This window comes from Clostridioides sp. ES-S-0005-03, from assembly GCF_020658455.1.
GTDB lineage: Bacteria > Bacillota > Clostridia > Peptostreptococcales > Peptostreptococcaceae > Clostridioides.
The window spans coordinates 288357-346027 of record NZ_JACVWI010000001.1; the positions used below are offsets into that span (position 1 = coordinate 288357).

The following is a 57671-nucleotide window of genomic DNA, read 5'->3' on the forward strand; positions in this document are numbered from 1 at the left end:
AATATGCTTTCTAGAGCTATAAAACTGGCAAAAGTATATCCACATCATAAGTTACTAATATTTACACATACAAAACAACTATGTAATGAACTTCGAGAAAGAATAGAATTATTATATAAAGACAATAACAATTTAGAAGTTCATACATTTAGTTCCTTTATATTTAAATTAGCTAAAAAATATAATCTAATTATTGACTATAATATGTTAAAAAATGATTATGAAAAAACATTTAATAATCTTGTAAAGCAAGCACAAAACATTATAAAGAATAAAAATATGTTTAAGGCGATTTTTATTGATGAAGCAGAAAGTTTTTTAGATTATGAAATAGATTTTATAAGAGAGTTTTTATATAAAACAAAATTCATATTTAATGTGTATTCTTGTAACTCTTTAAATATCTTTAATAGACTAAATATATTTAGGAAACTATACAGCAATATAGAGTTTGATGATAAAATAATATTAAATAAAAATTATAGGCAAGCTAAAGAAATTGTTGATTTTACAAATAATTTTTCCAATAATTCTAACGCTTATATTAATGAATTAAGACCTAATACAAAGTTTAATACTTTTTTTAATACAAAAGCACTTAGAGGTGGTAATAAGTCGGTTGATATAATAAAAGTAAGTGATTTAGATGACCAAATAAGTTCTGTAATATGGGAAATCGAATATTTAATAAGCAAAAAAGGTCTTGATTATTCTGAAGTTGCTATTGTATATCCTTATAATAAGAAGAAATTAAAAAGTGGAAAAACTATTTATTTTCAATACATGTTAAAAAAGGCATTAGAAGAAGCACAAATTCCTTATATATGTGCAGAAGATAACTTAACAAACATAAGTAAGAAGATAGGAACGACAATAGCAAATATATATACAATAAAGAATTTAGAATATAAAGCGATAATAATATGTGAGTTAGAAATGTTGTATAATCAAACAATAAATGATACAGAGCAAGATTATCAAGTAAATGACTTTGTAGGTGATTTAAATAAGGTTTATTTGGCTATGAGCAGGGCCACTGACTATCTAAGTATAGTAACAACCTTTAATGAAGATGCAAGTGATATAATAAGAATTATTACAGAATCAAAAGAAGATAGGGAATAAAATATATTTTGAATTCAAAAAATTAAAAGAGACTGAATTGTGTAGAATAAATATTACCAACTCAGTCTCTTATTTTTTTAACTTACTTTTCCAATATTATCAAAAGGTAATAACCTTACCATAACCTTACCAAGAATTTCGTCTTCATCAACCATACCTACATCTGGGAATCTACTATCATTACTATTTTCTCTGTTATCACCCATTGCAAATAACTTTCCTTCTGGAACAACTGTGTCTATATCTCCAGAAGTATAATTATTATGTATATATGGTTCGGTTAGTAATTTGCCATTTACATATACTTTAGAATTTGATATTTTTATACTGTCACCTTCAGTAGCTATAACTCTCTTTATTAAATCTTTTTTCTTTCCAGTATCTCCATCAACTAAATTAGTTTTAAAAACTACAATATCACCTTTTTCAGGTTTACCAACTTTATATGATATTCTATTTAAAATTAGATAGTCTTTATCATCTAAAGTAGGATACATTGATTCTCCACTAACAATAGAAGGTCTTATAAATTGTAATATTACAAATGCAAGTACAATAGCCATGGCTATTGACTTAATCCAATCAAATATTTCCTTTTTAACACTCATAATTTTTCTCCTTATCATTTGTCATTAAATTAAAATACTCTAGAATAAAAAGAAATAACCAAGAACAACTATACCCAAAATTATTCTATAATAGCCAAAGACTTTGAAATCGTGTTTTTTGATATAATCCATAAAAAACTTAATAACTACGATTGAAACTATAAAAGCTACTACAGAGCCAACACCTAAAATAAGCCATTCAAATCCAGTAAATCCAAACCCAGCTTTTAAAAGTTTTAATGCACTAGCTCCAAGCATTGTAGGAATAGCTAAGAAGAATGAAAATTCTGCTGCTACGTATCTAGAAGTACCAAGTAATACTGCACCGATTATAGTTGAACCAGATCTAGATGTACCTGGAATAAGAGCTAGACATTGGAATAAACCTATACAAAGAGCTAGTTTATATGTAACTTGAGAAAAATCTTTATATTTTGGTCTTTTATTTCTATTTTCAAGTCCTATCATTATTATACCATATACAATAAGAGCAATTGCAACTACTGTTGAATTGAAGAATAATCTGTCTATATCATCCTCAAACAGTATACCAATAACTCCAGATGGTATAACTGCAATTATAACCTTAAGCCATAAGCGAACTGTTTCTTTTTTTTGTTTAGTATTTTTTGCACTATCAAAAGGATTTAACTTCCTAAAAAATATAACAAGTACAGCCAATATTGAACCAAATTGAATTACAACTAAAAATGTATTTATAAATGTAGATGAAAAATTCAATTTTATAAATTCATCAACTAATATCATATGCCCTGTACTACTTACTGGTAGCCATTCTGTAATTCCTTGAACTATTCCCAAAATGACTGCTTTAAAAACTTCAAGCAAACTAAATGTTTCCAAATTTAAATACCTCCAATACAAATTTATAGTAGCATATTTTATTCAAAGATTAATAAAATATGCCATCTTTTACTAACTTATAATACCATAGTACTGTGTAGTGCACAATGGAAGATTGATATTTTCATAAAACCTTCATAATTTAAAATCATAAACTTGAAACTTGTCTATTGAATAAGGGGTATATATGAGGGGGAAATATATGGTATAGTAAAAGTATAACTATTTTATTTTATGAAAAGGAAAGGAGTTATTATGTATAGTACGAAAATATTGGATGATTATGAGTATGAAACTTTTAATGTTTTTTCTACAAAATTAAACCCAAATACAAAACACGATTATTTATCAAAGGTTATGTTATTTAAAGAGTTTCTAAAAGGAAAGGAATTAATTTATGTAACAAAAGAAGATTGTAAAAATTTTGTGGACTATATACAAACCAAATATGCAAAATCAACTTGTGAAAAGATATATAGTTATTTACATAGTTTTTACAACTTCTTAAAAAAAGAAGGATATATAGATATAAATCCATTTAGACATGTAGAAAAACCAACAGTAACTAGAATAAAGACAAAGGATGATGTTTTAAGCATACAGGAAATAAATAAGCTTATAGGTATTTTGCCAAAACTGAATATAAGAGATAGAGTGATAATAGTCTGTCTAGTTACTACTGGGTGTTTATTAAATGAATTAGTTAGCTTAAAGTGGAAAGACCTTATGGTAGATGAAAACGATAACTCGTATGTTAGACTAGGAAAGGGAAGAAAAGAGAGAGTAGTAAAGTTACATCCATACTTTTTTAGGCTTTTAGAAGACTACAGAAACTATTCTGGACTTCCAGAAGTAATAATACCTAATGATGATTTTATTTTTACAACTCAAAAAAGCAATTCTATAACAGATAGAAATGTCAGATTGATAGTAAAAAAAGCATTAGATTTAGCAGGACTTTCTCAATATTCAGCAAGAGACTTTAGACATTCATTTGCAGCAATAAGTTTAAGACTTGGGGCAGATGAGAGTGACGTAAAAAATCAACTTGGCTGGAGTGATAAATACTATGCAATTAGGTATAAATATGTATTGAATTTTGTTGATAGCGAGATTGTGGATTATTTAATTGAAAAAGATAATCTAGATATAAATAAAAAATATTAGCACATAAAAAATAATCTATATAAATATGAACAAAAAATAAAAAAGCCTTGTTATAGTTCGTAAAATTATATATAATTATTTATGTACTAATATGTACATAATAACTATACAACAAAAGATTTAAGGAAGGTGCTAATATAATGATAGATAACAAATATACTATGTACTCAAATCCGCTTACAGATAGATACTGTAGTAAAGATATGAGTTATATATTTTCTCCACAATTTAAATTTTCTACATGGAGAAGATTATGGGTTGCTCTTGCTGAAGGTGAGCATGAGTTAGGAATCAATATAACTGAAGAACAATTAGATGAGTTAAGAGCTAATATAGATAATATAAATTTTGATGAAGCTAGAAAAATAGAAAAAGAAGTAAGACATGATGTAATGTCTCATGTAAAAGCGTATGGTTTACAATGTGAAAAAGCTAAAGGAATCATTCATTTAGGAGCAACATCTGCTTATGTTGGAGATAATACAGACGTTGTACAAATGAATGAAGCACTAAAACTTTTAAGAGTAAAGCTTGTAAATTTAATAAATAACTTAAAAGAATTTGCACTTAAGTATAAGGATATGCCAGCTCTTGGTTTTACGCACTTTCAAGCAGCACAACTTACAACAGTAGGGAAAAGAGCTTGTTTGTGGGCTCAAGATTTAATTCTTGATTTAGAAGACTTAAATTATAGAATAGACAATATGAAATTAAGAGGAGTTAAGGGGACTACTGGGACTCAAGCAAGTTTTTTAAGTTTATTTGAAGGAGACCATGAAAAAGTAAAAGAGTTAGATAAGAAAATCTGTAACAAAATGGGATATAGTTCTTCTTATGCAGTAAGTGGACAAACATACACTAGAAAACTGGACTATCAAGTAGTAAGTGTATTATCAGGAATAGCTCAAAGTATGCATAAAATGACTAATGATATAAGACTTTTACAAAGTCTAAAAGAATTAGAAGAGCCGTTTGAAAAAAATCAAATAGGTTCATCAGCAATGGCTTATAAAAGAAATCCAATGAGAAGTGAAAGAATAGCTTCTTTATCTAAATATATAATATCTGAATCTATAAGCCCTGCAATGGTACAGGCTACTCAATGGTTAGAGAGAACATTAGATGACTCAGCCAATAAAAGATTAGCTATACCTCAAGCTTTTATGGCAGCAGATGCTATACTTGAAATAGGTATAAATGTAACTGATGGGTTAGTAGTATATGAAAATATGATAAATAAACGTGTAAATGAAGAACTTCCTTTTATGGCTACAGAAACAATACTTATGGAAGCTGTAAAAAGAGGTGGAGATAGACAGGAATTACATGAGATAATAAGAGAATATTCTATGAAAGCTGCTTATAGAGTTAAACATGAAGGTAAAGATAATAATTTAATTGAGCTTATAATGAATGATGATTCATTTAAAATGAGTAAGGAAGAAATATTATCTATAATGGACCCAAAAAACTTTATAGGTAGAGCTCCAGAACAAGTTGTAGAATTTGTAAATGAAGTTGTAGAACCAGCTATAAAAGATTATAAAGAAGATTTAGGAAAAGTAGATGTGGATTTAAGAGTGTAAGTTTTATAGATAAAATATAATTAAAAATGGCTATCTTATTTATAAATAAGATAGCCATTTTAATGGGCTAGCGTCTGCTCTTCACCGCTGTGAAGAGTTCTTCCTTATTTACTATATCATGAATTTAATAAAATAGCTATATAAATAATATTTAATCAGAGAAATATTATTAAAAATAAGAAAAACAATAAGATTACTAATTAAATTTAATCATTATTTAAAAACTATTGTACTTGCAATATTTTTAATGTAAACTGAAATAAGTTAGTTAGATAATTTAATAAATTTTAAAACAACTGAGGTGATTGTATGAAATATGTAGTAAAAGATACTATAAGTTTTTTGGTAAAAACATTTCCGAAGATTTATTCTAGCTTATATTTAGAAGACCTAAAAAAATTCGCACCAGACTATAATGTAAATAAAACACAATTAAGAGCATTAGTATTTATAAGAAATTATGGAGTAATAAGCATGACTGATTTATGCTCTAAATTAAATATAGAAAAAGGCAGTCTAACTAGTATGGTAGATGATTTAACAGAAAAGAAATATGTAACAAGAAAAAGAGATTTAGTTGATAGAAGAAAGTATTTAATTGATATTACAGAAGAAGGAGATAAGATAGCTTCTGATTTTATGGATAAATTGAGTGATGGATTAGAAGAGAAGCTTTCTAGACTAACTGAAGAAGATAGAAAGAACTATCTAGGAGCAATAAATACTCTTCAATATATATTAAATAAAGACGAATTTAGATAGAAAACTATGAAAAATCCCCTTTTCAAATATTGGTTGAAAAGGGGACTTTTTATCTGATAAAATTTACATAAAGTAAACTTTTAAAATTTATTTGTGTAAAGCTACATATTGCTCTAAACCTTCTTTTAATAATGTAGCAGCTCTATGAAGGTCAGTTTCATTTAGGATGTAAGCTAATCTTATTTCGTCACGTCCTAAACCTGGAGTAGCATAGAATCCTTCAGCAGGGCAAACCATAACAGTTTCATTATTTTTACTGAACTCTTTTAACATCCAGATTGTGAAATCTTCTGCATTTTCAACTGGTAATTTAGCAACTATATAGAATGCACCAGTTGGTTTTTTACATATAACACCTTCAACTTTCATTAATTCATTGTACAATACGTCTCTTCTTTTTTTGTATTCTTCATTAACCTCTTTGAAGTAAGAAGCTGGAGTTTTGTATAATTCAACAGCTCCTATTTGTTCTAATGTAGGAACACAAAGTCTTCCTTGACACAATTTAAGTATTTGAGCTATAAGACCTTTATTTTTACAAGCGATAGAACCAATTCTAGCACCACAAGCACTGTATCTCTTAGAAACACTGTCTATTATTATAACTCTGTCTTGTACACCTTCTAAGTTACCACAGCTAGTATACTCAAGTCCATCATAAACAAATTCTCTATAAACTTCGTCTGCTATTATCCATAGATTTTTTTCTTTAGCTATTTCAGCTAGGATATTAAGTTCTTCTTTTGTATAAATTGCACCAGTTGGATTTCCTGGGTTAGAAAGAATTATAGCTTTAGTTCTATCATCTACCTTAGAAGCTATTTCTTCTTTTGATGGAAGGTGGAAACCGTTTTCTGCTTTTGTTGTAACAGCATTAACTTCCACGTTTACACATTGACCAAATCCATTGTAGTTAGTATAGAATGGTTCTGGAACTAATAAATTATCTCCTGGGTCACAAACAGCCATCATAGTGAAAAGTAAAGCTTCACTACCACCATTAGTCACTAATAATTCATCTTTTTCAAAATCCATGTTGTAAGTTTTGTAGTAATTTTGAAGTGCTTCTAATAATTCTGGAATACCTTCAGAAGTAGCATATTCTAAAACTTCGCTATCAAAGTTTTTAACAGCATCAAAAAACCCTTGAGGAGTTTTTATGTCTGGTTGACCTATATTTAAGTGATATACTTTGATTCCTTTATCTTTTGCTGCTTGTGCAAATGGAACAAGTTTTCTGATTGGAGAGGCTTGCATTGCACTAACTCTGTTTGAATAATTCATTTTAATACCCCCTATTTAATTTAAATACGTATATTGTATTATGTAAATTGTATATTGGAATACAAGACATCTTTACAAGATAATAATAACATACTTATAGGTAAAAATCATCAAAAAAAATTAATATAGCTTTAAAATAAACTTTTAACAAATTACAGTGAAACACTCGTATTTATACTAATAAATTATATGTACATAAACTTATTTATAGTATGATAATATATGGATATATTAGTTATAATTTTTTTGTATTAGAAAATTAAAATACCTAATACTAAATATGTAAAATTATAAAAAATATTATAAATTTATTTAACAGATACAATAAATATCATATAATTATATTAAAGGCTATTAACTAAGAGGTGTTAATTATGAGAGAATTAAGAATAGATCCAATTACTAATGATGTTGTTATATTTGCTACTGATAGGCTGAAAAGACCATTAGATACAATTGATGTACCAAATGATGAAGAAGAAACGAATGAATACGATGAAGGATGCCCATTTTGTAAGGGAAATGAAGCTTATGCAACAGATACACTATTTGAAATAAAAGGTGATGAAGGTTGGCTTGTAAAATCTATATATAATAAATTTCCTATAATTGATGATTTGGCAAGAGATATATATGGTATTCATGAGGTAATGATAGAAAGCAATAAACATAACAGCAGTTTTTACAATATGAATCAAAAAGAATTTGAAGATGTTTTTTTTATGTATAGAAATAGATTTAAAGATTTGTCGAAAGATGACAAAGTAGAATATGTGAGTATTTTTAAAAATTTCTTGAGAAAGGCTGGAGCATCTTTGATGCATCCACATGCTCAAATACTATCTATGTCTTTTATTCCACCTGAAATTACAAATGAATTGTTGGTTTCAAAAGAGTATTATGATAGTAATAAAAGCTCTTTGTATAATGACTTGGTAGAAAATGAAATAAGTTTAAATAAAAGAGTGGTTTATAATGGAGACGCTTTTTTAGTGATTATACCATATGCAACTAAGTACAGTGGAGAAGTAAGAGTAATATTTAAAGACAACATAAAGTTTGATGAATTAACAGATAATAATGTAAAAGAGATTTCTATGATATTCGAAAAGTTATTTAAAAAATTATATAATATAAATGGGTATATGCCATTTAACTTATGTATCCATACTCATCCAACAAAAATTGAAACAAAATCATACTTTAATGTCCATATGCACATAATACCAAGAAAGTATAACCTTGGAGGATTTGAACTTGGAACAAATATGTATGTTTCTTCAATGAATCCTGAAGAATTAACAAAAAAATTAAAATTTGATTAAAGTATGTATCTTTTAGGTATTAAAGAAATAATGATTTTAAAATAAATTTATAGTATATTAATGTTAAAATAAAAACAAATAGAAAAATAAATAAAAAAACTAATAGAAAATTGCTATTTAGATGAGGAGTGGAATATGAAATTTATATCGTGGAATGTCAATGGGATAAGAGCGTGTGTTGGGAAAGGATTTTTAGACTTTTTTAGAGATATTGATGCAGATATATTTTGCTTACAAGAGACTAAATTACAGGAAGGGCAAATAGAGTTAGATTTGCCAGGTTATTTTCAGTACTGGAATTATGCAGAGCGAAAAGGCTATTCAGGTACTGCTATATTTACAAAAAAAGAGCCTTTAAAAGTAATGTATGGAATAAATATAGAAGAACATGATAAGGAAGGTAGAGTTATAACTTTAGAATTTGAAGATTTTTATTTTATTACTGTATATACGCCAAATTCTCAATCTGAATTAAAGAGATTAGAATATAGAACTAGATGGGAAGATGACTTTATAGATTATTTAGTTAAATTAGATAATCATAAGCCTGTAATAGTGTGTGGAGATATGAATGTTGCACATAAAGAAATAGACTTAAAAAATCCTAAAAACAATACAAAGAACGCAGGTTTTACAAAAGAAGAAAGAGAAAAATTCTCTAAATTATTAGATAGTGGATTTATAGACACATATAGATACTTTAATCCTGATAAAGAAGGAGTGTATAGTTGGTGGTCATATAGATTTAATGCAAGAAAAAATAACGCTGGATGGAGAATCGATTATTTTTGTGCATCTAAAAAATTAGAAGATAGATTGACAAATGCAAATATACATACTGAGGTATTGGGGTCAGACCATTGTCCAGTAGAATTAGAGATAATATAGAAGTTTAATCAGGATAAAAATTGGGCTGTAGATGTAAATTTAAAGTTAATTATTCTTTTAATCTACATGCCTTTTTTTAACCTAAATAAATTTCACTTATTTTTTCTTTGCTTAGAGTTTTCTAATTCAAATTGATTTGTTTTTCCCATGTTGTAAGCTAAATTAATAATTTTTTTCTCATCTTTAGTCAAATCACGATTTAGAATTTTCTTAAACTCATCAAATAATTTATCATAGTCAACTCTTTTTTTATTAGAATACTTTATAGATTTAGATTTAATATTTGTATACACATATATATCAGGTACTATGCTTGGATTATATATCTTAATAAAAACCTTCGCTGTATAATATGCATCATTTAAAGCGTTGTGATAAGACATTTTTTCATCAAGTTCCAATATAGAAATAGCATTTTTCAAGCCAATACTTTTTCCTGCTGGATTATTAAAATATTTAGATGCATGTTGTTGAATATTAATATAAGACTTAGGTAAAATATCTGATGCTAGCTTATGATAATTGATATTTCTGTATAACTCCTTTAAATCTCCAACCCCCCAAACACATAGTATAGGGTCGTGTGATGCTATGAATTTTATGAAATTGTTGTAAACCTCAGGAAAAGTAGGTGAATCGTTAAAATCAGAGTCTTTAATATTGGTCATACGACTAATAAAAGGGTGCATTGCCTTGTATAGTGTAGGTTTAATATAGCTATTAAATGTATCTACTATATTAAATTTAGAATCCAGTTTAATTGCTCCTATTTGTATAATTTCAAAAGGACATTTTTCATTGGACACAGTTTTATTGAGTTTTTTGTCAAATCCTTGGTTGAATTCCAAATCGAAAATTATGTATTCCATAAAGTTTATCTCCTAAATTTTTGTATTATTACTAGTATAGATTATATTATAAGCTAAATTAAATTTTTAAACAAAGATACTTTTATTTTAGTATACCCCATATTTATAAAAATGTTAAACTATTGTATGTATAATATTTTTCCAAGAAAAAATATTGCGAACTTTTTGTACTTGATATATAATAATATAAATAAAAACACGAATAAAACACGAATATTTTGCAAGAAAAATTCATAAATATAAGGAAAAATGAATTTTATCTTGTATATTTAATAAAATAAAATTTACACAAAAATCATAGGAGAGTGAAAAGATGGAGAGTTTATTATATGTAATAGAGAAAGATAAGCATACCAATGAAGAAATAAGAGAAATCCTAGAGAGCAATAAAAACATAAGGTTCGTTTCTTTAATGGGAGTTGACTTAGGAGGAAATGCAACAGATGAAAAAATTCCTGTAGAATTATTTTTAGAGGATATAGATAAATTCTTAGAATCAGCTATACAAACTGATGGTTCAAGTGTTGAACTTTACAATATAGCAACATTGAATAATGCAAAAGTAGACTTAATGCCAGATAAAAGTTGTCATTGGTATGTAGATTACAATATGGAATACATAGATGAAGAAGTAGGGTTGCCTGTAGGAACATTAAAGATACCTGCATTTCTAATACACGATAATAAAAAAGTATGTTCTAGGGGAATTCTTCAAAAAGCAGATAAATATTTTAAGAAATCTATGTTTGAAATATTTAGAGAATATCCACATGTAATAAACAATATAGGAATAAACTCAGTAGATGATATAGAAGAAATAATGTTAACAGCAGCTACAGAACTCGAATTTTGGGTTAATACTCCTGAAGATAAAGCTGACTTAGAAAAATTATATGTATCACAAAGCTTAAAAGAACAATACTGGAAAAGAACTCATGGTATTATAAGAACTTGTCTGGAACAAAGTTTAATAATACTTCAAAAGCTAGGTGTAAGCCCTGAAATGGCTCATAAAGAGGTTGGGGGAATTCAAAGTTCTATAAGTATAGATGGAAAAACAAACCATGCTATGGAGCAATTAGAGGTTTCTTGGAAGTTTTCTACACCACTACAAGCGGCAGATAATGAATTATTAGTAAGAGATGTTATAGAAGATGTATTTACATCGCATGGATTAGAAGTTACATTTAAAGCAAAGCCAATTCATGGAGTTGCAGGAAGTGGTGGTCATACACATGTAGGAGTAAGTGCAAAATTAAAAGATGGAAGTATCAAAAACTTATTTGCTCCAAAAGATTTAAAAGAAGACTATCTAAGTGAATTAGGGTATGGAGCTCTTATGGGACTTCTTTATAATTATGAAGTATTAAATCCGATTGTAACAGCTTCTAATGATGGATTTAATAGACTGGTTCCTGGATTTGAAGCACCTGTATGTATAGTTACATCTTTAGGTCATAGTTATGAAATGCCATCTAGAAATAGGTCGGTACTTGTTGGGTTAATAAGAGATATAAAGAATCCAAAAACTGTAAGATTTGAATTAAGATCACCAAGTCCTCTATCTAATACTTACCTAGTAATAGCAGGATGTTATCAAACAATGTTAGATGGTATAAAAGCAGCAGCTAAGAGTGGACTTAGTACTAAAGAACTAGAAAAAGAATTATCTAAAAATGTGGGAGAAGAAAGTTTCTATTTAGAAAAAGACAGAGCATATAGAGATGAAAATGATGTATTTGAACATTATAATTTAGAAGAAAGAAATGCAAGATTTGGAACACCTCCAGCAACAGTTTATGAAAATATGAAAAACCTAGAAATATATGCTTCTAAATTAAAATCTTTAAAACAAGGTGATGTATTTACTGATAGTATAATAGAATCATTTAAAGTTGGGGCAATAGATAAGTGGCAAAAAAAATTAAAAACTAGAATAATAGAAGCTGGAATTCAAAAGATAAGAAGTATTGTAAAAGTACACACAAAAGAAAATATGGATGCACTTGATGAAGTAGTTTGGAATTCAATATCAGACTTAAAGTTTAATATTATGAAAGATACTTTAACTAGAGAATCACTATTTACTAGAGTAAGAGAGGCTGTAGAAAATAAAGATTATCAAACTGCTTCGGATTTACAAATAGAACTAAAGAGAAGCATGGAAGAAATACAACAATTATATATGCAATACAAGAAAAATATATATTAAAATAAAATAGTAATAATTTGATTTTGATGTTATAAAGGCAATTAAGTATGGTTAAATCATTTTGAGTTAAATCTCAAATGTAAAAACCATACTCAATTGCCTTGAATTTTGGATTTTAAGTTTTACAATAAAATTAATTATATTGATTATCTATTAATTCTGATATATAATCAGCAATTTCATCTGGATGAATGACTGTTTTAAATTCTTCTAGATTCTTTTTCATAAAATTTATTATAGAATCAAACTCATTTGATACTAACTTATAAAATATATTTTTTAGGTCTAAGTCATCACTATAAATCATTCCAAGTCCTTTATCTATTATAAATTTAGCATTTTCAATTTCTTGACCAACTTTTGGCATTTTAACAAGTACTGGAGTTTGAGACTGGATTGCTTCAAATATAGTTGCTCCTCCAGGTTTAGTCAACATTAAGTCACATTCTTTTATCAGATTGTACATATCATTTACAAATCCAAGTACTTTTATATTTTTTAGAGGTTTTTTATGAGTTAAATTATCATATAGTTTTTTATTTTTACCTGTAACTATTGTAATCTCTATGGAATTAATATGTTCTTCAATGAAGTCATCTATCCAATGCATAAAATCCTCATCTATATCAAATAGACCTCTTCCTCCACCCAAAAGCAATAGCCTATATTTTCCACAACAAGGTTCTTTACTTTCAATCTGGAATCTCTTATCTACAGGAACACCAGTAACCTTTATGGAATCTGGATTTATTCCTTTTTGAAAAAATCTATTTTTTATCTCTGGAGATGGAACAAAATATAAATCTGTATTTTCAAAAACCCATTCCATACTGTCTACAACATCTGTGATAACTGTCAATGTTGGTATATTTATATCAGGGTTTTTTATCTTGAAATTATTTACACAAGCAGCAGCTAGTGGAAATGTAGAGATAATCAAATCTGGATTTATATCAGAAATATACTCAGAAAGTTTAGGTGTATATAATTTATGAGAGAAATCATGTCTTGAGTCAAACGATTTCTTAAAATAATAATAATAATTATATAATCCAGGAGTATATTTTGTATTGTTTTCATAAAGCTTCACCATAGGCTTATTCATCATAGGTATACTTGCATTTATAAAGTTTTGTATAACAACATTGTAATTACTATATTTTTCCATGATACATTCTTTAACTGCTTTTGCAGCACTTATATGACCAGCACCAAATTGAGCTGTTAAGATTAATATAGTTTTATCTTCTTTTGTTTTAGACAATTTATCACCACTTTCATAAAATATATCTGATTAGAGTATTATACATTTACATAAGAATTTAATCAATAATAATATTAAAAAATAACTATTGTGTAAAACATAGTACTGTGTTATTATAAAAGCATAAGAAGTTTTAACATAGTACCTTGTAAAACACAATACTGTGTATTTAAAGAAAGGATGGAGTATATGAACACACAATTTAGAAAGGGTGTCTTAGAAATTTGTGTACTTGCTCTAATATCTAAAAAAGATATGTATGGATATGAAATAGTACATAATATTTCCAAAGTAATAGATGTAAATGAAGGAACGATATATCCTATTCTAAGAAGACTGACAAAAGATTTGTATTTTGAAACATATATACTAGAATCTAATGAGGGTCCTGCTAGAAAATACTATAGAATAACTTCACTAGGAAAAGAAAACTTATCCAATCTGATGGAAGAGTGGAGAGAATTTGTAAAAGCTGTTGAGATTTTAATAAGTGAAGATGAGGGAGGTAATGAACTTGAATAAAACTGAGTTTCTGGAAATTTTAAAGGATTATCTAAAAAAGGATTTTTCTGAGAGCGAAGTTAATGATATATTGAGAGATTATGAAGAATATTTTGTAGATGGGATTATAGAGGGAAAGAGTGATATGGAAATAATAGCATCACTTGGTTCACCAAAATCTATAGCAAGAGAACTTATTCTACAGACAAAAGAAAAAAACATTGAAGATGAAAAAATAATAAACACAGATATTTTAAATGATAAGTTTAGTAAATTCAAGTTAGATATGAAAAAGGGTTATTCTATTTTAAAAGATGAAGCTAAAGAAAAGTACAATAAATCGAAAGAAAGAGTAAATGATAAGCTTACTCCAAGTATAGAAGAAGGTGTCGGAGGAGTATCTAGAGAAGCTATAAAGATTTTATTAGTATTTTTATCCTTATTATTGATTATTCCAGCATTTGCATTTGTATGTGCTATTATTTCAGTTGCTATTGGGTTAGTATGTACATTGATTGCTTTTGTCATATCAATTCCATTTGTGATTAAATTTATTTCAATGGTTCCAGATGTTACAATGTTTTGTATATTTGCGACTATAGCATTTATAGGTTTAGAGATACTGGCATGGCAAATTTTACTGTTTGTTATAAAGTTAGGTAAACAATTGTTAGGCAGTTATATAAATTGGATAAAGAGAAAAAACATTTATATAAATGCAAATAAAAAGATGGAAAAAAGAAATAAGGATACTTTAAGTGAGAAAGATTTAAATAAAGATAGTAATGAAGATTTATATGATGATTATTGTAATATAGAAAAAGAAGAGAATATAAAGGAATCTGATAATTACAACGATGATAGTATAAATTTTGAGGCAATGTATAAAGATTTTGAAGAAATAGATGATAAGAAAGGAGAAGATAAACATGAATAAGAAACTTGCCATATTTGCTGCGGTTTTATTGGTAATAGGTATAATTGGAACAACATGGTCAGGGATTTTAGTTATGCCAAGCTTAATAAACTTTGGACTCGAAAAAGAAGCTGAATTCAAAAAGGAAAATAAACTTTATCAAGAAAAAGTAAATATTGACAAGTTAGATGTATCTGTTGGCAATATAAATGTTACGATAAAGAGACATTCAAGTGAAGATGTACGTGTGACAACAAGAGGAAACAATGAATTTTACAAATATAATGTAACTTTAAAGGATAAGACATTAGTTGTAAAAGGTGAAAGAAAATATGAAAATCGTGTTAAAAAAATTAAAAATTTTGACCAATTATTCAATACATCTATAAATAATATGTTTTCAGGAGATTATAGGGAAATAGTAATCTATGTACCAAATAATGTAGATATAAATGTATCAAGTGTAGATTCATCTTTATTAGTATATGATAATGTAGCTTCAAGCAATATAACATATAAGACTTCTTATGGAAGATTTGAGAGAGTTATAACTGAAAATAATATAAATAAGCTAGATACATTAAACTTAATATCTAGCAATAATCTTGAATTATCTACAAAATCAGTCTTAGGTGTTAAAAACGTAAATATAGAAACAGAATCATTAGATATATCTTCAGAATATGAAGACATATTTGTCAATAATGTAGAACAATATATACCTGAAAATATAAATATAAAAGAAAAAATAGGTAGAAATTCACATTACGATAACAACTTTAGCATATATTGTGATTTTCCAATTGCTAAAAATTTAGATATAGAGGTTCCAAATTCTAAAGTAAGTCTTAGTCTACCAGTAAATAAGTATAAGTTTAATTGCGATATAAAATCTAAAGAAAGAATAGAAGAAATTAATGATGAGTCAGAAGAATACAATGATAGTTCAATTGAATATGAACACAGTGAAGAAAATCATAACGCATATAAAAATATAAGAGAAATAAAAGGGCTTTTAAATGAAAACTTGTCGAATTTAGAACAAGAGTATACTATAAAAATAAATTCAAATAAATTAGAAATGTAAATAATTCATTACTATAATTAATAAATTGACCTAAAAGTATAAAAATATAGTCTATACTATGGTATAATAAGTATCGAAATAGAATTGGGAGAGGGATACTTATGAATAAAATAGCAGTAAGTTTTTTAATAATTGCTACTACTTTATTGAGTACAGCATGTATGGATTATAAAGTTGACAAAGTAGAATTGGTTGATTCTAGAGATTCTGCAGTTGTAAAGAAAGGTGAAGATATCAAAGAAGAAACTGATACAATTAATCCTAGAAGAACAGCTAAAATACCTATAGAGATAGTTTCAAAGGATGAAAAGATAGTAAAATACTTACAAATAGATGAAGAAAGTACATTAAAAGAAAAACTACAGTTAATCTTAGATACTTTATCACATGAGTATTTTAATGGTTTAGATATGGAAGTAGAAGTTCAGGAAAAAGATAGTCTAGTTAAGATAAACTTAGTTGAACCTGATGAAAAGGGGAGAGTTTCTTGGAAAGATGATTATTTAAATGAACAAAATATAATATATACTATAAATAATATTATCAAAAATGTCATTCAAGAAGATGATAATAGTATTTGGATTGAAGAAGTAGAGATATACTACAATGGAGAATTAATAGAGTTAACATAAGAAATGATGTGTTTTATTTAAAAGCACATCATTTTTTTTATAATTTTTTAATTCTTATAAAATCCTTATATTTATGATTTAGAATGATTCTTGTAAATAAGTTTGACAAAAGAAAGGATGAAAATTATGAGTAATTATATTTTGGAAGTAAAAGGAGTTTCTAAAAAGTTTAAGGAGCAGGTTGCAGTTGATAATATTTCAATTGCAATTAAACATAATTCTATTTATGGATTATTAGGGCCGAATGGAGCTGGGAAATCCACTTTATTAAAAATGATAACAGGAATCTTAAACCCCACTTCTGGGAAGATATTATTTGAAGGTCATAGATGGACTAGAAAAGATTTAGCAAACATTGGGTCTCTTATTGAATCACCTGCTATATATGAGAATTTAACAGCAAGAGAAAATTTAAAAGTTCATACTACATTACTTGGTATTCCTGACTCTCGCATTGAAGAAGTTTTAGGGATTGTTGATTTAAGAGATACTTTTAAAAAGCGTTCAGGTCAGTTTTCTCTGGGTATGAAGCAACGTCTTGGTATTGCTATTGCATTATTAAATCACCCAAAACTTTTAATCTTAGATGAGCCTACAAATGGACTTGACCCTATTGGAATTGAGGAACTTAGAGAACTGATTCGTTCTTTTCCAAAACAAGGAATTACAGTTATTTTATCAAGTCATATTTTATCTGAGGTTGAGCAAGTTGTAGATGAAATTGGAATAATTTCTAATGGAGTAATAGGGTATCAAGGAGAAGTATCAAGGGAACAAAATTTAGAAGAACTTTTTATGAAAGTTGTAGCTGAAAATAGAAAGAGAGGTAAGTAACATGGAAAGATTTGTTAGAGCAGAATTCCTAAAGATGAAAGGAACTTTTGGAATGAGATTGTCTTGGATAGCCCCAATATTTTCTATACTTATCTGCTTTGGACTAGGTGGAGGACAAAATGGTGCTTACAATTGGTGGTATACTATGTTTCTTCCAGGAGCAATAACTTTGATTTGTTCTTTAGTAGTACAAAAAGATGAAAAAAAGAAGTATCGAGGTGTATTGTCATTGCCAGTTGACAAAAAAAATATCTGGACTGGAAAAATACTTTATTGTACCATTATACTTTGTATATCTTCAATTATTTTCATGATAGGGATAGTTTTTATTGGAGTAGTTTATAAGAAAACTATTTTAATAAATCAAAATATTATTGGAACTATAGTACTTATCTTACTATTTATGTGGCAAATTCCACTTTGTATGTTTTTAGCCTCAAAATTTGGTTTGTTTATTACAGTTTTAATAAATATGTTTTTCACTGTATTTGGAGTAGCTGTTTTTTCAACTACAAGTTCATGGTGCTTATTTCCATATTCAATTCCATCAAGATTAATGGCTGCAATATTGCATATTTTACCAAATGGACTTCCTGTACCAGAAGGAAATGAACTTTTAAGCACTAATGTCATTTTACCAGGGATATTAATATCTATTGCCTTATTTATATTATTTACTTTAGCTACAAGTGCTTGGTTTAAAAATAGAGAGGTGAAATAATATGGCACAACTAATAAGACTATTTAATTCTGACTTGATAAAACTAAAAAGAACTTACATAGTACTAATACACTTTTGTATTGCATTAGTAGGAATAGGCTTATTTTTAGGATATTACAATATTTCAGGTTATGATAGTATATCAAAGATAGGAGCATATTTACAAGTTATAGCTATAGCTTTTCCTTTATTATCAAGTATTATGTGTTCAATGTGCGTTGAACAAGAATATTACTCAGGAAATTATAAGCATATACTAACATCATCTAATCCAAAATACCTTACAATTATAAGTAAATATGTAATTTTAATATGCCTTGGTTTTGGAGCAACATTAGTTTCTGTGTTAGGTTTTGAATTTGGTATAGATACTATTTTTAATAATAATCATTTTACACTAAGTTTTTATATGATTTCAATTTTAATTTTAGCAGGAAGTAATCTATTTGAATATATATTACATTTATTCTTAAGTTTGAGATTTGGAAAAGGAACATCAATTGGAGTAGGTATAGTGGAGACTTTACTTTCAGCACTATTACTAACTGGACTAGGAGATGGTATATGGCAGTATATTCCTTGTGCATGGGGTGTTAGATTTGTAAGTGTTTGGGCATCTTTTTCAAGTTCTAAAGAAATTGAATCAATTCAAGAGTTTCAGTCAATAGGTTTAATTTGTGGCTTTGCAACTATTTTTGCATTTGTAATTTTATGTATTTGGTTTTCTAAATGGGAAGGTAAGAAATCTGAAGAATAAAATAATTAATTGTTTATTTAGATTATTTGTATTATTATATTATATTATAGTATAATTTGATAGCATAAAAAAGATAAAAATAATCAGATACATAGTTGCTTAGTTGTTAATTAAACTGTTTGGAGGATATGATACGAATGTTTCGGAAAAAAAAGTCTAATAATAAAAAAGTTGTAAAGTTAAGAACTATTTTTGTAAGATATTTGTCTGTATTCTTTGTTACAACAATTACTTTGGGAGTTCTTTTAGTATTTTTGTTTTCTGTGTTATTATCATTAGGAGTAGTGTTGCCATCCAATTATACAGAAAAGCAAATCTACAAATATAAAGATGAAATTATTTCAAGTGAAAAAGTAACTAAAGATATAATACCAGATTTTTGTGACTATGGAATCTACACTTTAGATGGTAAATTGACTTCGGGAACTTTTAATAATAAAGAAGCAAAAAAAACCTGGAATTTAATGAAAGGTATTGAAGTAAAAAGTGGACATTCGTCAGACAATTATATAAAACTTTTTAGACAAAATGAAGTATGTATAATAAGATATGATATAGTATCAGAATTCAATTCTCCAGCTTTAAGAAAATATTTGCCAAAGCCAGAAGTATTAGGGATAATTATTTTTGTTGTAGCATTTTTTATTGAAATGGTTATACTATCAAAATCTTTTGGTAAAAAAATTAATGCAAAAATGGACCTTTTGAAAAATGCTACAGAAAAAATACAACAGCAAGATTTAGATTTTACAATAGAATCTAGTGATATTTATGAAATTGATAATGTTCTCTTTTCTATAGAAAAAATGAAGCTAGCATTAAAAGATTCTCTAGAAAAGCAGTGGAGACTGGAAGAAACTCGAAAAGAACAGATATCTGCATTAGCACATGATATAAAGACCCCATTAACCATTATACATGGAAATGCGGACTTATTGATTGAAATAAATGACAATCCTGAGCTATCAGAATATATGGAATATATAGCAAATGGTGTTACTCAGATAGAAAAATATATTAACACTCTAATATACATATCTAAAGCAGATAAAGGTTATACAATTAATAAAGAAAGTATTAATATTGATAAATTTATAGAGGATGTTTTGGTGCAAATAGAAGCACTGGCCAGTACAAAAAGTTTAGATGTGGAATTTTATAAGCAAGATGATTTACCTAAGAATATAACAATAGATAGAGAATTATTATTTAGAGCTATTATGAATATAATTTCAAATGCTATTGATTATTCAACAAATCAAAGTAAGTTATATTTTGATGTATTAGTAAATCAAAGATATTTAAAATTTGTAATTACAGATTGTGGAAGAGGTTTTTCTAAGGAAGATTTATCAAAAGCTACAGAACAGTTTTATACAGGCGATTCGAGTAGGAACTCTAAATCTCATTATGGTATGGGTCTATACATTGCAAATACTATTATACAAAAACATAATGGTAATTTAAATGTTGAAAATTCTATAAAAACTAGTGGAGCAATGATAACAATTGAAATACCAATAATTTAATACTTATATCCATTTTATAAATACCTAAATTTTATATACTTGGTAGGTATTTGTAAAATGGATAATTTTTGTGGTTAATTTTATATATTAATTAAATCTGATAAAAAGTTTTCGAACATCACTCCATCATTTCTATCAGTGTCAAATTGAGACGTATAATTTATCGTTTTATATATAAAATCTGTTGCAGTATTAACAGCTATTCCTAAGTCATGGTTATTCACTAGCATACCACAAAGTATAGATGTAAATATATCTCCAGTTCCACTATAAGAACAGTTATTGTATTTAACAGAAGTAAAGAATATATGGTCAGTATCTCTATCATAAGCTAAATTTAATATATTATCATCTTCTAATATACCTGTGATTACAACTTTACTAGGTCCTAAAGAAGATACAGACTTTGCAATATTTATAAGTTCATCTCTATTATAATCCTTTTTTGTATAGTCATTTCCAGTTAAGAAACAAGCTTCTGTTAAATTAGGAGTAGTTAAATCTGAATGTCTAACTAATTCTTTAATTTCATGTCTCATTTCTTCTGTAAAGATTGGATACATAATTCCATTATCGCCCATTACAGGGTCAACTACGATAAAAGCATTTGGATAATCATTTATAAAGTTTGCCACTATTTCAATTTGATGTTTTGAACCTAAAAAACCACTATATATACTATCAAAGTTGACTTTTAAATTTTTCCAAACAGTTGAATATTTTACCATCTCATCAGTGCAATCTAAAAATGTAAACTCAGGATAACCAGTTTGACTTGAAAGTATAGCTGTTGGAAATGGACAACATTGAACCTTTAATGCTGAAAGTATAGGTATAGCAACTGATAATGAACATTTTCCTATTCCAGATAAGTCATTAATTGCTGCGACTTTTTTTTGCATAAAAAACCCTCCATTAGTATGTATTAATCATAATGATATCAAAATATTTATATACATATATATTACTATAAAAAAAAGAAAAAAGTAGATTATAAAATAAAAATTTGTAAAAAAAACAGTGTATCAATACAATTAATTTTTAATATTGGACATAATAAGATAGAGAATTATTAAATATGAAAATTATTGTATATAATAATAGCTTTTTTGTGAATTTATTCGTAAGGTGTACTATTTGGGAGGTGTAGCTTTGAAAATACTGAAAAATAAAAATAAGTACATCAAAGGTATAATGGCATTTGTATTTTTATCTTTAGCTACTACAGCAGGTGTATTTTTAATTAATGATTTAAGTATGAAAAATATGAAAGAAAAAGTTATAGAATCTGCTACTGTTGAAGGTGATGATGTAAAAGACCAGTATAAGTTATTGCTTGAAAATTTATTTGACTACAGAAATAAGGCAATATTAGAGAAAAATGAAAATATTTTAAAAGGTCTTTATGAAACAGAAAAAAAGTTTGGTCTTTGGGCTTATGAAAATGAAGTAAAAAAGATGAAGTATTTAGAAAATTGGTCTAGTAAACAAGGTGTAAAGTTTAAAGACATAAAGACAAGAGTCAAAGTTAAAAAAATAAAAGAAAAAGAAAAAGACTTATATGGCATAATATGTTCTGTATCAACTGAGTATAAGTACTCATATGAAAATCAAAAGGACAAAGAAAATGTATTTAGAATAGGTACATATCACTATCTAAATGTAAAAATCATAGATAATCAATATGTAATAACTAAAGAGTGGTATACAGACCCTTTTGCAGATTCTTTAAATTTAGAAAATATAAAATCTGATGATATAAGAAGCTATATTGGTCAACAAAATGCTGTAGAGTTACAGCTTACAGAAGAGCAAAAGAAGGCTATAGATTATGCACATAAATACTGTGGAGCAGCAGCAGATGAAGAACATGGTATGAAGTTTAATCCAAATTATAGAGATTATAATCCAGAAGGTGGAGATTGTGCCAACTTTGCATCACAGATAATGTTTGAAAGTGGAAAGTTTAAGAAAAATTCAATCTGGAATTATAGTGAAAGAGCAGGAACAAAAGCATGGGTAAATGCGCAAGCTTTTAAAAATTATGCTCTCTATAGTGGAAGAGGTTCATTAATAGCTAAAGGTTCTTACGAAGATGTTTACAAAGAAGCTTATAATCTACGTCCTGGAGATTTTGTAGGATATGAAAAAAAAGGTAGAATAACACATGTTTCGACTGTAACGGGATTGGATTCAAGAGGATATCCTTTGGTAACCTGTCATAATACTGATAGAATGCTTGTGCCATGGGATTTAGGTTGGAGTGATAAATCTATAAGATTCCATATAATAAAAATAAACTATTAAAAATTTATAAAGAAAAATAAAGTATAAAAGATAACAATGATTTAATATTATAAATTAAAAAAAATGATTGTTAATGTATAAAAATAATAATAATTGACAAACATAGCTATATATGATAAAGTAGTAATAAGGTTACAGAAAAGAGTAGCTAAATAATTGTGTTTTTTTAGGAGGATTTATTAATGAAAACTGGTGTAGTTAAATGGTTTAACAATGAAAAAGGATTTGGATTTATATCTGTAGAAGGTGAAGGAGATGTTTTCGTACATTTCTCAGCTATAACAGGAGATGGATACAAATCATTAGAAGAAGGACAAAGTGTTGAATTCGAAGTAGTGGATGGAGCTAAAGGTCCTCAAGCTGCTAACGTAGTTAGATTATAATTAAAAATTCATATATATTAGTATTCTAGTAATATGACAGATAAGCCGCTAATCGTTTAGCGGTTTTTTCAGTTTTTTGTAAACTAAATTAATTGCAAAATAAATTAAAATTATTAAAATAAAGGCATTAATAATAAGATAAATATGTTAAAATTAATAGTGTAGAGTAAAATTATTATGGCTAAGTTTAAGTCAATTAACCTCTAGTTAATTTTCTATAAAAAGAATAAGTGACGCTGATAGACCATATAAAAATATTAATAAAGTATAGACATTTAAAGCTATTAAAAGAAAAACGCTTGTTACAGCGTATAGTATCTAAAAAATACTTAGAAAATGAGAAAGGAGAAAGTTACTGCAAAAAAGTAACATTATAAATATTGGATAATATTTATAAGTTTTCGGTAACGGTGGGTAGTGTAATGAACATATTATTCTTTCTAACACCAAAAAGTGAAGTAGCATATATATATGAAGACTACACTATAAGGCAAGCCCTAGAAAAAATGGAATATCACAAATACTCTGCAATTCCAATAATAAGCAAAGAGGGTAAATATATTGGAACTATAACAGAAGGTGATTTTTTATGGACATTAAAAAACGACTTAAATCTGGACCTAAAAGGATTGGAAGATGTTCCAGTAACAGATATAAATAGAAAAATGGATAATTCTCCTGTTTCCATCAATGCAGATATTGAAGATTTAGTAATAAAATCTTTAAATCAAAATTTTATTCCTGTTATAGATGACCAAGATACATTTATTGGGATAATAAAAAGAAGAGATGTAATAGGTTATTGTTATGAGATAATACGTGGATATAAAAATTTAGCAGATGATAATTAGAAAATTTTTTGAAACTTTTCAAGTTTCTACTTCTATTCTTTGTAATAAAAGAATAATAATATGAAATTAAATTCTTAAACTTTAATATAAAAGCTGTCTTTTCTAAAAATTATAGATAAGACAGCCTTTTTTATCTGTTGTTTTATTATTAGTCGTTGTATTTTACAAGATTTCCATATTTAGCATTAAGAGAATTTATTTTATTTCCATAAACTTCATTTTGTTTTTGGTATAATAAACTTTTTTCAACTTCATCTTTAACTTCATCAAATGTAGATTCTGTACTTTCTTGAAGGTCTTCTAACTTTATTATATGGTATCCAAATTGAGTTTTAACTGGTTCACTTACTTCACCTTTAGCCATAGAGAATACAGCTTCTTCAAACTCAGGAACCATTTGTCCTCTACCGAATGTTCCTAAATCACCACCCATATCTTTAGATGGGCAAGAAGAATGTTTAACAGCAGCCTCTTCAAAAGATATTTCTTCTGATTTTATTTGAGCAAGTATTTCTTTAGCTTTTTCATCACTATCTACTAGTATATGTTTAGCAGTTGCACTTTCTGGTTTAGAAAAAGAACTCTTATTAGCTTCAAAGAATTTTACTTTTTCATCTTCTGTTACATCAACACTAGATAAAACTTTATTTATAGCAAATTGCTTTAATACATTTGCTTCTATTTTTTTCATTTCTAACTTAAACACTTCTTCTTCATCTAATTTTTCGTCCTTAGCATCTAAGAAGAATAGTTCTTGGTTTACTAAATCATTTAATAAATGTTTTTTTCCTTCTTCAGTTTTAAATTGCATTGCTTGATAAGGATCTAATGATTTTAATGCATTTTCAATATCAATATTAGTTATCTCTTTTTCTCCAACTGTTACTAAAACTTTTTTTTCCATATTTTCCATAATAGTTAACTCCTTTTATAGTGTATTTCATTATTAATATAAAGCTACCAACTTAAATAATATCAGAAAACGATGTATATGTCTAACATTTAAAGTCATATTAAGTCAAATAGACTTAGATTTAATAGAACAAGGTGATTACAATCAATAGAATTGAGGCCATAATTCCCACTATTCCTTCTTCATGTTTAAATTTAAGTGTTTTTACTATTGAATAATAAAAATATATTCCAGTAAAAACTATCTTTAGATACAAGAAAAATAAACTCTTTGGATATATCAAGAAACTAAAAAGAGTAAATATAAATGCAAGTAAAGTGCTTATCCTGTAAAAGAAATCTATTTGTGTAATGTCTTTATATTTTATTATAAATATTGAGTATAAAATGATGTAAATAATTGCAACAATTGTATAAGCAGTAAATAATGTATTTTCAAGAGTACCATTTGAAATTACTATCCACTTATACCACATAATTGGCCAAAAAAATAGTGCTAAGAACTTAAAATAATTATCAAAAAACTTTTCTTTATACATTCATCAAACAACCTTTCTTAAAAAAGCATGTATTTGTTTTTAGAATTTTAAATAATGTGCTATCATTATTATATATTAATATTGAGTTTATAGAAACCAAAATTTGCTAAAATAAATATATAGATTTTTGCTATTAAGTCAATTAAAATTACTACCATTTTATTATGAAATTGGATCAAATATGTAGAAATATGGCAAATTAGTTAATACAAGATATTTATTATTACCAAGTGGTAAAGTTTGTTTTTTTAATGATAAGAATTCCAATCTTTTTTGAAAAAATTTGATATCTACATTAAGCATATCAGCCATTTCATAAACACAAGTAATACCAGAATTAATTATATTTATTATATCTTCTTCTGTAATTAAAAATTCACAAGCCCATTTTAAAGCTTTATTTTCACATTTATCTATAATGATTTTTGTGTAATAATCATTATAAGAGGATATATAGTATCCAAAACTAGTGAAATGATGTCCAAGTTCCTCTGCTAATATGGATGTAAGTTTATTGGTATTTTGTTTTAAGTTACTGAGTAATGATATAACTTTTATACCATGCCTGTTTATATATAATCCTTCTAAGTCACCTGCAATATGAGTGGTATAATGAATTATTATCTCTTCCTGAGAAGCTAATTCAAAAAGTTTATCCAAATTATTCATAAAAATCCCCCTAATATAGAATGTATGTTTGATGAAAAGTTATATTAAAAGAGCAGAGAAATAAATCTGCTCATTATATAGTTTATTTTTTTTTATATTTATTTAGTAAAAATTCTATATAATCATTAAGTTGTTCTTGAGCTTCTTCAGGTAAGTCTTCATGTGGATTTTTTCTATGTGCCGCAACAGTGTCAATATTTTCCTTAACCAAGGTTCTTCCAAGAAGGTAATCAACTGATACATTAAATACATCAGCCAATTTATTTAAAATATGTTCATCAGGAAATCTGTTTTCTGTTTCATAGTATCCTAAAACTCTTTGAGAAACTCCTACTTTTTCACCAAGTTCTCTTTGAGTAAATCCAAATTCCTTTCTAAGTTCTCTTAATCTTTTGGCAAACATTATAACACCACCTTATGTATAAATTATAACAAATTGTTCTAAAAATTAAAACTAATAAAAGAAAAAAGAATGATTTTTTCTAAAAAGTATTGATAAAGAACAAATAATTCTATATAATGAATATAGATAAGAACAAAATATTCTTAATTATACTAGGAGGAGAAAAGTATGTTTAAAAATAATTTAAAAGGTTACAGAGAATCTATAAGGTTGTCGCAAACTAAATTTGGAGAAAGCGGGAATTACAAATAATTATATATCAAGAGTAGAAATAGACATAAAAAGTTATGATTCATTTTGCATAAAAAATTCTGTTATTTCAGAACAAAATATGAATAAAATTTTTTGAATATATATAGAACAAAATGTTCTTTAAAGTTTGTGGAACTTGCAATAAGGCTATTGATTAGAAACTATCATTATAAAGTTAAGGCTAAAGACAATAAAATATAAAAAGGAGAAATACAATGGATAATAAAAAAGATATATTACTTAAGGAAGTAGATGAAAGATTACATAATTACAAGTATTTGGATGTAAAGATAAAGAATATTAACCTAGATATAAAAAGATGTGAAAATGAATACTTTGGATGTGGAGCTGTAGTTTATACTGAAAAAACTAGTACTACATATAATATAAGTTCTTCTGTTGAAAATGAAGTTATAAAAAAAGAGGAGAGATTAAGAAAATTAAAAATGGAAAAAGATGATATAGAAATAGAAAAGGAAAAAATAGAAAATGCTCTAACTTGTCTAAATGATATGGAGATGGAATTTTTTAATCTCTTTTATAATAGTAAGACTAAAAATAATATGACCTATATTTCTATGAAATTGCATTTAGATAGAACTTCTTGCTACAACTTAAAGAAAAAGATGATTTGTAAATTAAGTGAAATATTATAAAAAACATAACACTTTTACAACACTTTATACACACTATAGCAACAACACCCACTGAAATACATGAGATAATGTTATTGTGAAAGAAATCTATAGTGAGGGAGGTGAGGAATTGAGAAACATGATATTACCTAAAAATATAGAGGGAACATAACAATAGAGAAATTAGATGTATCTTTAAAAATTACTTATGCTACTCATAAGAAGTTTGCCACATTAAGTAAAAAAATATTTAGTGATAGCGTGGTGATTATTTGCTTAAAAACAAAGAAATATTAGAAACAATTATTGATATACTTAAAAAAAGTTTTGATGAAAGTATTTTTATTGATGATGAAAGTATGCAAGGTTCAGAAGGGTCTTGTTTTTTTGTAAGTATGGTATCAGTTCTTTGTACACCCATAATGTTAAAGACAAACAACAAAGATGTTGTTATGTCTATAAAGTATTTACCAAGACCACAATCAAATAATATAAGAATGTATGAAGTTTCAGATGAACTTGATAAGCTATTTAATAGAACTGTAAATGTAAGAGATAGAAAATTAAATATAGCTAAAATTGAACAAAGCATTAAAAAAGAGGAGTCAATTTATACATTGAACTTTTCAATTACATTAAACTTTCTTGATAGTGTATATGAAGAAGAAGAAGTATATGAAAATATGGAAGAAATAAATTTAAACTTAGGAGAGTGATAGTATGGCTATAGGATTACCAAGTATCAATATATCATTTAAGGAGCTAGCTACAACTGTTAAAGAGCGTTCAGCTAGAGGAATAATTGCAATGGTGCTTAAAGATACCAAAGCACTAGGATTTAATGAAATACATGAAAAAGAAGATATACCAGCTGATTTATCTGCTGAAAATAAAGACTATATAAATATGGCTTTGATGGGAAATGTCAATGCACCAAATAAAGTACTAGTTTATGTGTTAGGAGGAGAGGAAGAGGTTCAAAGTGCCTTAGACTTTTTAGAAACTAAAGAATTTAATTATTTATGTATGCCTAAAGCAATAGAAGCTGATAAGAATGTCATCAAAAGCTGGATAATTAAACTTAGAGATACAGATAAGGTTAAAGTTAAAGCGATATTGGGCAAAGTTGCAGGAAATCATGAGGGAATAATTAATTTTACTACAGAAGATACATTAGTTGGAACAAAGAAGTATAGTGCTGAGGAGTTTACGAGTAGAATAGCTGGTATTATAGCAGGAACACCTTTAAGTCAATCAATAACTTATACTAAGCTTGGTGATGTTATTGATATACCTAAAAGCACTAAAGCTGATGCAGAGTCAAAAGTTAATAATGGAGAGCTTATCCTTATTAAAGAAGCTGGAGCTATAAGAATTGCTAGAGGAATAAATTCTTTAACTGATTTAACTGAAGAAAAAGGAGAGATGTTCCAAAAAATCAAGATAGTTGACACCTTGGATATTATACATAGTGATATAAGAAAGGTAATTATAGATGACTATATAGGAAAAGTTACTAATAGTTACGATAATAAATGCCTATTAATAGTATCGATAAAAGGTTATTTAGAAGAGCTAGAAAAATCTGCTCTTATAGAGTCCAATTCTACTGTTGAAATAGATTTTGAAGCACAAAAATCTTATTTGAAATTAAAGGGAATAGATTTATCTTATATGACTTCACAAGAAATAAAAGAAGCTAATACTGGTTCTAAAGTATTTTTAAAAGCAACAATAAAAGCACTAGATGCTATGGAAGATATAGATTTATCAATAGAAATATAGGAGGATTATTAATATGGCAAATATGGAAGCTAGAAATGTAATGAGTGGTACTTGGGGAGAACTTTGGCTTGATGGAGATAAAGTGGCAGAAGTAAAGAAATTTCAAGCAAAGATGGAATTTACAAAAGAAGATATTATAATAGCAGGTCAAATGGGAACTGATACGAAGTATATGGGATATAAAGGGAAAGGTTCAATAACTTTATATCATGTCAGTTCAAGAATGCATAAGTTAATTGGAGAAAAGATAAAAAGAGGTTCTGAACCTAGATTTGTAGCTATATCTAAGTTAAATGACCCAGATTCTTATGGAGCAGAAAGAATAGCAGTAAAAAATATAGCTTTTGATGACTTAACTTTAGCTGATTGGGAAGTTGGAGTAAAAGGAGAAATAGAGGCTCCTTTCACATTTACTGAGTATGACTTCCTTGATATAATTTAGTTTTATCTGGATACTTAGTAAATATATAGTTAATAAATGCTGTTAGTTAATAAGGACAATTAATTAGTTAATAGAAATTGATTGATAAAGGAGTAGATAATAATGAGTGAAAATGGATTATCAAAAAATATAAATATAGTAGACTTACTTTTAAATGCAGATACAGACAATTTAGAAAGACCAAGTACTGTAGTTGAACTTAAGAGATTATCAAGTATATTTGATCAGGAATTTAAAGTAATGTGCAAAGCTTTAACAATAAGTAAAGATGAGGAGATACAAAATACTTGTCTTAAAATTGATGAAAATATGAAAACGGATATAGACTTACCAGAGATGCAGATGCTTACAATTATAGAAGGTGTTTGTGATTTAGATGGAAAGCTTTTATTTAAAAACAAGGAATTAATGAGTAAATTTAAGGCTCCAACTCCAAAGGAATTGGCAAGAAAGCTATTGTTACCAGGTGAAATTACTAATTTATACAGAATCCTTCAAGATGTAATGGGTTATGGTAAAAATGCAGTAATAGAAGAGGTAAAAAACTAATAGGGACGGATACCAAAACTACAATAATGTATTATTATTGGAAGACAAAAGGTATTAGACCGTCCCTTTTTTATGCAATGGATAAAGGCGAATTAAAGCTTATTGAAGCTTTTTTCGCCTTAGAAATTGAAGAGGAAGTTGAAAAAATGAAGCATGGATACGGAGTTTGTCCTTTGACAGGAGGTGGTATATAGTGGGTAATGTAAGAGAAGAAGGTATAAATATGTATCTTACAGATAATTACACTCCAAAGATGAATCAAATCATATCAGTAACGGATACTTTTAGAAGAGCAACTGTGGCTGTTTCTCTTTCTACTAATGTAATGGCTAGTAGTATAAAAAATTCTATTGGAAGTGCAAGTAGTACATTAAATAGTTTGAATTCTTCTTTAAGAAAAGTTCAGACTACTGCTAGTAGTACAAGTTCTACTATGACAAAATTAAGTTCTAGTATAAATTCTGCTTCAGGAACGATTGGAAGTTTAAATGGAAGTATTATGAGACTAGCAGTAACTATAGCTATGATTATTGATTATTTCAGTAAGCTGATTCAAAAGAAAAATGAATTGAACTCAAATGCCAAAATTATAATAATATTTGATTTTAAAGCTAAAGAGATTGAAAAAGCTAATTCAAAAATAAGTTTCCTAAGAAGCCTTGCTTCTAATATAAGGTTAAAGATAGAAAATTCAAGTGCAAAAAAGGTACTTGGTAAAGTGCTTGAAAAGTTAAAAAAGATTAGTGACAAAGCATGGCCAGTTGTAATAAAAATAAAGGATACAGCTAAGGGTGTTGTAAGTAATCTCTTGGAAAAATTGAAATACTTTATTAAAAATAGCTGGCAAGGAATTGTTAATCTTAAAGATATGGCAAGTAGTATTATAAGTAAGGTATTTCCTAAGTTGAGATTGTTTGCAGGGAAGGTATGGACAGGTGCAATAGCTTTAAAGGATATGGCGAGTGGAATACTTAGTTCTATAAAGGGGAAGATATCAGATTTAACAAATGGTGCTACTATAGGTGTTGCTGTGAAAAAGGGTGTTGACTTACTTGGTCAAGAGCAAAATCAGAAAGTTGTTTTAGAAAGTGTAATGAAAAGAAATACTGGGAGTACTAGTAAAAAAGATGTTGATAAATATTATAATCGTTTAGTAGATATGGCAAATGATACACCTTTTGATCCTGAAGATGTTGTTGCAATGGGAACTAAAGCTAAAATGATTAGTAATATTACTGGGGGTAAAAAAGAAGAAGATATAACTCAGGCTATGGTAGATGTTAGAGCTTTAAATATGGATACAAGTAGTACACAAGATGTATCAGCAGCTTTTTTAAGTGCAGCAAAGGGGAATATGGAATCTCTTAATACTTTGGTAGGAGAAAATTATAAAACTTTTGATGAAGCATTGGAAGGTATAAGTATAAAGCAGATGGGATTAGCTAAAGAAATGAGTAATACAATACCAGGTATAATAGCAAGTGCTCAAACAAGTATTAATAATGGTTTGAAGAGTATTGTTAAACCTTTCGATGATATTTTAGGTCAAGGAATAAAGAAAATAAAAACTTTTATAGAAAGTGGGTTATCAAATTTAGCTAGTATATCTAAAAGAATGGCCGAAAAGATAGGTAATGTAGTGAATGGTAGAGGAATTACTAGTAATAAGGATGAACAAATGCAATTTAGAAGTATGAAAAATAAAAAAGGGCTTCCTGATTCTGCCCAATTTCGACTTTCTAGTGAGGTTGAAAAGCGTAAAATGATGACTGAAAATAAACAAGAAAATTTTGAAAATAGTGCAGCAAGAATGATAGGGAATGCTCCAAAAGCAATTGTTAATACAGGAAATACACTATTACAAAATATTGACTTTACTGCACTAATGGATTCATTATTACCAATAGTAAACTTAGTAAATAATTTACTAGACAGTATAAATAATAAATCACCAATTGCACAAGGGTTAATAAGTATATTTGGTACAATAGTAACTACAGCATTTCAACTAATTGGGCCTGTAGTTGAGGCTGTTAGTCCAATTATTACAAGAATTTTTACCTTTTTAGGAGAGCATGCTCCACAAATAAATTATTTTATTGAAACTATGGGTAATGTATGGAAAACTGTATGGGAAACATTAGGTCCAATTTTAGAAGAAGCATGGAAGTTTTTGGAGCCACTTTTAGATTCTTTTCTTGATGCATTAAAAAACTTATCTGATTTTATAAATTTAATTTGCGATTCATGGAAGAAGATGGTTAAGTCTATAAATGAAAGCCCGATAACTGCTAAAATAGGTAAATATATTACAGAGAGAAGAAAGAAATATGAAGAAGAAGGTATGGACAGTGGATTAGCTCATGATTCAGGTACAAATCCTGATATAAGTGCACTGTTTGGAAAGGCATTTGGATTAAACTATGTACCTTATAATGACTACCCAACAAGACTTCATGAGGGGGAAATGGTTCTAACTAAACAAGAAGCCAATCAATATAGAAGCGGAAAAAGTGGTGGAAATATAAGCATAGCCAAGTTAGCTGATACAATAGTAATTAGAGAAGAAGCTGATATAGAAAAAATTACATCAAAATTAGTTTCAAGTATAAAAATGGCACAATTAGGAGGTGTATTATAATGGAAATGTGGCTTAGACAAGCAGAAGATAGATTTAGATTTCCAGTATTTCCATCTTCCTTTAGTATTAATGGAAAAGCTGCTGTAAACTCTTCTAGTATACTCAAAATAGGTGAAATAGCAACTTTTGGAGGTATAGCTCTTAAAAGTATTTCAATATCAAGTTTTTTTCCAAATAAATACTATACTTTTTGTGATTATACAGGTTTTCCATCACCATATGATTGTGTAAATAAGATTGAAAAATGGATGAATGAAGGGCTTATATTAAGATTTACAATTACAGAAACAAATATAAATATGGAGGTCATAATTGAGGGTTTTAGCTATGAAGAAAGAGATGGGACTCGAGATGTGTATTTTACATTAGATTTAAAAGAGTATAAAAGAATAAAAATACCAAAGGTAACTCCAAAAAAATAACTATTATGGATAATAAGTTGTAAACAACTGCTGATAAAGTTAAATGAAAAGGCAGGTGATTTTTTATTATTAAAATTTGGGTACACATAAAAAATGGAAGTATATATGATATAACTGATATAGTAGATAAAGTTTCTTGGTCAGGTGATTATAAATCTCCATCAAGAACTCTAGAGTTTTCAATAATCCAATCCTCTTTTGATGTGAATTTTCAACAAATAGATATACCAATAGCTAGTACGATTTGTTTTTATGTAGATGAGAAAGAGCTTTTTAGAGGAATGATAATTAATAGGTCTAAAGATTCAAGTAGTAATGAAATTAGTTTTGTATCTAAAGATATGGGATTTCTACTTACACAAAGTGAAGTGTCATACAACTTTAAAGACAAGTTAGTTGAAGATATAGCAAAGCAAGTCTTTGCTGAAAATAAGCTTGCAGTTGGAACAATAGCAAAGACTAATGTTAAGCATACTAAGATGTTTATAGGAGTAAATGGATATGATACTATAATGAGTGCATATACAGAGGCAAGCAAGAAGACTAAGAAAAAGTATATGATAGAAGCCAATTTAGATAAGTTTAATGTTATTGAAAAAGGAACTGTTACACTAAGTGTTATGTTTGAAGAGGGATTTAATATTATAAATACTACTTTTTCAGAAAGTATGGAAAATGTAAAAAATAAGGTGATAGTAGTAGACCAGTATGGAAGTAAGATTAGTGAAAAAGTAGACAGTGAAATTTTTAAAGAAGTAAATGTAATAATGCAAAAAGTAATTCAGCAACAAGAAAATCAAGATGTAGATGTGGATAGTGAGTTTAAAGGTATAGAAAAAAGCTGTTCTCTCAGAGGTTATGGAGATGTAAGTTGTATAACTGGCAGAGGGGTAAAAGTTAAGGATTCCTATACAAAGCTTGTAGGGTTATTTTATATAGATACAGATAAACATACATGGCAAAATGGAGAGTATCAAATTGAACTTGAACTAAACTTTCAAAATCTTATGGATGAAAAGTCAGCAGGTCAAGATGAACCTAAAGAAGAAAGTAATTTAGGAGGAGAAGGTTATACAGGAGGAACGGAGTTTACAGCAGAATTTACAGCTTATTGCCCTAGAAAAGAAGAAGGTGGAGATACAGACTGTAGAGAGAAAAAACTTGACCCATCTAAAAAAACTTGTGCTGCTCCTATGGTTGGTAAATATGAACAAACTTACTACACAAAAGAGTTTTTAAATAAACATCCTCTGCTGAACTATGGAGATGAAATACAGGTAATTACAGGAGTTTCTGGACGCGACGGAGTGTATAAAGTAAATGATGTAGGATCTGCAATAACTATAGAAAAGAATGGAACATACCACATAGATATTTTATTTGGAAATGTTGAAGAAGCTAGTAAATTTGGAAGAAGAAAAGGAAAGATTATTATTGGTGGTTACGCTGGTAATGTATCTGATAAAGCTAAAACAGTAATATCAGAAGCAAAAAAACATCTAGGTAAGCCTTATAAATGGGGTGGTAATGGACCAAATAGTTTTGACTGTTCTGGGTTAATGGTTTATTGCTTTAAGAAAGTTAGTATTAATTTGCCAAGAACTTCAAGCCAACAATCCACAGTAGGAAAGAAAGTAGAGAAAAAAAATTTACAAGCAGGAGATTTAGTATTTTTCCATAATCCTGTAAGTCATGTTGGATTATATATAGGAAATGGAGAATTTATAGAAGCACCTGGTAAAGGTAAAAAAATTAGAGTAAGTAATTTTAATAGCAGAAAAGACTTTAACATAGCTAGAAGGATTTTTTAGAGGATGGTGATATAATGGCAAATCCGATTAATGAATTTATAGGAATAATGAGAGAAGAAGGAAAGTATCATAATCAACCTTCTTTTTTTATTGGAAAAATTAAAAGTAAATTACCAAATTTAAAAATAGAGATAAACAACATCATATTAGAAAAAGAAGATATTTTAATAGATAGCTGGATACTTGATAGACAGATAGAATCCTTTGATACAGAAACAAAGCAAGAACATAAACATGAAGTAAAAAATCCTTTTATAGACGATCTTGAATCTGGAGACATGGTAATAATGTTTAGAATAGGCGAGAAATTTGCTGTTGTAAGTAAGTTGGTGAGTTTGTAATGAGTACGATATTTCCTTTTATAGGTGTTCCAGAAGATTATATCTTACCTAAAACTGAAGAATTACCAATTTTTTGTGAAGTAGCATGGGACTTTGAAAAAGACGAACCAATATTAGAAAATGGGGATTTTAAGACTGTTGAAAAAAATGAGGCCATAAGAGTTTGGGTTTATAAGTGTATAAAAACAAATAAATATGAACATGAAATTTACTCAGATGATTATGGAACTGAATTGACTGATTTAATAGGGCAAAAGTACAGCAAAGGTCTTACAGAAAGTGAAGCATCTAGATATATAAAAGAAGCTTTATTGATGAATCCATACATTCTACAAGTAAATGTATTAAATACTAACTTTAAAAAAGATGTATTAAGTGCAGATATAAAAATATCCACTATCTATGGGGAGGTGGAAATAAATGTATAGTGAACAAACCTATGAAGTAATAAAAAATAGAACTCTTAAAAATATAAATCTAGATGTTTATAAAGGAGAAGGCTCTTTTTTAAATGATATGGTTTCTGGAAATAACTTTGAACTTGCTAAAATGTATGTTGAACTTTCTAATATACATAAAATGGCTTTTATTGAAGATACTTATGACCAGTTACTAGATAAAAGAGTAAATGAGTTTGGTGTATATAGAAAACTTGGTAGTGAAGCTACTGGGGAAGTAGAGTTTATAGGGGATAATGGTGTAGAAATAGCAAATGGAACAATTATCTCTTATAAAGATTTATTATTTGTAGTAATAAAGGATGTTGTAATTGGTGATGAAGAAGGAAATATAAGTCCAGTTCAAGCATTAGAAATTGGAACTAAATACAATCTACCATCTGACTGTGAATTTAAGTTAAATGACACTATATTTGGGGTTGAAAAGATAACAAATATAAATAAATTTTCAGGTGGTACAGAAATTGAAACTGATGAAGAATTGAGAGAAAGATTTTTCAAAATACAAAAGAATCAGGCAACAAGTGGAAATAAAGCTCATTATGAAGAATGGGCTCTAGAGGTTGATGGTGTATATAATGCAAAGATATATCCAAGGTGGAATGGCGCTGGAACAGTTAAAGTTCTTCTATTTGGTCAAAATAATCAGTCTGTTGAAGAAGAAATAATAAATAAATGTAGAGAACATATTGAAGAAGAAATGCCAATAGGGCCAACCTTAACAGTAACTACTCCAGTACCTATAAATATAAGTATAAGTGCTTCTATGGAATTAGAAGGGGGATACACTTTGGATATGGTAAAAAATAGCTTTTTAGAAAATATAAATCAGTACTTTAGAACCATAACTGGAGAAATTGTTTATACAAAAATTTTGGGTATTTTAATAAGTACTTCTGGAGTTCATGATTTAAGTAATTTACTTGTAAATAATTCAACAGATAACATAAAAATTGAGGATGATAAAATACCTAGTGTTACAACTTTAAATTTTAGTGAGGTGGAAGTTTTATGAAATTAATTGATAAACTTCCATCATTTTATAAGAATTATATAGTTGAAGCAATACAAAACTCTTATGATACTGAATTATCTTTATTGAAGGAAAATATTGATGATACTATAAATCAAATGTTTGTTGATACATCCACATGGGGTCTTGATATGTGGGAACAAATACTTTGCATTCAAAATAATGAAGATTTAAATTATGAAACTAGAAGAAGTAACATAAAAGCCAAAATACGAAGTTTAGGAACAACTAAAATAAAGGTTATAAAAAACATATGTGAGGCCTATACAAAGACTAATGTTGAAGTAGAAGTTCTTAGCAATGAATTTATATTTATACTAGAATTTGTAGTTAATAATTGTAGTTATAATTCAATTGTAGAGTTAGATAAAGTATTAGAAAGTGTAAAGCCATGTCATTTAGAACATAGGTTTAAAATGATTTTGTTGAATAAAAATGAATTGTTTTGTGGAACTGCTGTAAATACAGGAGAAACAGTTACTGTATATCCATGGACACCATCAAATATAGATATATTTGGAGAAATAAGTATTACTACAGGAAATGATAGAAGTATGGAAAAAGTGATATTATATCCTAAACAGGAGGCGATATAAATTGGCAGAACAAAAATATTATACAATTTTGACTAAAGCAGGTAAAGCATCTATTGCAAATGCTACTGCTCTTGGTAAGAAAGTAGACTTAGTGAAGTTACAACTTGGAGATGGTGGAGGAAATGAATACAATCCAACAGAGGAGCAAACATCTCTTAAAAAGGTTGTTTGGGAAGGTGATATAAGTAATGTAAAAATAGACGATGAAAATTCTAATTGGATAGTTATAGAAACTGTAATACCAGGTAGTATTGGTGGATTTATGATAAGGGAAGTTGGTATATTTGATTCAGATAATAAGCTTATAGCTGTATCTAAATATCCAGAGACTTATAAACCAACTGTTGATTCTGGAAGTGTAAAAGATTTAATTATAAGAATTATTTTGGTAGTTTCTAATACTTCAAGTGTAAATTTGAAAGTAGACCCTACTGTTATACTTGCCACACTTAAAGATATACAAGACTTAGACACTAAAATAGATACAACTAAAACAGAGTTAACAAGCAACATAGAAACTGCTAAGACAGATTTAAATGGAAAAATAGGAGATACAACACTACTTGAAACAACAGATAAAACAAATATAGTTAGTGCAATAAATGAGGTAAAGACTAGTGTAGATAGTATAGAAACAACAGCAGATAAAACAAGTTATAATAATACCACAAGTAAACTTAATGCTACAAATGTGCAAGGGGCAATAGATGAGTTAAGTACTAGTGTGAATACAACTAGAGTAAGTTTAATAAACAGTTTAAAAGAAATGCTACCTATATAAAAAAAGAAAGGAAGTGATATGTATGGGAGTTCATTTTCCAAGATTATATGTGCCTTCACTTATAACAGTACAAAAACCTGCTACTAAAATTGCTATAAAACCATGGGACTATTGCGATAAAAATAAGGTCGCCGATTCCAATGGTGCATATGATATGATGAATTGTACATTGCCTGATGGTAATACTGTTGGTTGGGATAGAAGTGGAAGTTTTGACGCATATCCAGGCAATCGTTACAAATTAACCTATAGTTATTTTTTTTCACCACAAAATTCGAGTGAATGGACTAGATATTATGAAGATTGTTACTTTGATTGTCAATACAAATCTACAACACCAAGCATAAGTGGAACAGATGGTTCGCTGGGCTCTAAGAGTAGAGGATTTGGTATAAACTATACAATAACAAATGAAGATAGTTACACATACACAGTAAAAGTATATCTAAATGATGTTTTATTTGATACAAAGCAAGCAGTAAAAGACACTCAATACACTATAAATGTGCCTGACTCACTTGTCTTGTCACTTCAATTAAACTCTACCAATAAGATTAAAATAGAAGTTACAGGTGGCTATGGAGTATCTGCTATTTATAGAAACTATACATTTATAAAGTCTAATAGCACACCAACAATAAGTGGTACAAATGAAAATATAGGGAATAAAAGTAAAGGATTTACTTTAAAGTACACAGTAAATGACTTAGATTACAGAGATACTGTAAATGTTGTTACTAAACTTAATTCTACTATTTTAGAAAATATCACAAATATAGAAAAAAATAGAGAAAAAGAAATTGTGCTAACAGATGCAAAAATATTAGCACTTGGAATAGGTTCTAGTAATATAATAAGCATTGTTGCCACAGATAATAATGGAGCAAGTGCAACGAGAACATATACATTTACTAGGAGTAATAATTTACCTCAAATAGTAATAAATGAATTTAATAGTACACAAGTAAAATTCATAGTATCAGACTTAGACAATAACTTAAATAAGATAGAGCTATTTTTAGATGATACCTTAAAAGAAACTATAACATCAGACTTATATCTAGAAAAAACATTTAACTATACATTAGAAGCTAATTCAATACACACAATTAAGATAAAAGCAACAGATGCAAATGGAGCAAATGAAAGGTTAGTAAGTGTGTCAAATGGAGTACAACCGCCACAAACTGACGATTCACTTGAGGATATAGCAAATACTGTATCAATAATAAAAGATAGTTTTATAAATGGAAAAACACATATTATTAATAAATTAGCATTAAAAAATGTAAATGCTACATTAAATAATACACTAGTAGAAATAGGAGAAATGATTGGAACAGCATTTAGTTCGTCAGACGCTAGCGTACAAGATTTGATGAACCAATTAACACAAGCTAATAACACTATAACACAGTTAAATTCTCAATTTAAAGTAGCAGGTGGTACTTCTGTTGCACAAAGAAACGACGGAACTAAAATTGCTTATAACTATAAAAGGTCTACAACTTCTAAGTTTGGTGGATGGCTCAAAATTAATAATTTAGCTTTTAAACCTAATATTTTTGTATCTGACTGCGAATACTATGACAGTAATTATAGAGTTGACTATAAATATCTTACATTTGCTTGTTGTGGTTTTACTACAAGTGGTAAACAAGATTTTGTTGCTGTATTAATTTATAGTCACTCAAGTGGTAGCGATAAATATACTGGTGATGGTTTTATTTATAACAATAATGAAGGAGATGTATGGTTTAATGCTAATGGCGTTCAGGTTCCTGCTTATTTACCAGGTGATAGTGGAAGTTTTACTTATACTTGGCGTGCTGTTAAATTTATGAATACTTAATAGAGGTGATAATAATGAATAGAGCAAATAGAATAATTTATGACCAAACTGGAAAAATACTTCTACAGATAGGAGAAGCAACAGGAGATGTATTAGAACATGATACAATAACTGAATTACATTGGATTGATGTTCCATATAGAAGTATAGATTATACTAAAAATAGAGTTACAGGTATAAATATAGAAACTAAACAACCTATCTTAGAAGAAATACCAGTATTCATGAGTGATGAAGAAAAGAGAATACAAGAGTTAGAAAATCAAATTTTATTAAATGAAAATGAAAAAGTAGGAGGAATTTTATAATGAATATAAATAATGTTGTTGTAAAAATATTGGCAGAGAGAATACTAAATGAAGGACTGAATCCTTTAAAAAATAGACCTTTTGAACTGGATGATGTAACTAACACAGAGTACAGAAAAGCAGTAGAGGATTATATAATTAGAGAAAGTGGAGTAGTAGAAGGAGCAGAACCTACAGTATAGGGAATGTTCCTTTTTTAATACAAAAAACAGTATCAAATGAGCGATTATAATATATAAAAAATGACAGATAAGAAAAACAATAGATTTATTCTATATAGTGCAGAAATTTTATTGATTTTAAAACTTTTATATTGTAGTATTTTCTTAAGATTCATAAAAATGTTAAGAAGAAATTATACTATGAATATAATTCAGAATATGGCCAATAGTATTAGGAATATAGTTAAGTATATTTTGAAGATGATTAAGAATTTATATCCTAATGAGTTGTAAAATTAGAAGATAATAGGGTAGAAAAGATAAAGGAAGAGTTTAAACTTATAGAGGACGGATTAAGTAGTATAAATACAAACGAAGAAAAGATACTTCATTTGAAAATTATAAGACTTAAATATGAACTAAAAATTATGTCAAGAGAAAACATATTATCAGCAAATATATTTGATAGTATTATCTCAAAATTTTGCCAATTGAAGTTGTTGTTTTTGGGATTATGCTAATCAATAAAAGATTAGAAACTTTATTTGAAAATAAAAGTATAGAAATAGTTTTCTATATGGCTTTATGTACAATTGTAGTTTTATTTCTTATTTATTTTGTAATAAAAACTATTTCTCTATCTATTTGTACTTATTATACTAACAGTATAGAATAATATAAAATTATATTAAAGTTAATTGATTTAAAAATTGAAGAATTAGGTTTATTTTGATTTAATTCTTTTTTATTTCAATTAATTAGGAGGTTTTCATGAATGAAGAACTTTTCAAAGAGAATTTGAAACGACATGAAGTAACAATAAATAAACATAATGATGAAATAGACGAGTTAAAAGTAGCAAATATAGAATCTAAAGCAGAGTTAAAAGCATTGTGTGAAAATCTCAACTCACTTACAAGTATGTTAAAATGGCTAATTGGAACAATGATTACAACTCTAGTAGGGTTCTTTATATTTGCAATTCAAGTAAAATTATTTTAATGTGAGGAAAATACATGAATAATTTAATGAATTTTATACCAGAGCAGTTACTAATTTTAGTAGCTGCTCTTTATATTATAGGAGAATGTTGTAAAAAATATAAACAATTAAATAATAAATATATTCCAGTTGTGTTATTGCTACTTGGAATATTTTTTTCAATATGGATATTAGGATTAAGTCCCAATGCAATATTGCAAGGAGTTATTTGCTGGGGAATTTCAATAGGCTTAAACCAAACATACAAACAATTTAAGGATGGTGATAAGTAACATGAAAGTAATAGTAGTACCAGGACATACATTGTTGGGAAAGGCATAGGAGCAGTTGGATATATATGAAGGAAAAGAAAATAGAATCCAGACCTGATAATAAAATGGCTAAAACTAGGAGGAGTAACAACATATACTGATAAAACTAATAAATCAGATAATTATTTATCAGAACAATGTCAGATAGCCAATAAACAAGATATAGATCTAGCAGTTTAAATCTACTTTAATGCAAACAAAACAACTCTAAATCCTATGAGAACAGAAATAATATATAAGACAAATGATGGGAACATATGTGAAGAAAAAGTCAACTCAAAACTTTCAACAGTTTTTAAAAATAGAGACCCCAAAAATAACACAAGAGATCTATACTGGCTTAATCATACTAGAGCACCAGTAATACTAATTGAAGCTTGCTTTGTAGATAGTAAGGCAGATACTGATTATTATACTAGAAGCAAATATATAGTTGTAAAATTAATAGCAGAAGGAATTTTAAATAAAAGCATAAAAGAAGATTTTTCACAAGATACATTTGAATACACACTATTATGTTATGGCGAAGTGTATAAAGCAATTGCAATCATAATGTACTTTTATATTAATAAGATTATAGAAATGAAATAGCAAATAATATATTTTCAATAGGAGGGAAAGCCTTTAAAGTAATAAATAAAGATGCTAATAAGTATATTGAATTCATTAGGAAAGATAGAAAAGATATTTTTGAAATTGTACTAAAATATATTTAAATTATATTTAAAACAAATAAAAAATAAACATATTATATATGAAAATTATTAATTTCTAATTAATCAGATTAATGAAAAACTAAATAAAACTGAACAAATTAGAATTTAAAAATAAAAATAAATCAAATATTAAAAATAATATAATTAACAAAATATAAAGAGGTAGCATAATGCTACCTCTTTTTTTATTAAATTATTGTCTGTTAACTAAAATAGCTATCTTAGCATCTGGATTATAACTTATTTGAACCATTTGATTTTTCTTAATATGTTCAAGGTCTTCACCACCATAAGCAATTTGTAATTTAACTGGTAGTTTACCTTGTTTTATAATAGCAACATACTCTTTTTTACCTTTTTTCTCTAAACTAATCAAATTGCCAACATAAGGTTTAAAGTTTTGATACTTTTTACTAGAATTTCTTATGTAGAAGAAAGCACCAACAGCAATAACTAAATTTATGCCAAGTGTAACCCAAGAATTGATTTTCAGCATAGCTCCAGCGATTATTATCACGAACATTAAAACGATAGGTAATATAGCCTTCTTAAGAAGTAATTTACCCATTATTTCATTAGCCTTTTTCTCAGGGCCACTCATAGTTTTTGATCTAGCAAATGATTGCGCGAATTTGTCTTTTAAGCCCATTTTATCCTCCTAATTTTAATAAATATTTAGTTATAATAATGAGAGATTACTTGAAACTAAAAATTTACTACATTTATATTATGTTTGACTTTTGTATAAATAATTACATTCAAGTAAAGCAAAATATACTAATTATTTTATCATAAAACTATAAAAAAGAAAATAAATGAAATAAAAATATTAGAGCAAAGAAATGATGTAAAATCGTATCAAAAGCAACATAAAAATTATTTATCTATTTTTTATCTTTATTTTTATCATACTCAGTTTTTTCAAAATCTTTCTCTTTTTCATATTCATGAAGTTTTAATTCAATCATACCTTCTATTTTTGCTCTATCATAATCACTTAGTTTTCTAAAATTTTTTAAAAGTTTTATTTCATTAGAACTGATGCTATTAAATGGATAGTTTGGTGAGGAATCGCAAATTAAATTTGATTCTTGTGATATATTATCTCCATTTAATAGCCAGTCTACAGAAACATTAAATATATCAGCTATGGATTTTAATATCTCATAATTTGGTTTTCTAATATTTCTTTCAAATTTACTCAAATTATCACAGTTTAACATTTCTTCTAATTCATATTGCTTAAGGTTCTTTGTTTTTCTTAAATAAACAATTCTTTCTCCTAAAGTATCCATAAACACTCTCCATTCAATTAATGTCAGAAAGACTTTTTAAAATATAGATAGTTGCAAATTTAAGGTCAAAATGACATAAAAAATATTGACTTAAGGTCAAAATGACTTTATAATTAATTTAATGATACGAAATTACATCCTAATTTTAGCACAAAGTAATCAAAAAATCTTATTTAGTATTAAATAAATTCATGTACTTAATATTTGTACATATTTAAAAAATATACTAAACAGAGGGAGGTGTATAAGTTTAATAATAAAAATAAATATAAATTATTTAGAAAGGGAACTTGATTAAATGGATACTCGAAAAAAATGGATACCTTTTTTGGGAATACAGGTCAAGCAAAGGCTTATTGAATTAAACATGACTCAAAGGGAATTAGCAAAAAAAGTCGGTGTTAATGAAAACTATTTGTCAGCTATTTTAAATGGCAGAAGGACAGGAAAAAAATATAAATCATCAATTTATCAATTGCTTAATATAGAATACTCAGAAGAAGATTAATATTAATAACTAATATATGAAGAAGGGACATATTCTTATGTGTAAATTAGATTCAGATGGAGTAATAGAGTGCTGTAGAGCAATTGATGATTTTATTACAGCTCTCAATGGTGTACGAAGTTTAAACATGGAAAAATTGGATATTTTAACTAAATATTCTACTTCATGCTCAATCCTTCTTAAAGAGGAAAATTACGAAGGATGTACAATTGTATATAAAAAGATGTTGGAAGAATTAAAGACGTAAGTAATATATTAATTAGAGATAGAAAGAATTACATAGTGATATAGAATATTTTTAAAAACATATAAAAAACATATAAACTAAAATATGGATATGTTAATTCAACTACAATAAATGTATTTGTAATTAAATCATAGTTTATTTGAGCAATTTAATATCCATATTTTAGTTGCCAATTTATCACAAAAAAAGAATCTCTACAAATGATGTAAATTCGTATCAAATTATGTATGTTTAAACTGGTTTATCGTTATCCTCAGTAGGAGAATGTTTTTCTAATTCTTTATATTCAGATATCTTAAACTCTAGCATTCCTTCTATTTTTATTTTATCACGTTCATTCAATTGCCTATAGAGGTTTAATACCATCATTTCATCATCAGTTACATGTAGATTATACAAATAATCTTCCTTATTTTCTTTAACACTATTATTGGAGTTTACTTTTTCTTTTCCATATAGAAGCCAGTCAGTGCTAACATCAAAATAATCAGCTATTGACATTAATATATCGCAATTAGGCTTTCTACCTCCAGTTTCAAACTTACCTAAGTTTTCAAATTTTAAAATATCCATAAGTTTACGCTGGGTAAGTTTTCTGGAGTTTCTCAAATAAGCAATTCTTTTTCCTAAAGTATCCATGAAACACACTCCTTTCTTTTTATAAATAAAGTCCAAATGACATTAAAAATCGAGGTATATTCCTTTTCTTCTACAAAATTACTAAAATAAAGTCTGAATGACATTTTGCTTAAATTAATATACTCATACTATGATTTTAACATATTATAATTGAAAATATATGGTTTATTTTGATTTATAGATATCTTTTAATAGACAAAAGTAGATATTGAAAATAAAATAGTTTCAATAATATATTTTATAGATTACTTTTAAAGTATACTTGGGTATGAAAATATAATTTTCTAATAATGAAGAATATATAAAAATTATATTAAGGATAGATATTAGAAAGAGAATAGTATTATACTGTAGTTTATATTAGTTAAAGATAAAGAATTTCAAATGTTTAAAATATAATATAGGCTTACAATATAATACTATTGGATTTGTTTATCTAGTTTTGTTTTCTTTATAGAATAACAATACTATGAATGCAAGTAAATTTACGCAAAAAACTGTTATATACATCTGTCTAAATCCTAAATTTAGAGTAGATTGTAGTGTATTTTCTATTTTTGTTTTATTGTTTTCTATAGAATTTATATAATCTAGTTTTGACTTATTAAAAGCTTTTGGTATTTCATCTTTTAATTCCTGTGTTTTTGCTAGAACTAATTGAAGCGATTTTTTCTGTTGTTCCATTGTGTCAAAACCTTTTTCCATGTCTTGTTTTTTATTTATGGAATCATTTAATTTTCTCTGAAGTTCTTTCTTTTGAGATTCCATGTTTTTAAGTTTTTTACTTAATTCTTTTCTTTGAGATTTAGTTTTTTGCAATTTGGTGTTTAACTCAGCTCTTGCTTTTTTTAGTTGTTGTATTTGAGAATTTAGAGCTTCTTTTTTTTCATTTAAATTTGGTTTATTCTCACTAGAATTGTTATTTTTATTTTCTGTAGAATCATTTTTATTACTGTTTGAGTCAGAATTACTAGTGTCATTTTGCTCTTGATTATTTGATGAATTTTCATTATCAGAAGGAGTAGTACCTTGTGGTATTGTAGGTATTTTATTATAAGCAAGTGTCATTTCATTTATAGCTTTATCTTGTTTTTTTATACCTTGTTCCATACCTTTTATGCCTTTATCAGTGCCAGCGATACCTTTTTTTATTCCAGCTATTCCTTGATTAATACCAGTTCTAGCTTTTATCATATTGTCAATACCAGTTTGAATTCCTTTGATGCCACTGTTTAGTTTGTTTTCACCTTCTTCAATGCCATTTATTCCACTTTGAGTACCATCTATTCCTTTTTGGACATTTAATTCTATTTTCGTAATTACAGAAGGAACTTTTTCATCAAACATTGTTGTTGATATTTCTTTTGTGATGTTGGTAATATTGGTTGTATCTGCTGATTGAACTTTGTCTAGTAAGTATTTTGGGAGTTTGCCATCTGTCATATCCATATTAATACTTGATGAATCGTTCATGTTTGGTATAGAAATATTTTTCAAATTCTTAGCCATTTCTGGGTCTGACTTTAAATCATCTATCATAGTTTCAAGTTCTTCAAGTTGAACTATTTTAGGTGTTGATGGTTTACCAACTATATCCATAATATTATCCTGTACAGATAATCCTGCATGTGCTATAAATCCAATCATTATTGCAGGTGAAATTGAAGTTCCAATTGAACGTATCAGAGACAGTGTTGCAAGTGCAGAATTAGATTCTTCTATTTTTGTATTTGAAAGCATCATGTAATTTAAAGGTGTTCCCATAGTAAATCCCATTCCTAATCCCATAAATATAAGACTTACACATACACTAAATACTGTATTGGTTTTTAGTGCAATTAAAATCAGATAAAGAGAGCCTATCATAGATACTGAAAATCCAAGTAACAGTATCTTTTTTGCGCCAAACTTATCAATAAGTTTTCCGCTCAAAGGAGCAGCAATACCTGCAAATAATCCTAATATAGCAACAAAATATCCACCAGAACCAGCATTTATTTTTAATGCATTTTCAGCATATTGTGGAACAAATACCATACCCATCATTCCAATACCAACAATTAAAGATAAAATGAGTACTATTAGTATTCTTGGATTTAAAAAATATTCGAAATTCAAAATAGGGTCTTTAGCTTTATTTTCAACAAATATAAAAATAGGTATAAGTATTATAAATGTCAATAAATAAGGATAAACTGATGTATCTTGTAGAGAATTTTTAAAATTAAAAAAGTCTATATTCATAAGACCATATAACAAAGATACTATTATACATATCAACATTAATGTTCCTAATTTATCAATTTTCTCTGTAGATGTAGACTTATTATTTTTAATACATAGTATTCCTCCAATAATTATAACCAAGCATATTGGAAGGTTAACAAAAAACAACCACTTCCAATTTTGAGTTCCAAATATACTTAGTATTGTACTACCTATACTTGAACCTAAAATATTTGCTATACCATAAGTTGCTCCAACTAAACCTAAAGCCATACCTCTTTTGTTTTCTGGGAAAGTGGTTCCAAATTCTGCTGTAGCAATTGGCATAATTCCGCCTCCACCAATAGCTTGTATAACACGGCCAATTAGTAAAATGTAAAAGTTGGAAAATAATGATGATAATCCACAGATTAATGAGCCACTACCAAATAGAAATATACTAACTAAATATACATATTTTCTTCCTATTTTGTCTGCTAATTTACCAGAAATAGGGATTACAGATGCATATGTTAGTGTATATATAGTAATCATCCAAATTCCTGTTTTTTCATTTACACCTAGGCTATTTTGTATAATTGTTCTTGCTGGTGATACTATTCCAGTATCAATAGCTCCCATAAATATACCTAAAAGATAAAGAGTGAGTACTAAAAATAACTTTGGATTATTATCTTTGCTTTGAATACTAGTATTAGAATTCAAGGTAAACACCACCTTAATGTATTAATTTTTCAATATATGGATTTAAATCTTCAAATTCTATATAAAGATAGGTTGAGTATGAAAAAAACATTTTGATTATGATATTACATACTAATTTATCATTATTAAAGAAATCTTCTTGTTGTAAAGCTTCATATACTTTATTTGAAAGTTGCTCATGAAAATCATTTTTTTGTTTTTTCATTTCGATAAATCTTTTCATTTCAAAAGTATCTAAAAAATCGTCATATTGAATATTATGAACTTTGTTTATAAAATTTCTTATTTCTGTAAAGATAATATTTAGTTTTTCAATGTAATTATTACTATTTTTATTAGAGTATTCAATTCGCCTTATCAATAAATCCCATTCTGATTTTATAATATATTCTATTATTTCTTGTTTTGATTTGAAGTAATTATACACTGTACCTGCACTTATACCACACCTTTGGGCTATTTTTCTTATGCTAATATTTGAGTAATCTTCTTCCAAAATCATATCTCGAGACACTTTTAGTATATCTTCCTTTACATTTTCTAAAATCTTAGGCATATGACCACCTCTTTCATTAAAATTATTATGAACACTGTTTATTATAAACCTTTAAAATTTATTAATCAATATGCAAGCTATAATGTATAATATTAATATATAGATATGGCGCAAAATAGATGCCTTATTATATAAGTATTTAATCTAATTAGATTTATATTTTTTATATTTAAGCAGGAATATGTACTAAAATTATGTAATATTAGATTTTTCTTTTTAATAAGTTAATAATATTATTATATGATAAGGAGAATAAAATAATGGAAAAGAAATATGTAATGGCACTAGACCAAGGGACAACTAGTTCAAGAGCTATATTATTTAATAAAAAAGGCGAAATAGTAAAAATTGCGCAAAAGGAATTTAAACAGATTTATCCAAAAGCTGGCTGGGTAGAACATGACCCTATGGAAATATGGGGTTCACAAAGTGGGGTAATGAGAGAGGTAATAGAAACAGCAGGTATAAGACCAGAAGAAATTGCTTCAATAGGTATAACTAATCAAAGAGAGACGACCATTGTTTGGAGTAGGTATACTGGGAAACCGATTTATAACGCGATAGTATGGCAATGTAGAAGAACATCAGAAATCTGTGATGTACTCAAAAGTAAAGGATTAGAGGAAGCAATAAAGGAAAAAACTGGTCTTTTGATAGATGCATATTTTTCAGCAACAAAGATAAAGTGGATACTAGATAATGTAGAAGGTGCTAGAGAAAAAGCAGAACAAGGCGAATTGTTATTTGGTACTATCGATACATGGTTAATATGGAACTTAACACGTGGGAAAGTACATATAACAGATTATTCAAATGCATCTAGAACAATGATGTACAATATAAATAACTTAGAATGGGATAAAGATATATTACGAGAATTAGATATACCAATAAGTATGTTGCCAGTAGTAAAACCTTCTAGCTATGTCTATGGGCATACAGATGAGCGTATGTTATCAGGGGCTAAAATACCTATTGCTGGATGTGCAGGAGACCAGCAAGCAGCTTTATTTGGTCAACATTGTATTGAAGAAGGTACTGCAAAGAATACTTATGGAACAGGTTGCTTCTTACTTATGAACACAGGTAGCAATATAGTTAAATCTAAACATGGTTTGCTTACAACGATTGCTTGGGGTGTTGATGGAAAAGTAACTTATGCATTAGAAGGAAGTATATTTATTGGTGGAGCATCTATCCAATGGCTTAGAGATGAACTTAAAATGATTGAATCTGCAAGCGACAGTGAATTTTATGCAAATAGAGTAGAAGATACTAATGGTGTGTATGTAGTACCTGCATTTACAGGTCTTGGTGCTCCATATTGGGATATGTATGCTAGAGGTTCAATATTGGGTCTTACAAGAGGTGCAAAAAAAGAGCATATAATTAGAGCGACATTGGAATCAATTGCATACCAAACAAAGGATGTATTAGAAGCAATGCAACATGATTCAAAATTAAAATTAAAGTCATTAAAGGTTGATGGAGGAGCCAGTAATAATAATTTCTTAATGCAATTCCAGTCAGATATACTAAATGTAGATATAGATAGGCCTAAAATAGTAGAAACTACAGCTTTGGGAGCTGCTTATTTAGCAGGATTGTGTGTAGGATTCTATATTGGAAGAAATGAAATTACATCAAAATGGTCAGTCGAAAAAGAGTTTAATCCAAATATGAGTGAAGAGAAGAGACGTCGATTATATAAAGGTTGGAAGAAAGCTGTATCAAGAGCTTTAAGTTGGGAAAAAGAAGATGAGTCAGAAATTTAAAGGTTAGATGTGTTTAAACTTAAAAGTAGGGCTTTGTAAAGCTCTACTTTTTTATTTTTACTTTTTTATTCTTAAATTTATATTTCTGTATAGTTGTAACCAAATAGTATAATCTATTTTTCATTTTCGTATAAAAACATTGGTATAGAATTATAAATATGCTGGTCTCCAACAACCAAAAGAATATCTCCCTCTAAAAATTCAATATATGGACCAGGAGAGATTATAAGTTCCTCACCTCTTTTGATTGCAACAATTGTAGCTCCTGTATTTTGCCAAAACTTAGTTTGTGCAGCTGTTTGGCCAATGTACTTACAATTAGAATTTATTGTGAACTGAACGGGCACTAAGGGGTTTATTATTTCTAGTCTATTAGAATAATCTATAATTTTATTTATAGTATCTAAGATTTCATTTTCTAGATTTGATTTAGTATCTATTAAATTGTAAAGTGTTGATTTATATGATGATATATTTGTAATGTCTCTATATTTTTTTATAAAAGAAGAAGCTTTGTCTGGTGATAGTACAATAACACCTTTACCTTTTATGCTTTTAACAACGCCAATATCTTCTAAAATTTTAACAGCTCTTCTTATAGTTTCTGGTGATACATTGTATTTACCAGCCAAAACAGAGCGTCCAAACAATACTGAATCTTCCTGTATTTCACCTGTATATATTTTATTTGCAATATCCAAAGCTATCTTTTGGTATATCGGCATAGTATAGTTTTTTTCCATTGTTTTTCCTCCAATATAAAATTTATGTTAAAAAATATATAATCTTAATAATACTATTGTATAATTTATAAATTTATATGTCTACATTATGTACAAATATTGTCGTCTTTTTAAAATAATATTTTAACATGCATTTAGTATACATATTTAAATTTTTCCATTCAAAGTATGAAATGAAGTATTTAAGGGAATGTAGAGACATTCTATGGACAAAAATAGATAATTATATAGATGAAATAAACAAATGAATGAAAAAAAACACTTCTGTCTTGCATACAAAGTTATTAAAATTGAAAAATGCTTTAAAAATGAAAGTTAAAAGCTATAATTCATCTATAAATAATTAATTATTAACTAAAAAATGGGAAAAATGTTTTTGAAAAAGAAGTACAAATGAATGTCGATTTAAATTAATTGCAAAAAAATTCCTTAAATGGTAAAATTATATTAATTAAATGTATTAAAATAGTTGAAAAAATAGATTGCATACAAGTAATAAAATATTTCATGCAATATATATAATAAACAAAATTTAAAAATTAAAACTACTTATTCTATCAAAATGTTAGCAAGGGGGGTCATAAATTGTATAAAGTAGATTTAAATAGCGATTTAGGAGAAAGTTTTGGAACATATAAGATTGGTTTAGATGAAGAAGTCTTAAAATATATTTCATCAGCTAATATAGCCTGTGGATTTCATGCAGGAGATCCTAGCCATATGGATAAAACAGTAAAACTCGCTAAAGAAAATGGAGTTAAAATAGGAGCACATCCAGGGTTTTTAGATTTAATAGGATTTGGAAGACGTGAGATGAAAATAACAAAACAAGAAGCTAAAGATTATACAAAGTATCAATTAGGAGCATTAATGGCATTTGCAACTTCAAATGAATGTAATATACAGCATGTAAAGCCACATGGAGCTTTATATAATATGGCTGCAAAAGATAAAAATTTAGCTATGGCGATTTGTGAAGCTATATATGAAGTTAATAAAGATATTACATTGTTAGGGTTATATAATAGTGAAATGATAAATTCAGCTAAAGAGGTTGGACTTAAGTTTGCAAATGAAGTATTTGCAGATAGAGCCTATGATAGCAACGGATTTTTGGTTCCAAGAAATGTAGAGGGAGCCGTTATACATGATACAAAAACTGCAATAGATAGAGTTGTTAAGATGGTAAAAGAAGGAACAGTGGAAACTATAACTGGCGAAATTATACATATTAAAGCGGACTCTATATGTGTGCATGGAGACAATCCAAAAGCAATAGAGTTTGTTAAAGAAATAAGAAAACGTTTTGAATTAGAAAGTATAGAGGTTTGTCCATTAGAAAATATGGAAGTTTGTTCATCAGAGGACACATTGTAAGACTGATAATATGAGGGGGAAATAAAATATGAGTACAAAAAATATTACAGATAACGAAAAAGGTAAAAAAGACGTTGGGGCACTTATAGGGGCCGCATTTATAATGGCAACATCAGCAATTGGGCCAGGATTTTTAACTCAGACAGCGCAGTTTACTCAAGATTTTGGGCCAAGTTTTTCATTTGTAGTACTAATTACAACTATCCTTTTTATAGGAGCTCAAGTGAATGTATGGAGAGTAATTGGTGTATCAGGTCTTAGAGGTCAAGATATAGCAAATAAAATAGTACCTGGCTTAGGTTACCTTGTAGCTTTTTTAGTAGGCCTTGGTGGATTAGCTTTTAATATAGGAAATGTTGGTGGAGCTGCACTTGGTATGAATGTAATGTTTAATATGAATATGACATTAGGAACTGTATTAAGTGGATTAATAGCAATATTTGTATTTATGTCAAAAAATTCAAATTCTTTAGTAGATAAGATAACTAAGTTTTTAGCATTAGGTATGATAATTATAGTTGGATATGTAGCAATATCAAATCATCCTCCTGTTGGAGAAGCAGTTTATAGAATGGTAAAACCAGAAAATCCAAAGACACTGATATTTCCGATAATAACTCTACTTGGAGGAAGTGTTGGAGGATATATAACATTCGCTGGAGGACATAGATTAATAGATGGTGGAATAACAGGTGAAGAAAATATAAAAGAAATAACTAAATCATCTCTTTTAGGGATATTAGTTGCAACTATGATGAGGGTACTTTTATTTTTAGCAATATTAGCAGTGGTTTCAAAAGGGATTCAACTTGACCCAGAAAATCCAGCAGCTTCAGCTTTTAAATTTAGTGCAGGAGCGATAGGATATAAATTCTTTGGGCTTGTATTATGGTCTGCTGCAATTACATCAGTTATAGGAGCTGCTTATACATCAGTTTCTTTCTTAAAGACGCTAAATCCTTTCATAGCAAAAAATGAAAAGTATTTTATAATAGCATTTATAGCTATATCAACACTTATAATGGCGTTTATAGGAAAGCCAGCAACTTTATTAATTTTAGCAGGAGCTTTAAATGGTTTAATACTTCCAATAACTTTAGGAATAATGCTTATAGCATCTAAGAGAAAAGATATTGTTGGTGATTATAAACATCCTACATGGCTTTTGATATTTGGATTAATAGTAGTTTTAATATCTGCTTATGCAGGGATAACTTCTCTTAGTAGCCTGAGTACTTTATTTGCTTAATTTAAAAGAGGTGACATTTATGGAAACTAGATACTTGCTATCAGGAGACAAAGCAGTAGTTGCTGAATTTGGAAATGAAATATCGGAAGATATAAATAAAAAAGTAATTTCGTTTATGAGAGCGATAGAAATATCAAATCTTAAAGGTATTGTTACAGAAATGGTGCCAACATATAGGTCACTTATGATAAGCTACAATCCCTTGAAAATAGATTTTGATAGTTTAATTGAAAGCTTAAAAAAAATAGAAAATAATTTAGAAAGTATAGAGCTGCCAAAACCTAAAATACATGAAATTCCAGTATGTTACGATAAGGTATTTGGTATAGATATTGAAACTGTTGCAAGTTACAATAATCTGACTGTAGATGAAGTCATAAATATACACACAGACAGAGAGTATTTAATATATATGTTGGGATTTACTCCTGGATTTCCATATTTAGGTGGAATGGATGAAAGAATAGCTACACCTAGATTAGAAGTACCAAGAACTAAAATTTATGGTGGAAGTGTGGGAATAGCTGGTTCTCAGACAGGTGTATATCCTATAGATAGCCCTGGTGGATGGCAAATAATTGGTAGAACACCTTTAAAACTATATGACGAAAATAGAGAAGAACAAATTTTACTTCGAGCTGGAGATTTTATAAAGTTTGTTCCAATAACTTTAGATGAATTTATAGAAATTGAAAAAAATAATTTAAGTGTTTAAAAATAGTGATAATACAGGGAGTGGTATATATGGGATTTAAAGTAGAATTAGGAGGTTTCCAAACATTAATACAAGACAGAGGTAGAGTTGGATATGGACAATATGGTGTATCTGGGTGTGGAGCAATGGACGAATATGCACATAGAGTGGGAAATATATTAGTTGGAAACTCTGAAGATGAAGCTTCTTTGGAGGTTCTAATGTTAGGTCCTACAATTACCTTTGATGAATATACACAAATAGCAGTAACTGGTGGAGATTTAGGAGCTAGAATAAATGGAAAAGAGATTCAAAATTGGAGGTCATATCAAATAAATCCTGGTGACATATTATCATTTAGAGGTGTAAACTCAGGGGCTAGGGCATATGTATCAATAGCTGGTGGAATAGATGTTCCACTTGCAATGGGAAGTAAATCAACTTATACAAGAGCTAAGATTGGTGGATTTGAAGGTAGAGCACTTAAAAAAGGTGATTATATAAATACTTTTGCTCAAGAAAAAGATTTTACAATAAACAAAAAATTAAATTCAAAATACATTCCAAATTATAGTTCAGAAATAGTACTAAGAATTGTAAAAGGACCTCAATTTGATGCTTTTTCTAAAGAGGAAGTAGAAAAATTTCTATTAAATGAATATAAAGTTACAAATGAAATAGATAGAATGGGTTGTAGATTAGAAGGAGATAGTATAAAGCATATTAATGGAGCAGATATTATATCTGATGGTATTTCTTATGGAGCTATACAAGTACCTGGACACGGGAAACCTATCATAATGTTATCAGATAGACAAACTAGTGGTGGTTATACTAAAATAGGAAATGTTATAAGTGTAGATTTGTGTAAGTTAGCACAATCAAAGCCAAATGATGTAGTAAAGTTTGAGTTTGTAGATATATATGAAGCTCATAGATTATTGAAAGAACAAGAAGATAAGATTCAAGATATATATAAAAGTATGAAAAATATAAGAGTTGTTAAAGCCAAAGTATTAAACGATATAGCGGTTTAATTTAAATTTAATTAATATTAATTTTTGTTACAATTTAAAGTACAATTTAGAAATAGCTATTTACTATTTGCCATTATTAAAATGGTTTGAATTAGTCAAATAGCTATTTTTCTTTGAGTAAATACATTAATTTTAAAAGAGCTTACGTTTTGGTTTTATGTATTAAAACATTTTACATATTAAACAATTGTATTGTAGATATTTACTTGGACTTTATTGGCCAAATGGGAGGTGATATAACACCATATCCACGAGCTGGTTTATCTTTACTTGGATTGATAATTTTATGAGGAGTATTAGCTTTTATAAATGTTGAATCCCCAGGATTTAATCTTACTATATTTTCACCTATACAAATATCAACTATACCACTTGTCAATACAACCACTTCTTCTGATGCATGAGAGATATAGTCTTTAGTATCCTCACTTTCTGGTTTAAGTTCAAATTCTAAAAATAAGATTGAAGGTGCAAAATCAGCTGTTGGCATTGGAGATACTATCTCATAAAACATTTCACTTTTTGGAAACTTCATCATAACTCTATCTTCTTTTCTGATGACTAAATCATCCGTGTTATTATCATCCATAAACATATATAAAGGAGTATCTAAAACTTCAGCGATTTTTCTTAATGAAGACAGGGATGGTTCAATAGCATCTCTTTCGATTTGAGATATATAACTTATAGATAAGTCTGTCAATTTGGAAACATCACTTAGTGTTTTTTTCTTGTTTTTTCTTATATTTCTCATCTTTTCCCCTAGCATAAGAACCTCCAAATAATAAAATTTATACAAAATATTCGATTAAAACAAAGTAATTATAGCATAACATAGAAGTAGTAGCAAGAAAGATGAATGGAAGATTTTAAGAATTAGCAATTAGTGAGGTGCAAATAAAATCTTATAAAAATAATTTGTTGATGAATCAATATAATGCAGAAAAATTTAATATAGGATTATTAATTTTAAAGGTATTATTGTAGGATATTTTAGAAAAAAATAAATTTTCAGTAAATTATATTGACAGATGTATTGAAGTAATAATATAATTTGAAGTATAAAAATAAAAAAATTAAATTATTACTTCAAAAATGAGGAGGTTAACATGAAAATAACAGATATTAAATTTGAAAAATTAAGAATCAAATTAAGAAAGCCTGTTGTAGTTTCGTTTGGAACAATTGAATATGGAGAGAGCATAATCTTAAAAATTGAGACTGATGAAGGTTACTGTGGATTTGGAGAAGCTGCTCCTCTTGCAGCAGTTACAGGTGAAGTTTTAGATACTGTAATTTCTATATTAATCATGTTTAAAAAGGAACTTATAGGTAAAGACCCATTAGATATTGAAACTATACATACAATTATGGATGGAATCATAATAGGTAATACTTCTGCCAAAGCAGCAATTGATATAGCTTTGTATGACCTTAAAGGTAAAATTATGAATGTACCTCTTTATAAAGTTCTTGGAGGATATGATAACAAAATTCAAACAGATATAACTATAGGTATAGATAAACCA

Annotated in this window: 62 protein-coding genes (2 of these 62 cut by a window edge); 46 read left to right on the forward strand and 16 right to left on the reverse strand. The window is 27.7% G+C overall.

The window, feature by feature from the left end; translation table 11 throughout:
* Positions 1-1125 carry the 3' portion of a UvrD-helicase domain-containing protein gene (locus IC218_RS01345; protein WP_227434241.1) on the forward strand. It extends 663 nt beyond the left edge of the window, so 1125 of the gene's 1788 nt are visible here — the last part of the coding sequence; its start codon lies beyond the left edge, outside the window; its stop codon occupies positions 1123-1125.
* Positions 1126-1202: 77 nt separating this feature from the next.
* Here the strand turns inward: IC218_RS01345 and lepB are convergent, their stop codons facing one another.
* Both lepB and IC218_RS01355 read right to left on the reverse strand, forming a co-directional pair.
* Positions 1203-1733: a signal peptidase I gene (gene lepB / locus IC218_RS01350; RefSeq protein WP_227434242.1), complete on the reverse strand. Its 531-nt coding sequence runs from the start codon at positions 1731-1733 to the stop codon at positions 1203-1205.
* Between the two features lie 39 nt (positions 1734-1772).
* Complete coding sequence (locus IC218_RS01355; protein WP_227434243.1) at positions 1773-2597, reverse strand: undecaprenyl-diphosphate phosphatase; 825 nt, start codon at positions 2595-2597, stop codon at positions 1773-1775.
* Positions 2598-2852: 255 nt separating this feature from the next.
* Between IC218_RS01355 and IC218_RS01360 the strand changes: the two genes are divergently transcribed.
* From IC218_RS01360 to IC218_RS01370, 3 genes are all read left to right on the forward strand, one after another.
* Positions 2853-3764, forward strand: coding sequence for a tyrosine-type recombinase/integrase (locus tag IC218_RS01360; RefSeq protein ID WP_227434244.1), 912 nt, complete (start codon positions 2853-2855; stop codon positions 3762-3764).
* A 140-nt stretch (positions 3765-3904) separates the two neighbouring features.
* Positions 3905-5350, forward strand: a complete 1446-nt coding sequence (gene purB, locus IC218_RS01365; protein WP_227823668.1) for an adenylosuccinate lyase — start codon at positions 3905-3907, stop codon at positions 5348-5350.
* A 309-nt stretch (positions 5351-5659) separates the two neighbouring features.
* On the forward strand, positions 5660-6112 hold the full coding sequence (locus tag IC218_RS01370) for a MarR family winged helix-turn-helix transcriptional regulator (RefSeq protein ID WP_227434246.1): 453 nt from the start codon (positions 5660-5662) through the stop codon (positions 6110-6112).
* A gap of 87 nt (positions 6113-6199) precedes the next feature.
* Here the strand turns inward: IC218_RS01370 and IC218_RS01375 are convergent, their stop codons facing one another.
* Positions 6200-7396: a pyridoxal phosphate-dependent aminotransferase gene (locus IC218_RS01375; RefSeq protein ID WP_227434247.1), complete on the reverse strand. Its 1197-nt coding sequence runs from the start codon at positions 7394-7396 to the stop codon at positions 6200-6202.
* A 374-nt stretch (positions 7397-7770) separates the two neighbouring features.
* On the opposite strand from IC218_RS01375, the gene galT reads away from it, so the two are divergent.
* On the forward strand, positions 7771-8721 hold the full coding sequence (galT, locus tag IC218_RS01380) for a galactose-1-phosphate uridylyltransferase (RefSeq protein WP_227434248.1): 951 nt from the start codon (positions 7771-7773) through the stop codon (positions 8719-8721).
* Between the two features lie 135 nt (positions 8722-8856).
* A complete protein-coding gene (locus tag IC218_RS01385) occupies positions 8857-9609 on the forward strand; it encodes an exodeoxyribonuclease III (protein ID WP_227434249.1) in 753 nt (250 codons plus the stop codon).
* Positions 9610-9701: 92 nt separating this feature from the next.
* On the opposite strand, the gene IC218_RS01390 is transcribed toward IC218_RS01385, so the two are convergent.
* A complete protein-coding gene (locus tag IC218_RS01390) occupies positions 9702-10478 on the reverse strand; it encodes a 3'-5' exonuclease (RefSeq protein WP_227434250.1) in 777 nt (258 codons plus the stop codon).
* A gap of 313 nt (positions 10479-10791) precedes the next feature.
* Here IC218_RS01390 and IC218_RS01395 point away from each other — a divergent pair, with 313 nt between their 5' ends.
* The gene (locus IC218_RS01395; protein ID WP_227434251.1) at positions 10792-12690 is read left to right on the forward strand and encodes a glutamine synthetase; all 1899 of its coding nucleotides are present in this window, start codon (positions 10792-10794) and stop codon (positions 12688-12690) included.
* A gap of 133 nt (positions 12691-12823) precedes the next feature.
* On the opposite strand, the gene IC218_RS01400 is transcribed toward IC218_RS01395, so the two are convergent.
* Positions 12824-13954: an MGDG synthase family glycosyltransferase gene (locus IC218_RS01400; protein ID WP_227823669.1), complete on the reverse strand. Its 1131-nt coding sequence runs from the start codon at positions 13952-13954 to the stop codon at positions 12824-12826.
* Between the two features lie 189 nt (positions 13955-14143).
* Here IC218_RS01400 and IC218_RS01405 point away from each other — a divergent pair, with 189 nt between their 5' ends.
* The 8 genes from IC218_RS01405 (at position 14144) to IC218_RS01440 (ending at position 20931) form a co-directional block, all read left to right on the forward strand.
* Positions 14144-14476, forward strand: a complete 333-nt coding sequence (locus tag IC218_RS01405) for a PadR family transcriptional regulator (protein WP_009889116.1) — start codon at positions 14144-14146, stop codon at positions 14474-14476.
* A complete protein-coding gene (locus IC218_RS01410) occupies positions 14463-15392 on the forward strand; it encodes a DUF1700 domain-containing protein (RefSeq protein ID WP_227482261.1) in 930 nt (309 codons plus the stop codon). The genes IC218_RS01405 and IC218_RS01410 overlap by 14 nt, the downstream gene beginning before the upstream one ends.
* On the forward strand, positions 15385-16458 hold the full coding sequence (locus tag IC218_RS01415; RefSeq protein ID WP_227434254.1) for a DUF4097 family beta strand repeat-containing protein: 1074 nt from the start codon (positions 15385-15387) through the stop codon (positions 16456-16458). The genes IC218_RS01410 and IC218_RS01415 overlap by 8 nt, the downstream gene beginning before the upstream one ends.
* Before the next feature lie 101 nt (positions 16459-16559).
* Complete coding sequence (locus tag IC218_RS01420; protein WP_227823670.1) at positions 16560-17090, forward strand: hypothetical protein; 531 nt, start codon at positions 16560-16562, stop codon at positions 17088-17090.
* A gap of 126 nt (positions 17091-17216) precedes the next feature.
* Positions 17217-17924 carry a lantibiotic protection ABC transporter ATP-binding protein gene (locus IC218_RS01425; protein WP_227823671.1) on the forward strand — a complete coding sequence of 236 codons (708 nt, stop codon included), beginning with the start codon at positions 17217-17219 and terminating at the stop codon, positions 17922-17924.
* A gap of 1 nt (position 17925) precedes the next feature.
* Positions 17926-18645, forward strand: a complete 720-nt coding sequence (locus IC218_RS01430; RefSeq protein WP_227434257.1) for a lantibiotic immunity ABC transporter MutE/EpiE family permease subunit — start codon at positions 17926-17928, stop codon at positions 18643-18645.
* Between the two features lies 1 nt (position 18646).
* Entirely contained in the window at positions 18647-19402 is a 756-nt protein-coding gene (locus IC218_RS01435; protein ID WP_227823672.1) for a lantibiotic immunity ABC transporter MutG family permease subunit, read from the forward strand.
* A gap of 137 nt (positions 19403-19539) precedes the next feature.
* Positions 19540-20931, forward strand: a complete 1392-nt coding sequence (locus IC218_RS01440; RefSeq protein ID WP_227823673.1) for a sensor histidine kinase — start codon at positions 19540-19542, stop codon at positions 20929-20931.
* A gap of 80 nt (positions 20932-21011) precedes the next feature.
* On the opposite strand, the gene IC218_RS01445 is transcribed toward IC218_RS01440, so the two are convergent.
* Positions 21012-21833 carry a pyridoxamine kinase gene (locus IC218_RS01445; protein ID WP_227434260.1) on the reverse strand — a complete coding sequence of 274 codons (822 nt, stop codon included), beginning with the start codon at positions 21831-21833 and terminating at the stop codon, positions 21012-21014.
* Between the two features lie 250 nt (positions 21834-22083).
* Here IC218_RS01445 and IC218_RS01450 point away from each other — a divergent pair, with 250 nt between their 5' ends.
* The 3 genes from IC218_RS01450 (at position 22084) to IC218_RS01460 (ending at position 24472) form a co-directional block, all read left to right on the forward strand.
* Entirely contained in the window at positions 22084-23238 is a 1155-nt protein-coding gene (locus IC218_RS01450; protein WP_227434261.1) for an amidase domain-containing protein, read from the forward strand.
* 182 nt (positions 23239-23420) lie between these two features.
* Positions 23421-23621, forward strand: a complete 201-nt coding sequence (locus IC218_RS01455) for a cold-shock protein (RefSeq protein WP_227434262.1) — start codon at positions 23421-23423, stop codon at positions 23619-23621.
* 422 nt (positions 23622-24043) lie between these two features.
* Positions 24044-24472 carry a CBS domain-containing protein gene (locus IC218_RS01460; RefSeq protein ID WP_227434263.1) on the forward strand — a complete coding sequence of 143 codons (429 nt, stop codon included), beginning with the start codon at positions 24044-24046 and terminating at the stop codon, positions 24470-24472.
* A gap of 148 nt (positions 24473-24620) precedes the next feature.
* On the opposite strand, the gene IC218_RS01465 is transcribed toward IC218_RS01460, so the two are convergent.
* The 3 genes from IC218_RS01465 to IC218_RS01475 form a co-directional block, all read right to left on the reverse strand.
* A complete protein-coding gene (locus tag IC218_RS01465) occupies positions 24621-25376 on the reverse strand; it encodes a peptidylprolyl isomerase (RefSeq protein WP_227824254.1) in 756 nt (251 codons plus the stop codon).
* A 709-nt stretch (positions 25377-26085) separates the two neighbouring features.
* Entirely contained in the window at positions 26086-26592 is a 507-nt protein-coding gene (locus IC218_RS01470; RefSeq protein ID WP_227434264.1) for an ImmA/IrrE family metallo-endopeptidase, read from the reverse strand.
* 82 nt (positions 26593-26674) lie between these two features.
* Positions 26675-26995 carry an XRE family transcriptional regulator gene (locus IC218_RS01475; protein WP_227434265.1) on the reverse strand — a complete coding sequence of 107 codons (321 nt, stop codon included), beginning with the start codon at positions 26993-26995 and terminating at the stop codon, positions 26675-26677.
* A gap of 467 nt (positions 26996-27462) precedes the next feature.
* Between IC218_RS01475 and IC218_RS01480 the strand changes: the two genes are divergently transcribed.
* From IC218_RS01480 to IC218_RS01575, 20 genes are all read left to right on the forward strand, one after another.
* Complete coding sequence (locus IC218_RS01480; protein ID WP_227434266.1) at positions 27463-27903, forward strand: hypothetical protein; 441 nt, start codon at positions 27463-27465, stop codon at positions 27901-27903.
* Between the two features lie 251 nt (positions 27904-28154).
* Positions 28155-28598: a DUF6838 family protein gene (locus tag IC218_RS01485; RefSeq protein ID WP_227434267.1), complete on the forward strand. Its 444-nt coding sequence runs from the start codon at positions 28155-28157 to the stop codon at positions 28596-28598.
* A 4-nt stretch (positions 28599-28602) separates the two neighbouring features.
* Positions 28603-29667, forward strand: coding sequence for a phage tail sheath subtilisin-like domain-containing protein (locus tag IC218_RS01490; RefSeq protein WP_227823674.1), 1065 nt, complete (start codon positions 28603-28605; stop codon positions 29665-29667).
* 13 nt (positions 29668-29680) lie between these two features.
* The gene (locus tag IC218_RS01495; protein WP_009896262.1) at positions 29681-30109 is read left to right on the forward strand and encodes a phage tail tube protein; all 429 of its coding nucleotides are present in this window, start codon (positions 29681-29683) and stop codon (positions 30107-30109) included.
* Between the two features lie 102 nt (positions 30110-30211).
* A complete protein-coding gene (locus IC218_RS01500) occupies positions 30212-30658 on the forward strand; it encodes a phage tail assembly chaperone (protein ID WP_227823675.1) in 447 nt (148 codons plus the stop codon).
* 26 nt (positions 30659-30684) lie between these two features.
* Positions 30685-30852 carry a hypothetical protein gene (locus tag IC218_RS01505; RefSeq protein WP_227434270.1) on the forward strand — a complete coding sequence of 56 codons (168 nt, stop codon included), beginning with the start codon at positions 30685-30687 and terminating at the stop codon, positions 30850-30852.
* Complete coding sequence (locus IC218_RS01510; RefSeq protein ID WP_227823676.1) at positions 30852-33299, forward strand: hypothetical protein; 2448 nt, start codon at positions 30852-30854, stop codon at positions 33297-33299. Before IC218_RS01505 ends, IC218_RS01510 begins: the two co-directional genes overlap by 1 nt.
* Positions 33299-33721: a phage baseplate protein gene (locus IC218_RS01515; RefSeq protein ID WP_227823677.1), complete on the forward strand. Its 423-nt coding sequence runs from the start codon at positions 33299-33301 to the stop codon at positions 33719-33721. The genes IC218_RS01510 and IC218_RS01515 overlap by 1 nt, the downstream gene beginning before the upstream one ends.
* 281 nt (positions 33722-34002) lie before the next feature.
* On the forward strand, positions 34003-35532 hold the full coding sequence (locus IC218_RS01520; protein ID WP_227823678.1) for an NlpC/P60 family protein: 1530 nt from the start codon (positions 34003-34005) through the stop codon (positions 35530-35532).
* A gap of 14 nt (positions 35533-35546) precedes the next feature.
* On the forward strand, positions 35547-35873 hold the full coding sequence (locus IC218_RS01525) for a DUF2577 family protein (protein WP_227823679.1): 327 nt from the start codon (positions 35547-35549) through the stop codon (positions 35871-35873).
* Positions 35873-36301 carry a DUF2634 domain-containing protein gene (locus IC218_RS01530; RefSeq protein WP_227823680.1) on the forward strand — a complete coding sequence of 143 codons (429 nt, stop codon included), beginning with the start codon at positions 35873-35875 and terminating at the stop codon, positions 36299-36301. Before IC218_RS01525 ends, IC218_RS01530 begins: the two co-directional genes overlap by 1 nt.
* A complete protein-coding gene (locus IC218_RS01535; protein ID WP_227434276.1) occupies positions 36294-37346 on the forward strand; it encodes a baseplate J/gp47 family protein in 1053 nt (350 codons plus the stop codon). Before IC218_RS01530 ends, IC218_RS01535 begins: the two co-directional genes overlap by 8 nt.
* Positions 37343-37960: a putative phage tail protein gene (locus tag IC218_RS01540; protein WP_227434277.1), complete on the forward strand. Its 618-nt coding sequence runs from the start codon at positions 37343-37345 to the stop codon at positions 37958-37960. Before IC218_RS01535 ends, IC218_RS01540 begins: the two co-directional genes overlap by 4 nt.
* 1 nt (position 37961) lies before the next feature.
* On the forward strand, positions 37962-38741 hold the full coding sequence (locus IC218_RS01545; RefSeq protein WP_227823681.1) for a phage tail protein: 780 nt from the start codon (positions 37962-37964) through the stop codon (positions 38739-38741).
* A 22-nt stretch (positions 38742-38763) separates the two neighbouring features.
* The gene (locus IC218_RS01550) at positions 38764-40593 is read left to right on the forward strand and encodes a hypothetical protein (protein ID WP_227823682.1); all 1830 of its coding nucleotides are present in this window, start codon (positions 38764-38766) and stop codon (positions 40591-40593) included.
* Between the two features lie 14 nt (positions 40594-40607).
* Positions 40608-40901 (forward strand): hypothetical protein, encoded by a 294-nt coding sequence (locus IC218_RS01555; protein WP_227823683.1) that lies wholly within the window; start codon positions 40608-40610, stop codon positions 40899-40901.
* Positions 40901-41083 carry a hypothetical protein gene (locus tag IC218_RS01560; RefSeq protein ID WP_227823684.1) on the forward strand — a complete coding sequence of 61 codons (183 nt, stop codon included), beginning with the start codon at positions 40901-40903 and terminating at the stop codon, positions 41081-41083. The genes IC218_RS01555 and IC218_RS01560 overlap by 1 nt, the downstream gene beginning before the upstream one ends.
* A 750-nt stretch (positions 41084-41833) precedes the next feature.
* Positions 41834-42064, forward strand: a complete 231-nt coding sequence (locus IC218_RS01565; RefSeq protein ID WP_227823685.1) for a hemolysin XhlA family protein — start codon at positions 41834-41836, stop codon at positions 42062-42064.
* 14 nt (positions 42065-42078) lie between these two features.
* Positions 42079-42336, forward strand: a complete 258-nt coding sequence (locus IC218_RS01570) for a phage holin family protein (RefSeq protein WP_227823686.1) — start codon at positions 42079-42081, stop codon at positions 42334-42336.
* Between the two features lie 255 nt (positions 42337-42591).
* Positions 42592-42966 carry an N-acetylmuramoyl-L-alanine amidase gene (locus IC218_RS01575; protein ID WP_227823687.1) on the forward strand — a complete coding sequence of 125 codons (375 nt, stop codon included), beginning with the start codon at positions 42592-42594 and terminating at the stop codon, positions 42964-42966.
* A gap of 318 nt (positions 42967-43284) precedes the next feature.
* Here the strand turns inward: IC218_RS01575 and IC218_RS01580 are convergent, their stop codons facing one another.
* Entirely contained in the window at positions 43285-43740 is a 456-nt protein-coding gene (locus tag IC218_RS01580; protein ID WP_227434279.1) for a hypothetical protein, read from the reverse strand.
* Between the two features lie 235 nt (positions 43741-43975).
* Positions 43976-44386 (reverse strand): helix-turn-helix domain-containing protein, encoded by a 411-nt coding sequence (locus tag IC218_RS01585; RefSeq protein ID WP_227434280.1) that lies wholly within the window; start codon positions 44384-44386, stop codon positions 43976-43978.
* 298 nt (positions 44387-44684) lie between these two features.
* Here IC218_RS01585 and IC218_RS01590 point away from each other — a divergent pair, with 298 nt between their 5' ends.
* A complete protein-coding gene (locus IC218_RS01590) occupies positions 44685-44894 on the forward strand; it encodes a helix-turn-helix transcriptional regulator (protein WP_227434281.1) in 210 nt (69 codons plus the stop codon).
* Positions 44895-44931: 37 nt separating this feature from the next.
* Entirely contained in the window at positions 44932-45141 is a 210-nt protein-coding gene (locus IC218_RS01595) for a hypothetical protein (protein ID WP_227434282.1), read from the forward strand.
* A 231-nt stretch (positions 45142-45372) separates the two neighbouring features.
* Here the strand turns inward: IC218_RS01595 and IC218_RS01600 are convergent, their stop codons facing one another.
* The 3 genes from IC218_RS01600 to IC218_RS01610 all read right to left on the reverse strand — a co-directional run bounded on the left by IC218_RS01600 (position 45373) and on the right by IC218_RS01610 (position 49267).
* Complete coding sequence (locus tag IC218_RS01600; RefSeq protein ID WP_227434283.1) at positions 45373-45780, reverse strand: helix-turn-helix domain-containing protein; 408 nt, start codon at positions 45778-45780, stop codon at positions 45373-45375.
* A gap of 432 nt (positions 45781-46212) precedes the next feature.
* Positions 46213-48720 carry an MFS transporter gene (locus tag IC218_RS01605; protein ID WP_227823688.1) on the reverse strand — a complete coding sequence of 836 codons (2508 nt, stop codon included), beginning with the start codon at positions 48718-48720 and terminating at the stop codon, positions 46213-46215.
* Positions 48721-48724: 4 nt separating this feature from the next.
* Positions 48725-49267, reverse strand: coding sequence for a TetR/AcrR family transcriptional regulator (locus IC218_RS01610; protein ID WP_227823689.1), 543 nt, complete (start codon positions 49265-49267; stop codon positions 48725-48727).
* A gap of 260 nt (positions 49268-49527) precedes the next feature.
* Here IC218_RS01610 and glpK point away from each other — a divergent pair, with 260 nt between their 5' ends.
* Positions 49528-51042, forward strand: coding sequence for a glycerol kinase GlpK (gene glpK, locus IC218_RS01615; protein ID WP_227823690.1), 1515 nt, complete (start codon positions 49528-49530; stop codon positions 51040-51042).
* A gap of 113 nt (positions 51043-51155) precedes the next feature.
* On the opposite strand, the gene IC218_RS01620 is transcribed toward glpK, so the two are convergent.
* Complete coding sequence (locus IC218_RS01620) at positions 51156-51785, reverse strand: TrkA C-terminal domain-containing protein (protein WP_227434287.1); 630 nt, start codon at positions 51783-51785, stop codon at positions 51156-51158.
* A gap of 585 nt (positions 51786-52370) precedes the next feature.
* On the opposite strand from IC218_RS01620, the gene IC218_RS01625 reads away from it, so the two are divergent.
* From IC218_RS01625 to IC218_RS01640, 4 genes are read left to right on the forward strand one after another with little or no spacing between them, the layout of a single operon-like run.
* A complete protein-coding gene (locus IC218_RS01625; RefSeq protein ID WP_227434288.1) occupies positions 52371-53162 on the forward strand; it encodes a LamB/YcsF family protein in 792 nt (263 codons plus the stop codon).
* Positions 53163-53190: 28 nt separating this feature from the next.
* Positions 53191-54411: an NRAMP family divalent metal transporter gene (locus IC218_RS01630; RefSeq protein ID WP_227434289.1), complete on the forward strand. Its 1221-nt coding sequence runs from the start codon at positions 53191-53193 to the stop codon at positions 54409-54411.
* A gap of 19 nt (positions 54412-54430) precedes the next feature.
* Positions 54431-55126 carry a 5-oxoprolinase subunit PxpB gene (pxpB, locus tag IC218_RS01635; protein WP_227434290.1) on the forward strand — a complete coding sequence of 232 codons (696 nt, stop codon included), beginning with the start codon at positions 54431-54433 and terminating at the stop codon, positions 55124-55126.
* Positions 55127-55155: 29 nt separating this feature from the next.
* Complete coding sequence (locus IC218_RS01640; protein WP_227482271.1) at positions 55156-56142, forward strand: biotin-dependent carboxyltransferase family protein; 987 nt, start codon at positions 55156-55158, stop codon at positions 56140-56142.
* Between the two features lie 202 nt (positions 56143-56344).
* Here the strand turns inward: IC218_RS01640 and IC218_RS01645 are convergent, their stop codons facing one another.
* Positions 56345-56911, reverse strand: a complete 567-nt coding sequence (locus IC218_RS01645) for a helix-turn-helix domain-containing protein (protein WP_227434292.1) — start codon at positions 56909-56911, stop codon at positions 56345-56347.
* 340 nt (positions 56912-57251) lie between these two features.
* Here IC218_RS01645 and IC218_RS01650 point away from each other — a divergent pair, with 340 nt between their 5' ends.
* A protein-coding gene (locus tag IC218_RS01650; RefSeq protein WP_227482272.1) for a mandelate racemase/muconate lactonizing enzyme family protein crosses the window boundary here: on the forward strand, positions 57252-57671 show its 5' end (the start). The gene runs 648 nt beyond the window's last position; only the first 420 of its 1068 coding nucleotides appear in the window; its start codon is at positions 57252-57254; its stop codon lies off the right edge, out of view.

Excerpts from the sequence above, each read along its gene's own strand:
- IC218_RS01390 (WP_227434250.1), bottom strand. The coding sequence starts at position 10,478 with ATGGAATACATAATTTTCGATTTGGAATTCAACCAAGGATTTGACAAA.
- IC218_RS01585 (WP_227434280.1), bottom strand. The coding sequence starts at position 44,386 with ATGGATACTTTAGGAGAAAGAATTGTTTATTTAAGAAAAACAAAGAAC.
- IC218_RS01610 (WP_227823689.1), bottom strand. The coding sequence starts at position 49,267 with ATGCCTAAGATTTTAGAAAATGTAAAGGAAGATATACTAAAAGTGTCT.
- glpK (WP_227823690.1), top strand. The coding sequence starts at position 49,528 with ATGGAAAAGAAATATGTAATGGCACTAGACCAAGGGACAACTAGTTCA.
- IC218_RS01375 (WP_227434247.1), bottom strand. The coding sequence starts at position 7,396 with ATGAATTATTCAAACAGAGTTAGTGCAATGCAAGCCTCTCCAATCAGA.
- IC218_RS01630 (WP_227434289.1), top strand. The coding sequence starts at position 53,191 with ATGAGTACAAAAAATATTACAGATAACGAAAAAGGTAAAAAAGACGTT.
- IC218_RS01505 (WP_227434270.1), top strand. The coding sequence starts at position 30,685 with ATGTATTATTATTGGAAGACAAAAGGTATTAGACCGTCCCTTTTTTAT.
- IC218_RS01480 (WP_227434266.1), top strand. The coding sequence starts at position 27,463 with ATGGATAATAAAAAAGATATATTACTTAAGGAAGTAGATGAAAGATTA.
- IC218_RS01475 (WP_227434265.1), bottom strand. The coding sequence starts at position 26,995 with ATGTTTGCCAAAAGATTAAGAGAACTTAGAAAGGAATTTGGATTTACT.
- IC218_RS01495 (WP_009896262.1), top strand. The coding sequence starts at position 29,681 with ATGGCAAATATGGAAGCTAGAAATGTAATGAGTGGTACTTGGGGAGAA.
- IC218_RS01550 (WP_227823682.1), top strand. The coding sequence starts at position 38,764 with ATGGGAGTTCATTTTCCAAGATTATATGTGCCTTCACTTATAACAGTA.
- IC218_RS01595 (WP_227434282.1), top strand. The coding sequence starts at position 44,932 with ATGTGTAAATTAGATTCAGATGGAGTAATAGAGTGCTGTAGAGCAATT.
- IC218_RS01410 (WP_227482261.1), top strand. The coding sequence starts at position 14,463 with ATGAACTTGAATAAAACTGAGTTTCTGGAAATTTTAAAGGATTATCTA.
- IC218_RS01445 (WP_227434260.1), bottom strand. The coding sequence starts at position 21,833 with ATGCAAAAAAAAGTCGCAGCAATTAATGACTTATCTGGAATAGGAAAA.
- IC218_RS01415 (WP_227434254.1), top strand. The coding sequence starts at position 15,385 with ATGAATAAGAAACTTGCCATATTTGCTGCGGTTTTATTGGTAATAGGT.
- IC218_RS01405 (WP_009889116.1), top strand. The coding sequence starts at position 14,144 with ATGAACACACAATTTAGAAAGGGTGTCTTAGAAATTTGTGTACTTGCT.
- IC218_RS01645 (WP_227434292.1), bottom strand. The coding sequence starts at position 56,911 with ATGCTAGGGGAAAAGATGAGAAATATAAGAAAAAACAAGAAAAAAACA.
- IC218_RS01395 (WP_227434251.1), top strand. The coding sequence starts at position 10,792 with ATGGAGAGTTTATTATATGTAATAGAGAAAGATAAGCATACCAATGAA.
- IC218_RS01470 (WP_227434264.1), bottom strand. The coding sequence starts at position 26,592 with ATGAATAATTTGGATAAACTTTTTGAATTAGCTTCTCAGGAAGAGATA.
- pxpB (WP_227434290.1), top strand. The coding sequence starts at position 54,431 with ATGGAAACTAGATACTTGCTATCAGGAGACAAAGCAGTAGTTGCTGAA.
- IC218_RS01600 (WP_227434283.1), bottom strand. The coding sequence starts at position 45,780 with ATGGATACTTTAGGAAAAAGAATTGCTTATTTGAGAAACTCCAGAAAA.
- IC218_RS01370 (WP_227434246.1), top strand. The coding sequence starts at position 5,660 with ATGAAATATGTAGTAAAAGATACTATAAGTTTTTTGGTAAAAACATTT.
- IC218_RS01385 (WP_227434249.1), top strand. The coding sequence starts at position 8,857 with ATGAAATTTATATCGTGGAATGTCAATGGGATAAGAGCGTGTGTTGGG.
- IC218_RS01570 (WP_227823686.1), top strand. The coding sequence starts at position 42,079 with ATGAATAATTTAATGAATTTTATACCAGAGCAGTTACTAATTTTAGTA.
- purB (WP_227823668.1), top strand. The coding sequence starts at position 3,905 with ATGATAGATAACAAATATACTATGTACTCAAATCCGCTTACAGATAGA.
- IC218_RS01440 (WP_227823673.1), top strand. The coding sequence starts at position 19,540 with ATGTTTCGGAAAAAAAAGTCTAATAATAAAAAAGTTGTAAAGTTAAGA.
- IC218_RS01360 (WP_227434244.1), top strand. The coding sequence starts at position 2,853 with ATGTATAGTACGAAAATATTGGATGATTATGAGTATGAAACTTTTAAT.
- IC218_RS01455 (WP_227434262.1), top strand. The coding sequence starts at position 23,421 with ATGAAAACTGGTGTAGTTAAATGGTTTAACAATGAAAAAGGATTTGGA.
- IC218_RS01590 (WP_227434281.1), top strand. The coding sequence starts at position 44,685 with ATGGATACTCGAAAAAAATGGATACCTTTTTTGGGAATACAGGTCAAG.
- IC218_RS01565 (WP_227823685.1), top strand. The coding sequence starts at position 41,834 with ATGAATGAAGAACTTTTCAAAGAGAATTTGAAACGACATGAAGTAACA.
- IC218_RS01535 (WP_227434276.1), top strand. The coding sequence starts at position 36,294 with ATGTATAGTGAACAAACCTATGAAGTAATAAAAAATAGAACTCTTAAA.
- IC218_RS01425 (WP_227823671.1), top strand. The coding sequence starts at position 17,217 with ATGAGTAATTATATTTTGGAAGTAAAAGGAGTTTCTAAAAAGTTTAAG.
- galT (WP_227434248.1), top strand. The coding sequence starts at position 7,771 with ATGAGAGAATTAAGAATAGATCCAATTACTAATGATGTTGTTATATTT.
- IC218_RS01540 (WP_227434277.1), top strand. The coding sequence starts at position 37,343 with ATGAAATTAATTGATAAACTTCCATCATTTTATAAGAATTATATAGTT.
- IC218_RS01430 (WP_227434257.1), top strand. The coding sequence starts at position 17,926 with ATGGAAAGATTTGTTAGAGCAGAATTCCTAAAGATGAAAGGAACTTTT.
- IC218_RS01465 (WP_227824254.1), bottom strand. The coding sequence starts at position 25,376 with ATGGAAAAAAAAGTTTTAGTAACAGTTGGAGAAAAAGAGATAACTAAT.
- IC218_RS01420 (WP_227823670.1), top strand. The coding sequence starts at position 16,560 with ATGAATAAAATAGCAGTAAGTTTTTTAATAATTGCTACTACTTTATTG.
- IC218_RS01490 (WP_227823674.1), top strand. The coding sequence starts at position 28,603 with ATGGCTATAGGATTACCAAGTATCAATATATCATTTAAGGAGCTAGCT.
- IC218_RS01435 (WP_227823672.1), top strand. The coding sequence starts at position 18,647 with ATGGCACAACTAATAAGACTATTTAATTCTGACTTGATAAAACTAAAA.
- IC218_RS01500 (WP_227823675.1), top strand. The coding sequence starts at position 30,212 with ATGAGTGAAAATGGATTATCAAAAAATATAAATATAGTAGACTTACTT.
- lepB (WP_227434242.1), bottom strand. The coding sequence starts at position 1,733 with ATGAGTGTTAAAAAGGAAATATTTGATTGGATTAAGTCAATAGCCATG.
- IC218_RS01515 (WP_227823677.1), top strand. The coding sequence starts at position 33,299 with ATGGAAATGTGGCTTAGACAAGCAGAAGATAGATTTAGATTTCCAGTA.
- IC218_RS01580 (WP_227434279.1), bottom strand. The coding sequence starts at position 43,740 with ATGGGCTTAAAAGACAAATTCGCGCAATCATTTGCTAGATCAAAAACT.
- IC218_RS01640 (WP_227482271.1), top strand. The coding sequence starts at position 55,156 with ATGGGATTTAAAGTAGAATTAGGAGGTTTCCAAACATTAATACAAGAC.
- IC218_RS01530 (WP_227823680.1), top strand. The coding sequence starts at position 35,873 with ATGAGTACGATATTTCCTTTTATAGGTGTTCCAGAAGATTATATCTTA.
- IC218_RS01520 (WP_227823678.1), top strand. The coding sequence starts at position 34,003 with ATGATAATTAATAGGTCTAAAGATTCAAGTAGTAATGAAATTAGTTTT.
- IC218_RS01620 (WP_227434287.1), bottom strand. The coding sequence starts at position 51,785 with ATGGAAAAAAACTATACTATGCCGATATACCAAAAGATAGCTTTGGAT.
- IC218_RS01560 (WP_227823684.1), top strand. The coding sequence starts at position 40,901 with ATGAATATAAATAATGTTGTTGTAAAAATATTGGCAGAGAGAATACTA.
- IC218_RS01575 (WP_227823687.1), top strand. The coding sequence starts at position 42,592 with ATGAGAACAGAAATAATATATAAGACAAATGATGGGAACATATGTGAA.
- IC218_RS01460 (WP_227434263.1), top strand. The coding sequence starts at position 24,044 with ATGAACATATTATTCTTTCTAACACCAAAAAGTGAAGTAGCATATATA.
- IC218_RS01525 (WP_227823679.1), top strand. The coding sequence starts at position 35,547 with ATGGCAAATCCGATTAATGAATTTATAGGAATAATGAGAGAAGAAGGA.
- IC218_RS01555 (WP_227823683.1), top strand. The coding sequence starts at position 40,608 with ATGAATAGAGCAAATAGAATAATTTATGACCAAACTGGAAAAATACTT.